At 45.0% G+C, this 46,292-nt stretch carries 42 protein-coding genes and 1 tRNA gene; 25 read left to right on the top strand and 18 right to left on the bottom strand.

From position 1 onward, the window contains the following. The first annotated feature begins 233 nt into the window (after window positions 1-233). The 4 genes from QUB04_RS11340 to QUB04_RS11325 all read left to right on the top strand — a co-directional run bounded on the left by QUB04_RS11340 (window position 234) and on the right by QUB04_RS11325 (window position 5,173). Window positions 234-497 (top strand): HNH endonuclease, encoded by a 264-nt coding sequence (locus tag QUB04_RS11340; RefSeq protein ID WP_333284194.1) that lies wholly within the window; start codon window positions 234-236, stop codon window positions 495-497. A gap of 134 nt (window positions 498-631) precedes the next feature. Further along, the gene (locus QUB04_RS11335; protein WP_333284192.1) at window positions 632-1,327 is read left to right on the top strand and encodes a hypothetical protein; all 696 of its coding nucleotides are present in this window, start codon (window positions 632-634) and stop codon (window positions 1,325-1,327) included. Next, on the top strand, window positions 1,324-2,085 hold the full coding sequence (locus QUB04_RS11330) for a DUF1822 family protein (protein ID WP_333284190.1): 762 nt from the start codon (window positions 1,324-1,326) through the stop codon (window positions 2,083-2,085). The genes QUB04_RS11335 and QUB04_RS11330 overlap by 4 nt, the downstream gene beginning before the upstream one ends. A gap of 58 nt (window positions 2,086-2,143) precedes the next feature. Beyond that, window positions 2,144-5,173, top strand: coding sequence for a CHAT domain-containing protein (locus QUB04_RS11325; RefSeq protein ID WP_333284188.1), 3,030 nt, complete (start codon window positions 2,144-2,146; stop codon window positions 5,171-5,173). Between the two features lie 215 nt (window positions 5,174-5,388). Here QUB04_RS11325 and QUB04_RS11320 read toward each other — a convergent pair whose 3' ends face one another. After that, the gene (locus tag QUB04_RS11320; RefSeq protein WP_333284186.1) at window positions 5,389-6,663 is read right to left on the bottom strand and encodes an alpha/beta hydrolase; all 1,275 of its coding nucleotides are present in this window, start codon (window positions 6,661-6,663) and stop codon (window positions 5,389-5,391) included. A 151-nt stretch (window positions 6,664-6,814) separates the two neighbouring features. Then, the gene (locus QUB04_RS11315; protein WP_333284184.1) at window positions 6,815-7,651 is read right to left on the bottom strand and encodes a GIY-YIG nuclease family protein; all 837 of its coding nucleotides are present in this window, start codon (window positions 7,649-7,651) and stop codon (window positions 6,815-6,817) included. 236 nt (window positions 7,652-7,887) lie between these two features. Between QUB04_RS11315 and QUB04_RS11310 the strand changes: the two genes are divergently transcribed. After that, a complete protein-coding gene (locus tag QUB04_RS11310; RefSeq protein WP_333284182.1) occupies window positions 7,888-9,666 on the top strand; it encodes an SWIM zinc finger family protein in 1,779 nt (592 codons plus the stop codon). 57 nt (window positions 9,667-9,723) lie between these two features. Here the strand turns inward: QUB04_RS11310 and QUB04_RS11305 are convergent, their stop codons facing one another. Beyond that, window positions 9,724-10,326 carry a 2OG-Fe(II) oxygenase gene (locus QUB04_RS11305; RefSeq protein ID WP_041622513.1) on the bottom strand — a complete coding sequence of 201 codons (603 nt, stop codon included), beginning with the start codon at window positions 10,324-10,326 and terminating at the stop codon, window positions 9,724-9,726. A 240-nt stretch (window positions 10,327-10,566) separates the two neighbouring features. Between QUB04_RS11305 and QUB04_RS11300 the strand changes: the two genes are divergently transcribed. The 10 genes from QUB04_RS11300 to QUB04_RS11255 all read left to right on the top strand — a co-directional run bounded on the left by QUB04_RS11300 (window position 10,567) and on the right by QUB04_RS11255 (window position 24,149). Further along, window positions 10,567-10,806 carry a hypothetical protein gene (locus QUB04_RS11300; protein ID WP_333284180.1) on the top strand — a complete coding sequence of 80 codons (240 nt, stop codon included), beginning with the start codon at window positions 10,567-10,569 and terminating at the stop codon, window positions 10,804-10,806. Window positions 10,807-10,983: 177 nt separating this feature from the next. Then, window positions 10,984-11,343, top strand: coding sequence for a group 1 truncated hemoglobin (locus QUB04_RS11295; protein WP_333160123.1), 360 nt, complete (start codon window positions 10,984-10,986; stop codon window positions 11,341-11,343). A 455-nt stretch (window positions 11,344-11,798) separates the two neighbouring features. Further along, window positions 11,799-11,960, top strand: a complete 162-nt coding sequence (locus tag QUB04_RS11290; RefSeq protein ID WP_333284178.1) for a hypothetical protein — start codon at window positions 11,799-11,801, stop codon at window positions 11,958-11,960. A 72-nt stretch (window positions 11,961-12,032) separates the two neighbouring features. After that, on the top strand, window positions 12,033-14,369 hold the full coding sequence (locus QUB04_RS11285) for a glycoside hydrolase family 31 protein (protein ID WP_333284176.1): 2,337 nt from the start codon (window positions 12,033-12,035) through the stop codon (window positions 14,367-14,369). A gap of 97 nt (window positions 14,370-14,466) precedes the next feature. Next, the gene (locus tag QUB04_RS11280) at window positions 14,467-14,607 is read left to right on the top strand and encodes a hypothetical protein (RefSeq protein WP_333284174.1); all 141 of its coding nucleotides are present in this window, start codon (window positions 14,467-14,469) and stop codon (window positions 14,605-14,607) included. Window positions 14,608-14,764: 157 nt separating this feature from the next. After that, window positions 14,765-15,913, top strand: coding sequence for an AAA family ATPase (locus QUB04_RS11275; protein ID WP_333284171.1), 1,149 nt, complete (start codon window positions 14,765-14,767; stop codon window positions 15,911-15,913). Beyond that, window positions 15,910-16,524, top strand: coding sequence for a hypothetical protein (locus QUB04_RS11270; RefSeq protein ID WP_333284169.1), 615 nt, complete (start codon window positions 15,910-15,912; stop codon window positions 16,522-16,524). The genes QUB04_RS11275 and QUB04_RS11270 overlap by 4 nt, the downstream gene beginning before the upstream one ends. 170 nt (window positions 16,525-16,694) lie before the next feature. Beyond that, window positions 16,695-20,714, top strand: coding sequence for a WD40 repeat domain-containing protein (locus QUB04_RS11265; protein WP_333284167.1), 4,020 nt, complete (start codon window positions 16,695-16,697; stop codon window positions 20,712-20,714). Between the two features lie 219 nt (window positions 20,715-20,933). Next, the gene (locus QUB04_RS11260) at window positions 20,934-22,799 is read left to right on the top strand and encodes an ABC transporter ATP-binding protein (RefSeq protein WP_333284165.1); all 1,866 of its coding nucleotides are present in this window, start codon (window positions 20,934-20,936) and stop codon (window positions 22,797-22,799) included. Window positions 22,800-23,552: 753 nt separating this feature from the next. Next, window positions 23,553-24,149 carry a Uma2 family endonuclease gene (locus QUB04_RS11255; protein ID WP_333284163.1) on the top strand — a complete coding sequence of 199 codons (597 nt, stop codon included), beginning with the start codon at window positions 23,553-23,555 and terminating at the stop codon, window positions 24,147-24,149. A gap of 213 nt (window positions 24,150-24,362) precedes the next feature. On the opposite strand, the gene QUB04_RS11250 is transcribed toward QUB04_RS11255, so the two are convergent. Beyond that, window positions 24,363-24,785, bottom strand: a complete 423-nt coding sequence (locus QUB04_RS11250; protein WP_333145077.1) for a hypothetical protein — start codon at window positions 24,783-24,785, stop codon at window positions 24,363-24,365. A gap of 293 nt (window positions 24,786-25,078) precedes the next feature. Here QUB04_RS11250 and gnd point away from each other — a divergent pair, with 293 nt between their 5' ends. Beyond that, window positions 25,079-26,533, top strand: a complete 1,455-nt coding sequence (gnd, locus tag QUB04_RS11245) for a decarboxylating NADP(+)-dependent phosphogluconate dehydrogenase (RefSeq protein WP_333284161.1) — start codon at window positions 25,079-25,081, stop codon at window positions 26,531-26,533. A gap of 60 nt (window positions 26,534-26,593) precedes the next feature. Here gnd and QUB04_RS11240 read toward each other — a convergent pair whose 3' ends face one another. Continuing rightward, window positions 26,594-28,078: an alpha-amylase gene (locus QUB04_RS11240; RefSeq protein WP_333284159.1), complete on the bottom strand. Its 1,485-nt coding sequence runs from the start codon at window positions 28,076-28,078 to the stop codon at window positions 26,594-26,596. A gap of 345 nt (window positions 28,079-28,423) precedes the next feature. On the opposite strand from QUB04_RS11240, the gene QUB04_RS11235 reads away from it, so the two are divergent. Beyond that, the gene (locus QUB04_RS11235) at window positions 28,424-28,894 is read left to right on the top strand and encodes a restriction endonuclease (RefSeq protein ID WP_333284157.1); all 471 of its coding nucleotides are present in this window, start codon (window positions 28,424-28,426) and stop codon (window positions 28,892-28,894) included. Between the two features lie 72 nt (window positions 28,895-28,966). Then, window positions 28,967-29,380, top strand: a complete 414-nt coding sequence (arfB, locus tag QUB04_RS11230; protein ID WP_333284155.1) for an alternative ribosome rescue aminoacyl-tRNA hydrolase ArfB — start codon at window positions 28,967-28,969, stop codon at window positions 29,378-29,380. A gap of 39 nt (window positions 29,381-29,419) precedes the next feature. On the opposite strand, the gene QUB04_RS11225 is transcribed toward arfB, so the two are convergent. The 3 genes from QUB04_RS11225 to QUB04_RS11215 all read right to left on the bottom strand — a co-directional run bounded on the left by QUB04_RS11225 (window position 29,420) and on the right by QUB04_RS11215 (window position 30,769). Further along, complete coding sequence (locus QUB04_RS11225) at window positions 29,420-29,689, bottom strand: helix-turn-helix transcriptional regulator (protein ID WP_333284152.1); 270 nt, start codon at window positions 29,687-29,689, stop codon at window positions 29,420-29,422. A gap of 234 nt (window positions 29,690-29,923) precedes the next feature. Beyond that, on the bottom strand, window positions 29,924-30,205 hold the full coding sequence (locus tag QUB04_RS11220) for a helix-turn-helix transcriptional regulator (RefSeq protein ID WP_333237690.1): 282 nt from the start codon (window positions 30,203-30,205) through the stop codon (window positions 29,924-29,926). Between the two features lie 321 nt (window positions 30,206-30,526). Continuing rightward, window positions 30,527-30,769, bottom strand: a complete 243-nt coding sequence (locus tag QUB04_RS11215; protein WP_293176868.1) for a helix-turn-helix domain-containing protein — start codon at window positions 30,767-30,769, stop codon at window positions 30,527-30,529. A 276-nt stretch (window positions 30,770-31,045) separates the two neighbouring features. Here QUB04_RS11215 and QUB04_RS11210 point away from each other — a divergent pair, with 276 nt between their 5' ends. Further along, window positions 31,046-32,044, top strand: coding sequence for a hypothetical protein (locus QUB04_RS11210; protein WP_333284150.1), 999 nt, complete (start codon window positions 31,046-31,048; stop codon window positions 32,042-32,044). Window positions 32,045-32,051: 7 nt separating this feature from the next. Then, window positions 32,052-32,213 carry a hypothetical protein gene (locus QUB04_RS11205; protein WP_333151443.1) on the top strand — a complete coding sequence of 54 codons (162 nt, stop codon included), beginning with the start codon at window positions 32,052-32,054 and terminating at the stop codon, window positions 32,211-32,213. A 319-nt stretch (window positions 32,214-32,532) separates the two neighbouring features. On the opposite strand, the gene QUB04_RS11200 is transcribed toward QUB04_RS11205, so the two are convergent. From QUB04_RS11200 to QUB04_RS11165, 8 genes are all read right to left on the bottom strand, one after another. Then, a tRNA-Val gene (locus tag QUB04_RS11200) sits at window positions 32,533-32,606 on the bottom strand. An 86-nt stretch (window positions 32,607-32,692) separates the two neighbouring features. Further along, the gene (locus QUB04_RS11195; RefSeq protein WP_333284148.1) at window positions 32,693-34,708 is read right to left on the bottom strand and encodes a serine/threonine-protein kinase; all 2,016 of its coding nucleotides are present in this window, start codon (window positions 34,706-34,708) and stop codon (window positions 32,693-32,695) included. Between the two features lie 106 nt (window positions 34,709-34,814). Next, window positions 34,815-35,261, bottom strand: coding sequence for an SRPBCC family protein (locus tag QUB04_RS11190; RefSeq protein ID WP_015175311.1), 447 nt, complete (start codon window positions 35,259-35,261; stop codon window positions 34,815-34,817). A 193-nt stretch (window positions 35,262-35,454) separates the two neighbouring features. Then, window positions 35,455-36,891 carry a 9,9'-di-cis-zeta-carotene desaturase gene (gene zds, locus QUB04_RS11185; protein WP_333284205.1) on the bottom strand — a complete coding sequence of 479 codons (1,437 nt, stop codon included), beginning with the start codon at window positions 36,889-36,891 and terminating at the stop codon, window positions 35,455-35,457. A 60-nt stretch (window positions 36,892-36,951) separates the two neighbouring features. Next, the gene (locus QUB04_RS11180) at window positions 36,952-37,254 is read right to left on the bottom strand and encodes a type II toxin-antitoxin system PemK/MazF family toxin (RefSeq protein ID WP_333284146.1); all 303 of its coding nucleotides are present in this window, start codon (window positions 37,252-37,254) and stop codon (window positions 36,952-36,954) included. A gap of 60 nt (window positions 37,255-37,314) precedes the next feature. After that, window positions 37,315-37,449 carry a hypothetical protein gene (locus QUB04_RS11175; RefSeq protein WP_333284144.1) on the bottom strand — a complete coding sequence of 45 codons (135 nt, stop codon included), beginning with the start codon at window positions 37,447-37,449 and terminating at the stop codon, window positions 37,315-37,317. A 119-nt stretch (window positions 37,450-37,568) separates the two neighbouring features. Beyond that, on the bottom strand, window positions 37,569-37,796 hold the full coding sequence (locus QUB04_RS11170; RefSeq protein WP_333284142.1) for a hypothetical protein: 228 nt from the start codon (window positions 37,794-37,796) through the stop codon (window positions 37,569-37,571). A gap of 157 nt (window positions 37,797-37,953) precedes the next feature. Continuing rightward, entirely contained in the window at window positions 37,954-39,603 is a 1,650-nt protein-coding gene (locus QUB04_RS11165; RefSeq protein WP_333284140.1) for a DUF6930 domain-containing protein, read from the bottom strand. 590 nt (window positions 39,604-40,193) lie between these two features. Here QUB04_RS11165 and QUB04_RS11160 point away from each other — a divergent pair. The 3 genes from QUB04_RS11160 (at window position 40,194) to QUB04_RS11150 (ending at window position 41,445) form a co-directional block, all read left to right on the top strand. After that, window positions 40,194-40,547, top strand: coding sequence for a HesB/IscA family protein (locus tag QUB04_RS11160; RefSeq protein WP_006632680.1), 354 nt, complete (start codon window positions 40,194-40,196; stop codon window positions 40,545-40,547). An 87-nt stretch (window positions 40,548-40,634) separates the two neighbouring features. Next, window positions 40,635-41,051: a tetratricopeptide repeat protein gene (locus QUB04_RS11155; RefSeq protein WP_333284138.1), complete on the top strand. Its 417-nt coding sequence runs from the start codon at window positions 40,635-40,637 to the stop codon at window positions 41,049-41,051. A gap of 196 nt (window positions 41,052-41,247) precedes the next feature. Then, window positions 41,248-41,445 (top strand): hypothetical protein, encoded by a 198-nt coding sequence (locus QUB04_RS11150; RefSeq protein ID WP_172187588.1) that lies wholly within the window; start codon window positions 41,248-41,250, stop codon window positions 41,443-41,445. A 172-nt stretch (window positions 41,446-41,617) separates the two neighbouring features. On the opposite strand, the gene QUB04_RS11145 is transcribed toward QUB04_RS11150, so the two are convergent. Beyond that, window positions 41,618-43,252 (bottom strand): DUF3352 domain-containing protein, encoded by a 1,635-nt coding sequence (locus tag QUB04_RS11145; protein ID WP_333284136.1) that lies wholly within the window; start codon window positions 43,250-43,252, stop codon window positions 41,618-41,620. Window positions 43,253-43,748: 496 nt separating this feature from the next. On the opposite strand from QUB04_RS11145, the gene thyD reads away from it, so the two are divergent. Together thyD and QUB04_RS11135 are read left to right on the top strand one after the other, a co-directional pair. Beyond that, a complete protein-coding gene (gene thyD, locus QUB04_RS11140; RefSeq protein ID WP_333284134.1) occupies window positions 43,749-44,675 on the top strand; it encodes a thylakoid membrane protein ThyD in 927 nt (308 codons plus the stop codon). 360 nt (window positions 44,676-45,035) lie between these two features. Continuing rightward, window positions 45,036-46,091, top strand: a complete 1,056-nt coding sequence (locus QUB04_RS11135) for a nucleotidyl transferase AbiEii/AbiGii toxin family protein (RefSeq protein ID WP_333284132.1) — start codon at window positions 45,036-45,038, stop codon at window positions 46,089-46,091. Window positions 46,092-46,095: 4 nt separating this feature from the next. On the opposite strand, the gene QUB04_RS11130 is transcribed toward QUB04_RS11135, so the two are convergent. Beyond that, on the bottom strand, window positions 46,096-46,292 hold a 197-nt coding region (locus tag QUB04_RS11130), incomplete at its 5' end, for a hypothetical protein (protein WP_333284130.1).

The following is a 46,292-nucleotide window of genomic DNA, read 5'->3' as shown; positions in this document are numbered from 1 at the left end:
CGCCCCCATATCCGCTACACAAGTAGTTACTTTTGTCAACTTTCTTGTTAAGAAAGATGTTTATAAAGCATAGCTTATTAAGGGGGATGCGAGGGGGATCGAAATATATGCAACTTCACATTAAATTGGTATAAGGCAAATGTTATCCCTCTGTTAGAAACTGCTGCGTAAATTTTTAGCAGGGAGCTGATACGTAAATGAACACGTAACAGCCGTGAGCCTCCCAAAGCTTTATGTCCCCAGCTTCAAGACGCAACAAAAGACGCCAACTTCTGGAACTGTACGGAAACCGCTGCCACTGGTGCAACAAGTCGATGCAGAAATCAGAAAGAACTATCGAACACTTACTCCCGAAAAGCCGAGGCGGGTCTAACGCACTCTCCAACCTGCGTTTAGCCTGCTTCAGTTGCAATAATTCGCGTGGAAATAGCCTCGAACCTCCGGACGGCAATAACTTACGCACACAAAGAGCTCAACCACATGAGAAAATAGCTTAGGATTTTCGCACGATCGCGAATTTTCATAGCTAATAGACATCTCCCAAAAAGCCTGTCAAGAACAGCCAGGATGCCTGTTCCACAAGAATTATGGGAGATGTCTAACAAACTAACTTGCTCCTCAAAAAAGTCGCATGGATGACCTAGATGGACGGTTAAGCGCTCTAATTGCAGAGGTGCGCCACAACCCAGCTAACAGTAGAAAATGGCGCTCGGCCATGCACAAGCTCTTATGGGAAATTCAGCAACTACCAGGACTCAAAAAATCAGCCCATCAAAATTATCCTGCTGCCCTCAACCTTACTTTAGAATGGGTTAGTCGCGAGATTGCTAAATTTGAGCCGCGCCAATCTTCTGTTTCAAAAAGTTTGGTTAACTGGATCAACGGCTACCTGAGTTGGCGAATTCAAGATTTGTATTCTCCTGACAAAGATGCTCCAATTAGTTTAGATGCTCCGATTGCGGTAGATGCTGGGGAAACAACTCGGCTCGAACTATTATCTGATTTTACGCTCAGCGGGTTGGATGGCATGATTGAAAGTGTTCAGAAAGAAACCACTCAGCGAATAGGTCTCCAACTAGAACTTTACATAGAACAAGATCCAGAAGGCAAGCTAAAAAATAGCTACCCTGATTCTAAGCCGGAGTGTAACTGCCAATTCCTCAGCAAAAGAAGAGTGTTAAAAGACCCTCCTGACAAGTTTAAAAACTTAGAAAAAGAGTTAAACGTTAAGTACACAACCCTGCATTCTCACTGGAAGAGAAAATGCGAACCCTCGTTGCAAGAAATAGCCCGCACTCTAGGATATAAACAGGAACTAAAACCATGAACATCGCAGAACTACCTCTGTTAACAGTACCAATAGAGTTAAAAGCTCACGAAATGGCGCGACAGTTGGCAGCAGTTCAAAGTACAGTCCAAAAAGGAAAACGAGTTTACTTGAATGCACTGGCTGTTTACGCGGTTCACAGCTATTTAAAATGGCTGCAAATTGAAACAGATTTGAAGCATTCCGATAGTTTCAATCCAGCAAAAACGGCGCTAGCTAATGTCGCTGACTTGCTAGTTACTGGCATTGGTTCCTTAGAATGCCGCCCAGTTTTACCTGGTGAAATAACCATTCTATTACCCGAAGAAGTAATAGAAAATCGGATTGGATATGTGGGAGTACAGTTTAGCGATCGCCTTGACTCCGTGCAACTATTGGGATTTGCTCCCAGCTTCGATAGCTCAAATCCACCGCAACAAATAGCAGTAGCAGAACTGATGCCGATCGACGCTTTAATTGAACAGATTACTCGTTTAGAAGAAGCGATCGCCTTCTTAGAAACAGACGATCCAGTGGCGATACAGGTACGATCTACGATCCAAACTCAATCGCAGAGCAATATTGTTGCCCAATTAGAGCGTATTTATCGAACTTGCGAGGAGTACGAGTGGCGTTACGCAGGGGGAGAGATGTTAGCTGGGAGTACCGCAGGAGGGGAGTTTACTCGTGAAAGTGCAGATAGCGGCGACACTGATTTAGAAGATTTAGCCGAAGCACTGCTGGAAAAGTTAGCAGAAATATGGAGGGATGCTGCGTAATTTTGGAACGAATAGCTGATGTGTATATGTAGTATCCCCTTCGTAACCTGTAAAGAATATGGCAAAAGGATTCGGCCCGAAAAAAACTCCCCAAACGACAAAACGCCAGACAGCACAATGGGATTCCATCCAAGAGGAAACTCGGTTTCGTTTATTCTTTCAATTATTAGACGCTATTTCAGAGAGTCGCAGGAATTTCCAAACGGTTGACCAAAGGATAGTGCCAGAAATTAACGTCGTGCTTGAAGCTAATCAAGCTCAACTTGATGAACACTTTGTTAAGGTGTTGCGATATCACTCGTCTGCGATACTATCTGAAGCACCACCCGCAGGGAAAAAAGGAATCGCTGCTCGACTTATGATGTTAAGCTACTGCATCCATGAATTTAAAAAAGGAAATGAAGCCAATAATTTAGAGATTGCCATTGCAGGTTATGAAATTGCTGTCACCGTCTTAACCTACGAAGCTTTTCCAGAACAGTGGGCAGCTTGTCAAAACTCTCTCGGTAATGCTTATCACCGCCGTTTGAAGGGCGATCTCGCCGAAAATCTAGAACGATCGATCGCCTGCTGCCAAAATGCCCTACAAGTATTGACTCGCGAATCTCGTCCCATAATGTGGGCAGAAATTCAAAAGAATTTGGCTATTGCTTATGGCAACCGAATTCGCGGAGATCGGTTAGAGAATGCAGAATTAGCAAGAATCGCTTGTTGCACAGCAATGGAAGTTTACACCCGCGAAGCAATGCCTGAAGCATGGGCTCAACTTCAAAACAATTTAGGTCTTATTTATCGCGATCGCATTTGTGGCGACAAGGCGGAAAACTTGGAACAAGCGATCGCGTGTTATCAAAACGCCCTGTTATTCCGCACCCGCGAAGAATTTCCTCAACTTTGGGCGCAAACTCAAATAAATCTGGCATCTGCTTACCGCCACCGAATTCACGGCGATCCGGTAGAAAATGTTGAGAAGGCGATCGCAGCTAATCTCGAAGCTTTGCAAGTTTACACTCAAGACATTTTCCCCGCAGATTGGGCAGGAGTGCAAACTAATTTGGGTAACGCTTACGTGCATCGACGTAAGGGCGATCGAAATGAGAATTTAGAAATGGCTATTGTCGCCCATCAATCTGCTTTAAAAGTCTTTAACCCGGATGAGTTTCCTAGAGAGTGGGCTATGGCTCAAATGAATCTGGGTAAATGTTACTTCATGGTTGAATCACACGAAAAAGCGATCGCTTGTTATCGATTGGCTTTAACAGTTTGTACGCCAACTGCTTTCCCATTTGAATGCTCGGGCGCTGGAGAAACCCTTGGAAAAATAGGATTTGCAATAAAAGATTGGAAATTAGCCATTGAGGGATACGGTATCGCGATCGAAGCCGTAGAAACCAGGCGTACTTGGGCAACTTCTGAATTTCGCCGCCAAGAAATTTTGGAAGAGGCGATCGACATTTACGCAAACATCGTGCAAGCTTGCATCAATAACAAGCAGTTAGATAAAGCTGTTGAATATGTAGAGCGATCGCGCTCTAAACGCCTCGTAGACTTAATGGCAAGCAATGACCTCTATTCAAGTGCAGAAATTCCGGCTGAAATCCAACAGTATTTACAGGAGTTTGAACGCCTACAGCAGCAAATTGACAAAGAACGAGGGCGCAATCAACCTAGCAACGACTTTGATAATAGCAAACTTGATAACAGCCGTGCAGCACTAGCAGCTTACAATCAAACAATAGCTGATCTGGAAGCTGATAAACTCCTAATTTGGCAACAACTCCGCCGTTTAGATCCCGTGCTTGCGGGTCAAATTCGAGTCAATCCTCTCGAATTCCCATCCATCCAGAAGCTGATCGACAAACCTACTACTGCCATTCTGAGCTTTTACACCACTGCTAGCGACACCTTGATATTTGTGGTGCGGCAAAATGAGATTACCCTACACAATTGCACCGATTTAGGATTGGATGCTTTGCACGGATGGATTTTCCCAAATTGGTTAGAAAAATATGTTGAGGATAATAAATCTTGGAAAGAAGAGCTAGTTGGGATGCTAACTGAACTGGCAAAAGAGTTAAATTTGAACGATCTAATCTTATCGCATTTAGACGGAATTTCTGAACTGATTATAGTTCCTCATGATGCCCTTAATCACATCCCTTTCGCTGCACTACCCATCGGAGACAACCGATATTTAGGAGACAAGTTTCTCATTCGTTACGCACCTAGTTGTCAAGTCTTAGAATTCTGCCAGCAGCGTCCTTCATTAGGCAATAACCTAAACTGTGGCACTATTGAAGATGCGACGGACGACTTGCCTTGCGCCAGCTTTGAAGGAGAGCAACTGGCAGTTCTTTATAGTATCCCAGACAATCAACGCTTAAAAGGTCGCCATCAAGCTACTGTTAGTAACTATCGAGAACTCGCGCGAACCGTCCAAATCCTCCACTCTAGCCACCACGCCCAGTCGCGCTTTGACAATCCCTTAGAATCGACATTAATTTTAGGAGATGGCTGCATTACTTTAGGTCAGCTTATGACTCCCGCATGGCGTCTCCCTCAGTTGTCGGATGTATTTCTTTCCTGCTGCGAAACTGGATTGGGATTGACTGAAATTACTGGCGATATCCTTACTTTTTCAACTGCTTTTTTGTCGGCGGGAGCCAGAAGTGTTATCAGTACGCTTTGGGCTGTCGAGGATTTAGCTACAGCACTTTTCTCGATTTTTTACTATCAAGAGTGGCAGCAGGGAAAGAATCGCCCCGAGGCTATGAGACAAGCTCAAGTTAAGTTGCGAGAGCTTACGGGCAATACCTTAGAGGCTAGTTACAAACCCCAGCTTACAGAACTTTTGAAAGAGAAAGGTAGAGAAACCGGCGCGCTCCGCAAAAGCTCCCAGGCAGAACGAAAGGCTTGCTCCTCCGGTTCCTCAGACTATCAGCAATGGGATAAAGAATACCAAAAGTATGCTAAAATTGGCAACCAAATTTATAATACTCGGAAAAATTTAGAGGAATCTTGTCAGAAAGTAAAGCCTTTCTCTCACCCTTTTTACTGGGCTGCTTTTACCTGCACTGGGATTCGGTAATATTAAATCATATCAAATCCGTTAGCATCGGAATAGTAAATTCGAGTTCACTGTTGACTGTTGACTGTTCACTGCCAACAGTCAACAGTCAACAGTGAACCGTCAACATCATAAGGAGTGTAACCGGAAATGATATCACATTTAAATCCTCAACAAAACTCATCCCCGCATCCTTACAAAGTTGGTGCGACAATTAATGAGTAAGTTGATAATTTTTAGTTAACTCGTTGGTAATCGGAAGACTTCAGAGTATGAGCCAAAAAGCGTTCTGTGTAGTACAAAGCTAATTGATTGCTCGGCCCATTAAAAACTGCATCAAAGGCGTGTTCAGCCCAAGGAATTTCGAGCAAAATAGCCCGTGAAGCGAAGCTATCCCGTAGGGAATCGCCCGTGGCTCGCAATCGTTGGTAGAGCGATCGACCAAACTTAGGCTGAACGATATGGTCGCGACCTGCATAAACCAGTAGAGAAGGGGGAAGATTCGGTTTAATATAATTTATGGGAGAAGCCCGACGGTAAAGCTCGTTGAGTTCGTCTGGCGTTCCTCCCAGAAAAGCACGCAAGACGGCTCGAACATTTATGGCATCAGGAAAAGGTGGGTCATTATATCCCCGAATCAGGTCATTTGGCCCGTAATAGTTGACCACTGCTCGAACTGGAAGCACACTAGAATCATAAGCAGTTAGCATTGCTAAATGGGCACCTGCAGACCTTCCCATCAGAGCAATTCGATCGAGATCGATTTCCCAATCAGCAGCATGAGTTTTGATATAGGAAAGAGCGGCTTGTACGTCCTCAAGCTGAGCAGGAAATTGATACTTGGGAGCGTGGCGGTAAGCAATTGCAACCACACAATAGCCTTGAGCGGCCATGTAGCGGCTGAATTCCTCATTGGAATCGGCATTGCCTCTTTGCCAAGCTCCCCCGTAGAGCGTGATAATCGCCGGATATTTGCCAATTTCCATCGGCCGATAAAGGTTTAGTTGCAGTGAAACTCCGTCAGGGTTGGCAAATACAATAGCCCGATCGATCCTAACCTCTCTAATCGGAATTCCTCGGAAGGCATCTGCGAGGATAAACGGTTGAGGGCGTAGCTGCGCGCGATCGGCTTGAGGAAGGGCTGCTAAATAGTTTTCCCCTAGAACAGCTTGCATTTGAGTAGCTATGGCTGCATTGGCTGCTGGGAACTGAATCAGGGGAAGCAGGCCCAGGATTAGGGCGAACAGGTTACAAATGAGTAAAATAATGTAGACTTTGCCTTGATGCCGTCTGAGCAGGTTCAGCAGAAGGGCGATCGCGTTGATACCGACCAACCAAGGACTGATTTCTGGTGATCCCACCGCCAAAGGGTACAGGAACATCGTGGGTGCTGGTATGATGACCCAGAGACTGAGAAATAGGGCGATCGTACTCAGGAACCAAGAAATAAATGGCGAGACTAATAATGCTGCTAATAAAGGTAACTTTTTGCGGTTCTTCTTGTGGATCATCGGATTTTCGCAGCCTAATTTTTAATCAGTTTAAATTAATCTGGTGGTTTTTATTGGTGAGGCGATCGCCTCTGACATTTTACCCAACCAGCAGCTTCATTGACTCCGACATCCTGCGTCGATCGAAAATGCTTTGCATCGTTGGGTGGCTTTACAAGTTAACCCAAAGCAGGGGAACTGGATCGCTTCTGAAACAACATAATCCAGAGAATTCATAATTACTATTTTTTTTGGCCTCCGCAAACACCTCTTCTGTGATTGCACGAAAATTTACTCCCGCTAGTTTGGTCACTTGAGTTTTTTCTTTATAGTTCCGATAAAAATCTGTAGGGGTGATATGAATGACAACACCATTACAGGCCAATTCCCAGTGGTTGTTGTATGACCGATGTTCCCGGGCCATTGTTCGCTGCGCTCTACTACCTGGACGAAAAGTTTCTCCAGCGAATAAATTGAATTTACTATATCTATGACGCTTAAATTTTAGGCTTGTATTTGTGTTTTGGTTTTGTTTGATGTAGTCTTTTATCTTAGCTGCTGTTCCCTGAGAAGACAAATTTTGCCAATCATATTTGAGATGGACTTTGAGGAGCGTGTCAGGAGCTTTAGGTTCCATACCGAAAATAATTAGCCGTCTTGAAAAGTTTTTTAGAAAATCTCTTAACACAATTTCTGATGGGATGACAGCAGGTGTTTCAACCTCTGTATTGTTCAGCAAAGGCTGGAATCTTTTAATTAAGCCTTTTTCTGCTTCACCCAAATTTTCTTCATTCCATGCTTGCCAAGCCAGTCTAACAGGAAACTCTTGGTCAATTTCTTCTAACTTATGGAGGCGGTGATGATTTCTCCATCTTGCCACCAAATTCTTAGCTTTCCCTATATAAAGAACTCTATTATTTGCATCTATCGCAAAATATATAGCTGCACATTCAGGTAACTGCTTGCGTTCAGATAAAGGAAGTGAGGGTAACTGCAAAGGATTAAGCATACTGGACATTTGATGATTCTTAGCTAAGCAATAATTATAAATTAATAATAAACTATTGCCAATATTTTTTGTGTCGAGTGCTACTCGTTTTCCTTTGTAAGGAACCTTCTCAGTGCTTGCTTTATAGATTTTTGAAAATTAGGGAAACCTCAAATCTGGACGCAATTAAATTGTAGACCAAGTGTATTTCTCAGGTAAAATCGAGTCTAATCCTTTAATTGCTGAGGCATAATCTCATGGTCATTCCTAAACTCAGTGAAACAACGATCGAGCATAACACCTCTGCCCAATCTCTCAAGCGGGGTGAAGCTTACTATTTAGCTGGCAATGTTACTAGGGCAGTCCGGCGTGGCAATATGGTGCAAGCAGTAGTGGAGGGTTCCGAAGTAGAACCCTACCGTGTTACCCTGCCCTTTGATGATGCCGGATTAGCATCTACATTATTCTGCACTTGTCCTTACGATAACGGTGGGTGGTGCAAACACATTGTGGCGACGCTGTTATTGTGTCTGCGGCAACCAGAAATAATTGAGCAGGGCCCGACATTGGAACAATTGCTCGATCGCCTCAACGATGTACAAACCCAGCAATTAATACAGCATTTAGTAAAAAAAGAACCATCACTCATTGATGCGATCGAACGATACATTAACTTAATTGCTATTCCTGCACCTTCAAACCAACCAACCAAAGCACCCCGCCACACCTCCATCGATCCTGCTCCCTTTCGACACCAAGTACGACGAATTTTGCGAGAGGCTGTGAGGTATTTGGAGGATGGATGGGAGGAAGACCCAATTACAGAAGAACTTTTAGATGTAATTCAGCGAGCCCAGGAATTCAGCGAACAGGGGGATGGCAACAACGCCTTAGTAATTTTAGAAGCCATCACCACAGCCTGCGTTGAAGATTGGGATGATGTAGAAGAATATGGCGCTGAAAATTCTGAGGTAGTTAACGCTTTGAATGAAGCTTGGACAGAAGCCATTTTGACGGCTCAACTAACTGCTGAAGAAGAGATCGATTTCCAGGTGATGTTAGAAGCTTGGCAAGATGAATGGGATTGTGATTTCAGTATGAGCTTGGAAGCTTTACGCCAAGGTTGGGATGACCCCCTACTCCAACAGGTACTGGAAGGAAACATTACTGGGTCAGGAGTTTGGGCCGGTGACGCACCAGACTGTGCTCACGACTTAGCATTGATTCGCTTGCAAATCCTCGATCGCCAGGAACGCGATCGAGAATACTTATACTTAGCCCAAGCAGAAGGTTGTACTCAACAATACTTGACGATGTTAACTCGTTTGGGGAGAGTAGAAGAAGCAGTGGAAGCTGCTGCTACCCAGATGCAATCAGCGGAAGATGCTTTGGCTCTCGTTCAAACTTTAAAACAACAGGGAGCCTTAGAACAAGCTCTGAAAATTTGCCAAGCTGGGTTAAATTTGTCAGGTCGTTGCCATTACCAACTGGCAACATCGATGAGTGAGTTGGCTGTTGAGTTGGGCGAAGATGAAGTTGCATTAAATGCTAGAATTCAGATATTTAAAATCCAACCGTCTTTTAGCGATTATAGTTTAGTGAAGGAGTTAGCAAGAGATAGTTGGTCAACTTTGAAAGCAGATTTGTTAGCAACTCTGAAAAGTAAGGAAAGTTGGAATTTTACTGACGCGAAGGTTGATATTTTTCTGGATGAGGGAATGATTGAAGATGCGATCGCCCTTGCTGATGGCTTAAGTTATTACCAATCAGCACTGATTCACCGAGTAATGGGGGCTGCTATCAGCCACAGCCCAGATTGGGTAATCACTAATGCTTGTGGGCGTGCTGCATCGATTATGGATCAAGGGAAATCAAGCGAGTACAATCTGGCGATTAAGTGGTTGGAAAAAGCCCGCGCTGCCTATTTACACACTGGGCAAAATCTTCAGTGGTCTGCTTATCGTTCTCAACTGATGCAAGTACACAGCCGGAAGCGGAAGTTGATGGAAATGCTCAAAAGTCCTGATTTAGATTGAGCCTTAAGTTTACCATAAACCCAAGTGAAAGCGACCCAACCCAGGAGCGAATAAATCTTACTTAATTTTTGCTTTCACGGCCCTAGATTCCACTGTGAATCCTGGAATATCTTGCAGTTCTGTTTCGCTCAAACTGTACTGTTCACAAACCAAACTCAAACGAGTTCCGGTACTTTTAACAGCGTTGACAGAGTGAGTCAAATCTCCTTGAAAATAGATCAGCGAGTTGGCTTGCGGCTTAATCTGCCCGACTTGCTGTTTGTTGCGCCGCAGTATCAACTCTCCCCCTTGCAAGTTCGGCGGCACTTGTACGTACAAAACGCTGACGGCTGCGGGAGGTTCAACAGTTTTGCAGTACGATCGCAAAGATCGATCGATATGCGGATCGACGCGGGAACCTTCACCCAGTAACAAAGGGTTGAGATAAAAAGCATTGCATTCAGGCTGTAATGCTTGGTCTAGATAGGGTTTGAACAAAGGGAACCGCCGTTCTACTTCGGCGATTTCCGAACGTTGAAACACGACGGAAAACCCTTTTGTGCCAATGAAATCGCGATTGAGGTTGTTGATTGCTAGATAAGGGGAGGCTAGAATTGCTCCTCGCAAGTCGTTGAGGTAGTCGATCGAGAAAGCGTTAGGATGTTGGCTATAGTATTTCAAGGCACTCAAAAATCATCAAAGTTTAAGGAAACAGCAGATAGAAATGCAGCAATCGCTCAGACTTGGGATTGCTTCGTTTCTCGCGGAGGGCATAATAATGTTGATTTCAGTCCGCGTACTTAAGTCAAAGGTTTTTCTTAACTGCGGGCCGCCCGGAAGTGTCGCAACCGACTAGCAACTGCCAAATATTACTATACAGGCGATCGACATATAGGCGATCGTTGTTGTGATTCGATTATATTGGCAATTCGATTATACATGATGCCGCTCGGCTGCCGATCGCCCTTTTATTTTAACTTGTCCAATTGCAGGGGCGAGCCTAATTTCCGCGATCGCATCCGGCCTCTGTTCTATCACCGATTTCTTGAGTTTGCTAGCTGGAAAACAGATGCGTGTTGGGGCTTTTTCGCAAACATCTTGCTCAAACAAGCAACCCGTGCATTAGGTCAAAATGCTGGGAGGGCGATCGACAAAATTTAAGTGGCGATAGAACGTTAATAAAGTTTACAAATAGAGGGGGGTCTAAAAAATACCAGCAGTCGCAACAGTTACTAAGTAATTATTTTAGATTAAATTAATATTTAACCGAGTGGAAAAAAGCAAAGCTGCCAGCTATAATTAAAGAGTAAGTGAAAAAAAATAACTCGCTGAAACGATATGGCAACAACATTGTACGAAAAAATGGGTGGAGAGCCAGCCATTAAAGAGATGGTGGATGATTTTTACCGCGATGTTTTGGCTGACGAGATAGTGAGCCATTTCTTCGATCATACAGACATGGAAAAGCAGCGCCGCCATCAAACTGCTTTTATCTCTTATGCCCTTGGCGGCCCCAAGCAATACTCAGGCCGTTCAATGGAGAAAGCACACGCAGGTTTGAATCTACAGCCTGAACACTTTGATGCAATTGTGAAGCATTTGACAGATGCAATAGTTGCCCACGGCGCGTCCCAAGAGGATCTCGATGAAGCGCTAGGTAAGATCGCGACTTTGAAAGAGGCTGTTTTGTACAAGTAAGATCGAGTGCAGACAAGAGGGTTTTTGCAGCCACTAGAATACTGATAAAAGTGGAGATTTCGTAATTGTGCAGCGAAAGCTCCACTTCGTTTTTGGCCGCATATAATGAACCGCTTGCGACGCGAAGGAAGAGAAGAGTTCACAATTGATGCGAGGATTGCTATAGTTATTTAACCGATAGCCCGTATGAGTTGTGGGAAGCAATCGCGCGATCGATATATAGCAATCCTTGCATCATTTGTGAATTTCTTACTTTCTCCCCACGGGTTCGGGGAGGGTTGGGGTGGGGTACAAAATTTACGACTTCTGCAAGGATTGCTATAGTAGTGGATTTAAGTTATTTGTGACATCTCGCACCGTTATCAAGAACAGGCAAGATGCCTGTTCCACAAGAAAATTTAGTCTTTGTGGAACAGGCATCTTGCCTGTTCATAAAGCCTGATTTAAAATGAAAAATGGTGCAAAACCTCAGTTATTTTTCACTTAATTTATGGATACCTGTTTCATTTTTTATAGATGCTTATTCAGCTAGCCACGGTATTGCCGAAGTATATTTTACCGCATTTGTTAATTTACTTGAAATGCTGACAAGTTATATTCCTCCTTTAGCTAGATGACGGCAGTCAAGTGCGGCTTGCACGATCGGTTTACTAATTGCAAATTACCAATTACCAATTACCAAATCGTATATGCCGCAATACTTCGGAAAACTGCAAACTACTGAACAGCCTTGGTCAACGATCGCCTCCGTACAATCCATAAATAAAACCGATCGCACCTTTCACTTTAATTGCGGCGAAACTTCCCTAAACCTCAGCATCCTCGCGCCGAATTTAATCAGAGTGCGAATGTCCCCGACAGGTGAATTCAAAAGCAGATCGCACTCAATAACCCTAGATGACGAAGAGTGGGAAATTATACCATTTGAAGTGCGAGAAACCGACGAAAAAATAGAAATTGAAACCGCAGAAATATTAATTTCCGTAAAGCGAGATCGCGCTGCAATCGAATGCTTTGACAAATCGGGAAAACCCTTTGCTAGCGACTGCGATCGCAGTATGGGATGGCGCGCAGGTGCAACCGCGGGCTGGAAGCGCATCGAAGCAGACGAGCACTTCTACGGTTTCGGCGAACGCACCGGCTTTCTCGACAAACTCTCCGAAGTCAAGACAAACTGGACAACCGACTCCCTCGACTACAATTCCCTCACCGATGAAATGTACCAGGCGATCGCATTTTACATCGCCCTGAATCCCGATCGCGCTTACGGCATTTTCTTCAACACTACATTTTGGAGTCAATTCGATATCGGCGCCGAACAACCGGGGGTTTTGCGGATGGAAACCAGAGGCCCGGAACTCGACTACTACATCATTTACGGCCCGGAACCTGCCCAAATTCTCGCCACCTACACGCAGTTAACCGGCCGGATGCCGCTTCCGCCAAAATGGGCACTGGGATACCACCAATGCCGCTGGAGCTACGAATCAGAGGACATTGTGCGCGAGTTGGCCAAGGAATTTCGCGATCGGGCGATTCCCTGCGATGTCATCCACCTCGACATCGACTATATGCGCGGCTACCGCGTTTTTACCTGGAGCCCGAAGCGTTTCCCCGATCCGGCGAAACTGATCGCAGACTTGAAAGCAGCGGGTTTTAAGGTTGTCACGATTGTCGATCCCGGTGTCAAGTACGAACCGGAAGCAGATTATGAAATATTCGATCAGGGTGTGGAAAATGACTATTTCGTCCGCACCGCAGAGGGAAAGCTATTCCACGGTTACGTTTGGCCGGACAAAGCGGTGTTTCCCGACTTCCTGCGGCCGGAGGTGCGCCAGTGGTGGGGCGAATTGCACAAAACTCTGACAGATATTGGGATTGCGGGGATTTGGAACGACATGAACGAACCTGCGATCGCCGAACGGCCTTTTGGCGATGGCGGCGAACACATCAGCTTTCCCCTGGATGCACCGCAAGGCCCGGAATCCGATCGCGCTACCCACGCCCAAACGCACAATTTGTATGGGTTGATGATGGCGAAAGCTTGTGCTGAGGGGTTGCAAAAAGTGCGATCGACCGATCGATCTTTTGTGCTGACGCGATCGGGTTTTGCGGGCGTTCAGCGTTACTCCTCGGTGTGGATGGGCGACAATCAATCGCAGTGGGAACACTTAGAAATGTCGCTACCAATGCTTTGCAACATGGGGCTTTCCGGCGTGGCGTTTGTCGGTTGCGACATCGGCGGTTTTGCGGGGAATGCAACCGCTGAATTGTTCGCGCGGTGGATGCAGGTGGGGATGCTGTATCCCTTGATGCGCGGTCATTCGGCGATGAGTACGGCGCAGCACGAACCGTGGGTTTTTGGCGATCGCACTGAGAAGATTTGCCGCGAATACATCAATTTGCGCTATCAGTTGTTGCCTTATATTTACACCTTGTTTTGGGAAGCTGCGACGACGGGAACGCCGATTTTGCGACCGCTACTATATCACTTTCCGCGCGATCGGGCAACTTATCACCTTTACGATCAAGTATTACTCGGCCCGTCGCTGATGGCTGCACCTGTTTACCGGCCAGGCGTTGAGCATCGCGCCGTGTATTTGCCGGAGGGGACTTGGTACGATTGGTGGACGGGTGAATGCTATCAGGGCCCGATGCACATTTTAGCCTATGCACCTTTGGAGAGAATGCCGCTTTACGTGCGGGGCGGGGGCATAATTGCGATCGCACCTGTGAGGCAATTTGTCAGCGAAGAACCGCTTGAGTCATTAAAAATGCGAATTTGGCCCGGAAGCGGTGAATGGACGCTTTATGAGGACGATGGACACAGTTTTGAACATGAAAAAGGTGTCTGGGCTACGACTACTTACAAGGTGTATTTGGAAGGGGAAAAAATCATCGTTGAAATTGCCGCGCGCGAGGGTCAATTTTTGATATCAGAACGCGAAGTTATTGTGGAAGTTGTTGGCGTTGGCGAACAGCGATTTACAGATGATGGTACGGTGCGGCGTTTGACATTTGGATAACTTTGGCATCACATCAAATCCGGTAGCATCGTCCTGTATTCATCTCTGTATTCTCTCCCTCTGCGTTCTCTGCGCCCTCTGCGGTTAAATCATTCCGATGCAACCGGAAACGATATCAAGCGGTTTATGCTATGGTGGCATTCATTCAGGGCGATCGCTCGATCTGGCAGAGTTTGAGATGGAAAGGGCGATCGTCTGTGATTCATCTGTAGCTAGAGAAAATTTATTTCTAGGGTAGCAAAGATGTTAACGGGTTATAGAAATCCCAAAAAAATATCTAAAAAAATCGGCAAAGGGGTTGGATAAATTGTAAAGTAAAGGTTGTGAGGATAGTGTTTCCCCTGAAGACCGAAATAATTTTAAAGTATTACAAGAACAATGGAAATTTTATCAGTATGATTATCTCCCATATAGCTCTGAAAAATTGGCGCAATTTTCAGTCAGTGAATGTTGATTTGCGCGATCGCGTTTTTGTGGTAGGCCCTAATGCTTGTGGTAAGTCAAACTTTCTCGATTCATTGCGCTTTTTGCGGGATCTGGCTAAAGCAGGAGGCGGATTGCAGAAAGCCGTGAGCGATCGAGGTGGCGTCTCAAAAATTCGCAGTCTTTATGCGCGCCGTTATCCAGATGTAGAAATAGAAATTCACCTTTCCGAATCTAATGCCCAACAGCCATTATGGAGGTATGGGCTGGGAATTAAACAGAGAAAAGGGGGGAAAAATGAGCCGATTGTTGCCTACGAACGAGTTTGGAAAGGCGAGGAGCAAATTGTCAATCGCCCTACTCAAGAAGATGACAACGATGAGCTACGTCTCACCCAGACTTATTTAGAGCAAATTAATGCCAATGCAGAATTTAGAGAAATTCCTAAATTTTTAGAAGCGATTTTATATTTACATTTAATTCCTCAGTTAGTTCGCCATCCCGAAGCTTTTGCTACCCCTGGACTTTCCGAAGATCCTTTTGGGAGAACTTTTTTAGAGCGAGTTGCTAAAACTACCGAAAAAACCAGAAAATCGCGATTAAAAAAAATTGAAGATGCTTTAAAGCTGGCTGTCCCACAATTGAAAAACCTCACAGATACCAAAGATGTGATGGGGGTTCCGCATTTGGAAGCTGTTTACGAACATTGGCGGCCCGGAGCAGGAAAACAACGGGAAGACCAATTTTCTGACGGAACGTTACGGTTAATTGGTTTACTCTGGTCACTGTTAGAATCCGATTCATTATTGTTATTAGAAGAACCAGAACTTTCCTTAAATTCGGCGATTGTTAGCAATCTACCCTCTCTGATTTATCGCCTTCAGCGTCCGAGAAAGCGACAGGTTATTCTGAGTACCCATAGTGCTGATTTGCTCTCAGACAAAGGCATTGGCGGCGAAGAGGTGCTGCTAATGACACCGACTCCTGAAGGAACTCAGGTAAAACTTGCTTCAAGTAATGAACAAATCAAAATGCTATTAGAAGGAGGTTTAAGTATAGCTGATGCTGCACTTCCTCTGACAGCACCGCCCGCGATCGAACAACTCAGTTTATTCAAATGACAGATATTCCCATCAATCTAGTGTTTGAGGATGTACTGAGTGAAGCAGTTCTTAAACAAATGCTCAAACAGTCTCAACGTCCCTTTTCAGTGGGACAGTGCTTGAATCAGAGAGGATATGGCAAAATTAAAAAGATTATTTCTGGATTAAATTATGCGGCCAAGGGAATGCCATACTTAGTATTAACTGATTTGGATAATGCAGAATGCCCGCTAGTAATTATTTCGGAGTGGTTAACTCAACCAAAACATCCTAATCTGCTGTTTCGGATTGCTGTTAAAGAAGTGGAAGCGTGGTTACTTGCACATCGATCGGCATTTGCCGAATTTCTGGGTATTTCAGTAGACTTGATTCCTCCTGGCGACGCGGATCGAATTCCTGACCCCAAGCAGCTTTTAATCAATTTGGCTAAAAAGTCAAAGAAGCGAAATCTGCGGGATGCGATCGTCCCCGCTCCTAATAGTACGGCTAAAATTGGTAAAGACTACAACGGTCAACTGATCCAGTTTGTCAATCAAAGTTGGCAGGTTGCGTCAGCACAGACTAATTCCCCCAGTTTGGAACGAGCTATGAATGCACTCATAAATTTTCAACCAACCTGGGAAAATTGAGGATAAAGAGAAATTATGTTATCATCATCTACTATGATTAACTGATAATCTGTTATAATATACATGAAATTTTATTATTACCACATTTATGCTAGAACCCTATCACCTAGCTAATTTGTTGCTTGTCGCTGCCAAAAAATCCGAAAGTGAATGATTGGGAGGGAAATAGAATGTCTACAAGAATTGAAGAAGTTAAGAAGCAGTTATCTAGTCCAAGTGAGCAAGAAAGACTTGCTGCTTTATCAGAAACTCTCAATTATGGTCAACAAGGTTTAGAACTATTGATTGAACAGTCAATCAAAGATCAATCAGACAGAGTTAAACAATTTGCCTACAGAGTTTTTCGGGGTGATAATTCTTGTTTGAGGGGAAATACACCCGAAAACTTAACAACTTGCCCAACAGATGTTATTACTTGTCTAGCAATAAGTCCAGGCAATACTATTTTAGTTGGAGGGAGTTGGAAAAAGATTTGGGTATGGGATTTGCAAACGGGGGGAATAATTCGTAGTATTGAAGGACATTCGCACTGGGTTTTGTCTGTGGCTATTAGTCCTGATGGAAATACATTAGTTAGCGGAGGTGCAGATAAAAATATTAACGTATGGAATTTAAAAACAGGGCAGGTTAGTCGGACGCTCAATGGTCATTCTAGTTGGATTACTGCTGTTGCTATCCCTGCTGACGGAAAAAAAATTGTTAGCGGTAGCGCAGATAAAACCATCAAAATATGGGAGCTAAATACAGGTAAGCTAAGTAAAACCATAAAAAATGAAAAGGAACTATTTTGTGTTTTGAGCTTATGTATTAGCCATGATGGAAAAGTCATCGCTTGTGGAAGCACTAATAATAAAATTACATTATGGAATTTAGATAGCGGTCAACTCATAGGCAGTATTGAAGGGCATTCGGCTTGGATTCAATCTTTAAGTATTACTTCAGGCAACACAACCTTAATTAGTGGAAGTCGTGATGGGGTTATCAAATTTTGGCAATCCAAAACTGAAGAAGTGTCTTCAAATCAATCAGCTTCAGTTTTGGGGAAAGGTTTAGTAGATGTAGCAGCTACTATAGCAGGATTTTCATTAGGAGGGCCTATAGCTGTAGGGGCTTGGGTTTTAGGTAGGATTATTGTGGCCGCAGCAGATAATGGAGATGCTTCTGTACTACCTCTTCTAAATTTAGAATGCACCAATACTTACTCTCACAATCAATCAATTAATTCTCTAGCTTATCATGTCAATCAAAATATACTTGTAGTAGGCTTTTCCCAAAACATTAAAATATTTCATTTACGAGATAATTATAATAAAATCATCTATGATTTACCAGAAGAGTCTGGTTTTATTAGCTCTGTAGCAATTAGCTCTAATGGAAAAACTCTTGCTGTTGCAGGTAAAGATTGGGTAACATTGTTGGAGGCAGAAACCGGAAAACCACTTCATGCTATTAAGGGATGTTCTTATCCTAAACTAAGCAAAATTGTTATTTATGAAACTTTCCAAGCACTCTTTTGTGGTCAAGAGCAGCATTTTATTGTTAAAGTTTTAGATCAGAATAATAGAGAGATGAACTTTAACGATCAAGATATTACATGGGAAACTACTGGTGGTAAAATCGAACAGGGTTTATTTACCGCAGGTCAAAGAGAAGGAAGATTTGAAGTTAAAGCAAAGATAGGCATTTTTGAGACTTCTGTCACAATTACTATTATTCAGCCTCCTAGAATCACTGATATTTCTTTTGCTCCCTCTAGTATTACTTTAGAGTTTGGTAAAACGCAACAATTCACAGCACAAGTTTTAGATCAACGCAGAAAGCCCATGCAGGAAACTGTATTATGGGAAGTAAGCGGAGGGGGTAAAATTGACCAAAATGGCAATTTTATAGCTGGAAGCAAACAAGGTAAATTTGAAATCATAGCTTCAGTTAGTTCAATTCGTCGAGTTATTCCAATTACGATTATTGAACCTCCGAGACTAGCAAAACTAATTATTATATCTTCAATACCTCAATTAGAGTTTGGTCAGAGCTTTCAGTTTCGAGTTAAAGGAGTAGATCAGTATGATAACAACATACAAACTGGGAAAATTACTTGGTCAGCAAGTAGCGGAGGTGGAACAATTAACCAAAATGGCAATTTTCTAGCTGGAAGCAAGCAAGGAAATTTTGAAATTATCGCTTCAGTCCGTTCTATGCGTCGAGTTATCCCAATTACGATTATTGAACCTCCGAAGCTAGCAGAACTAATTATTACATCCTCAACATCTCAATTAGAGTTTGGGCAGAGTTTTCAGTTTCGAGTAAAAGGTGAGGATCAGTATGGTGACAACATAAATATTGGACAAATAGCCTGGAGTACAACGGGCGGGTCAATTCTGAATAATGGAATGTTCCGCGCTAGTTATCAAGAGGAGAAAATAACTGTTACTGCTACTCTGGGAGAAATAAGCGCTTCTGCTGAGGTCACGATAGTTGAACCACCAAAACTAACGACATTAGTAATTTCACCAAAGGAAGTAAAAATAAAGCCTGGACAGCATCAACAATTCAAGCTTCATGGTTTAGATCAGTGGGCTCGTGAAATCGCAGTTGGACGGATAGTTTGGAAAGCAACAGGCGGTACGATTGACCAAAATGGCGATTTTATAGCTGACATAAATGCTAAAGGTAAGTTTAGAGGAACTGCTACTTCCACGGAATACAATGTCAGTACCTTTGCTGATATTACAGTAGTTTCTGTATTGATATACTTTTCTATTTTTGCCAAGGAAGTAGCACTTAAACCCGAAGAAAATTTCACTTTTGATGTTATAGGATTTGATCAACAAGATGAACCAATACAGATTAATAAAGTAGATTGGCAATGTACTCAAGGGGGAAGAATTAACGCCAATGGAACTTTTATAGGAGGTTATGAAAAGCGTGAAGTTACGGTTAATGCGACAGTCGAAGGAATTACTCAATCAGTTACAGTTACGTTGCTCCCAGTTTTAAGACGATTAGAGATTTATCCTGAAAAAGTAGTAAAGCTCCAGCCTGGTGAATGCCAAAAATTTACAGCAGTAGGCTTAGACCAATATGGCAATCGAATAGATACTGGAAAAATATCTTGGGAAACAACAGGTGGAAAAATTGACCCAAGCGGTAATTTTACTGCCGATCATAATGCGAAAGGTACATTTAAGGTAAGAGCTACTGTTACTGAAATATCTGAATCTGGGGTAAGGGCTAAACTCTTAATCTTGGGAATATACATGAGGCTTTTATATCGTGTATTTTCATTGGTTAATTTTACCCAAAGTAATTTCATCCTCAAGTCGGCTGTCGAGCTTATAAAAAGTAATTTTACGACTGGTCAACAAACAGAACAAGCAGAAAATACAGAAACAGATTTTACAAATGAAGAAACCGAGATCCTTGGTTTTGATATAGAAGCGTGGTTACAGAAAAACATCTTTAAGATTGTCGCTCGGATTCTAGACTTGGCGGGTGAATTATTTATTAATGCCGCTAAGATTAGTGCTTCTGTTGAAGTTATTGTAGTTCCTGTATTGAGACAATTAGAAATTTCTCCTAAAAAAGTACAACTTAAGCTTAATCATAATTTAACTTTTACTGCTAGAGGATTTGATCAGCAAGGGGATCTGATGAGGCCAGGGAATATAATCTGGCGTGCAACAAGTGGCAATATAAATTCAGATGGTAAATTTATCGCTGGAAAAAGTATCGGTCAAGTTAAAATAACCGCCCTTGTTGGAGAGATTTATGATTCTACATTCATAAATGTAGTTGAGGATCAGAAATTAACACTACCACCATTAACACTTCTACCCAATCCTGCACCTGCACCTGCACCTGCACCTGCACCTACAGAGACAGTTGAGCGGGATCATGAACAAGATGATGATTTTGATGATGATTTTGATGATGATTTTGATGATGATTTTGATGATGATTTTGATGATGATTTTGATGATGATGTCTTCAAAGATAATTATTTTTATAAGTATTATTTTGCTGAATATATTTATGAGAATGATATCGATATAAGAGGTAATTATTTTTCTGGGGAGTATTTTTATTGCGATAAATTTCCGAATAAAATCGAGGCGTGGTTTTACAGAAGCCAGCTTTTTTACTACGATGGTTATAGTATTAATGATGTACTCGATGGTTATAGTATTTAATGATGTACTCGCTCATGATGATTATTTAAATTAGATGGATGCTAGGAACTTTTTCGAGTATCTAATAGAGTAATGAAAAATTAATTTATGAATAAAATACCATAATTCACAGAGTAAACTAACTAAGGTGTTTAATTTTAAATACTTAACAAACAGTTAATAAATACTGTTATAATATACCGTCCGGGGATGACTAGACCCGACACCTACCCACAAACTATGCAAGCCATCCAAATTACCACATTCCAAGCTTTGTGGCGCAGCTTGGGCCTGATAATCAAAGCCGCACCAATAGAACTCCGCCATTTAATAATACTCAACATTATCAGCGGTGCGGCCCCATCTGCCGTCCTATTCTTAGATAAATTAATCATTGATGAAGTATCTCGGTTGCTGTCGCAAACCCAAACAGCACAGCCCTTTACTTTAATGCTTTCCCGGCCAATCTTGCTGTGGAGTATTGGCGGAGTCTTAAGTCTCAAGTTAGTTGGTGATGCCCTAGACACAATGAACTCTTTTGTCGCGACATCTTTGCGCGATCGCGTTCAAGGCTTTGTCGAAGGAAAAGTCCTCGAAAAAGTCGCCAATTTCGACGATATTGCCCTCTTTGAAAACCCGGAACTATTAAATATAGTAGAACTCGCAAAAAGCGGAGTAGCCAAAATACAGCAACTAGCCTTTACCATCAGCATGACCATCACGGGAATTTTTATATTTATTCCATCGATAGGCCTTGCTGCTGCAATAGCTTGGTGGGTGCCATTGCTGATGTTAATCTCATCATCTCCCTCAATTTATACCCAAAGAAAATATAGCAGAATCATCTGGAGAGTTCAAAGAAAGCAAGCTAAAATCAGCCGCGAAATGAACTTATCCGCTCGAGTATTGACGGACGAAGAATATGCTAAAGAATTGCGTTTGTTTGGCTTGCAGGAACTTTGGCTCAAACGCTGGCAGGATCAGTTTTTGCAATTTTTTAGCGAGATGCAGCAAATCCGAAAAAAAGGAGCTTTTGTTGTACTTTTCTGGTCGATGTTTAGTAGAATCGGAGTGGCTTTGCCATTTATCTATGTAGTAATGGGAGCTTTGGGTGGTCGCTATACTTTGGGCGATTTAGCACTCTATTCTGGTTTGATTGTTCAAGTAAAGCAAAGTTTGCATATGCTGATTAGCACTTCTACTAATTTGTACGATATCTCTCTCAGCGTTAGTCCGATTTTTCAACTGTTGGAACTCAAGCCAGAATTGCAGTCGCCGCTTGGAGATGTAGCATCTCGCCTGCCGAGTTTACCAGATGGCGGGCAAGATGCCCGTGCCACAAAAGATAAAATTGGCATCGAGATTAAGCATCTATCTTTCTGCTATCCCGGTAGCAATAAAAGCACGGTTGAAGATATCAACTTAACCATTAATCCGGGTGAAATGCTAGTGCTTGTTGGTGAAAATGGCGCGGGTAAAACAACTCTTGGCAAACTCCTCGGCCGCCTGTACGACCCGACAAGTGGTACGATCGCCTGGAACGGCAAAGATTTGCGATCGTACTCTCTAGCATACGTGCGATCGCGCATCGCCGTCGTTATGCAAGATTACGCCCGTTTCCCCTCCACAGTTCGCGAAAACGTCGGTTTCGGCGACTTGCTTTCACTGTCAGATGACACCGCAATTAATGAAGCTATTTCCGAAGCAGGAATTAGCGCCAAAGTCAATAGTCTTGCCGCAGGTTTAGAGACACCGTTGGGGAAACAATTAGAAGACGGCATAGACTTATCGGGGGGACAGTGGCAAAGAATTGCGATCGCCCGCGCCTTAATGCGGCTTTCTACAGCCGAAGTGCTCATTTTTGACGAACCAACCGCCGCCCTCGACCCCAAGACAGAACACGAAATTTACAGCATCTTCCGCCAAATAGCCGCCGGGAAAACAACCATAGTCATCAGTCACAGATTGGGATTAGCAAAAATTGCCGATCGCATCGCCGTGATGGAAAACGGTAAAATAGCAGAAATAGGAACTCACGACGAATTGATAGCATCAAACGGAATTTACTGCTCAATGTTCACCCGTCAAGCTAGCAGCTATATTTAGAGTTAAACAAACAGTCCGCCAGGGGTTAAAACCCCTGTCTCATAGCGAAAGTCGGTTGAAACTCACATCTTGCACCATTCTCAAGAACAGGCTTTCCGGCCTGTTCCACAAAGAGTGAATTTTGTTGTGGAACAGGCCGGAAAGCCTGTTCATAAAAAGCTTACTGAGAATGGTGCAACATCTCAGTTTCAACCGACTGGGGAGATATTGCAATGCTTGTTCAAAAATGTGTCTTTCAGTCCTCTTTGAGAGGACTTTTGCTATGAGACGGGGGTTTTCAACCCCCGGCGGACTTGTGGGTTAGCGTGGGGAATTTGGCGCGGGTGATTGTGATCAATTATCGCGGATTTGCGCTCTAATTTCTCTCGTTAGGTGGCGAGAAACCGAGTTTCTGCGACAATTTTCAGTTGAGTACGAGAAATATCGGAAGAAACCCGATTCCTGGGATGATTGTGCGAGATAGATTTATGAGAGATTAATCTCATTTGTTTTGTGGCAAAGTCTCGATCTCCCCTAGCCCCCCTTAAAAAGGGGGGGACAAAAGTCAAATACAAATTCCCGCTTCTTAACGAGAGGACAAAAGTTCGATTCAAAGTCAACCCCTACTCCCCCTTCTTAAGGGGGATTTAGGGGGATCTAGCCTTCGAGGTAAAGCAGAGATACCTGTTTTACTGTTGAATGCGATCTTTTTGAGAAAATTGTCAGAAAGTGCGAGTTATAATAAAACCAACCTAGTTGGCGATAATATCAACGATGGAAACTATAACTCTCAACCTACCTGCAGCCGTCGCTTTAACCGACGAACAATTTTATCAATTGTCCATCGCTAATGAAGAGTGGCGATTAGAACAAACCCCCGAAGGAGAACTAATTATTATGCCTCCAACAGGCGGCGAAAGCGGCATCAGAAATTCCGATTTGACTACAGACCTAAATTTGTGGAATCGTCAGACTCGATTGGGAAAAGTCTTTGACTCTTCGACTGTCTTTCAATTACCTAACGGTGCGAAGCGTTCCCCTGATGCTGCTTGGGTACTCCTAGAACGTTGGGAAGCATTATCCGCAGAAGATAAGCGCAAATTTCCTCCCCTGTGCCCGGACTTTGTAATAGAATTGCGATCGCAAACTGATTCCCTAGAAACATTGCGGGCTAAAATGCGGTATTATCGAACTAACGGCTGTCGCTTAGGTTGGCTAATTGACCCCCAAACGCCCTTAGTAGAAATCTATCGCTTGTCTGAAGATGTAGCAGAAGTGATTAATTTCTCTTTTGACCAACCGCCTACACTTTCGGGTGAAGATGTACTTCCCGGATTTCTTCTAGATATTACACCTATTCTCAATCCTTGAATCTCGATCCATTTTCTTTAGTTTGCTGGCGAGAAACCGGGTTTCTGCGACAATTTTTGGTTGAGTACGAGAGATTTAGGAAGAAACCCGGTTTTTGGGATTCACTGCGTGGCGAGAAACCGGGTTTCGGCAACAATTTTTGGTTGAGTACGAGAGATATAGGAAGAAACCCGGTTTCTGAGATTCTTGTGCCTCCGAAAAGTCGATCGCAAATTATCTCCCCGTTAGAGTATCCGCATAAGGATCGGGCAAAGCTTGCTGCACCTCCAAAAGCGGCAAAGGATCTCCAGTCAACGGTTGGCTAATCAAATTTTTTTTTAGCCCATCTCCCCGGCGATCGCGCTCTTGCAGCTTCAGCAATTCCTCTTGATAAACAGCAACAATTCGCCCTAAACTCAGCACCAAATCATCCCAATTATCATCTCCCACCAACTTCTCCGAAATTCCCTCAAATAACTCTCCCGCTTGCCTTTTTTGGACATAAGCTTTCAAAAGCTTTCCCGACTTTTGCAAAACGGCCTGATAAATATCCCCATCAGACCACCACAGCCCCTGTTGACTCAGCAGCCAAGTCAAAATATACTCGCGAGCGTGTTGCTCCTTCACCCAGGCCGCGAGATACTGCAAATCTTCCATAGTTACAACCGTCTCCTAAAATTTCCTTAAAATGTCCGCTTGTTTGTATCTACCGTTACCGCGATCGACATAATACCTGCCTTATCATCACCTGCCCGCGTCATTAATATCCCTTAAATCTTAAAAAAACCCTACTGATTTACCAAACAGCAATTCTGAGAATATAAAAATAAACCTAAACCTCCTAGGTCTATTGTCCAATACTTTTAGTCCACCGGAAAGCGGTACACCCCGCCTCGCTTTCCTCTCTCGCAAATCAATCCTCAAGCGGGAACAACCAGCGGGTTATTAGCATGACAAAGCAAAATTTTGGTTTAATCGGTCTAGCAGTGATGGGCGAGAACCTTGCCCTCAACGTCGAAAGCAGAGGCTTCTCCGTGGCTGTGTACAACCGCACAGCAGCTAAAACCGACGACTTCATGGCCCTGCGCGCCCCCGGCAAGAACATTGTAGCCGCCAAGACTCTGACAGAATTCGTCGATGCCCTAGAAACCCCGCGCCGAATCTTAGTCATGGTGCAAGCTGGGAAACCCGTAGATGCGGTCATCGATCAGCTCAAACCCATGCTGTCACCGGGCGACATGATTATTGACGGTGGCAACTCGCTCTACGACGACACCGAACGCCGCACCAAAGATTTAGAATCGATCGGACTGGGATTTGTCGGCATGGGCATCAGCGGCGGCGAAGAAGGCGCGCTGAATGGTGCTAGCTTGATGCCCGGTGGCACGCAAACAGCTTACGGCCTACTAGAGCCAATTCTCACCAAAATTGCTGCTCAAGTAGATGACGGCCCCTGCGTGACTTTCATCGGCCCTGGTGGCGCTGGCCACTACGTGAAAATGGTTCACAACGGCATTGAGTACGGGGATATGCAGCTCATTGCTGAAGCCTACGATTTGCTCAAAAACGTTGGTGGATTGAACGGCCAGCAGTTGCAGGAAGTTTTTGCCGAATGGAATACCACAGACGAACTCAACTCGTTTTTGATTGAAATTACGGCTAACATTTTCAAGTACAACGACCCGGAAACTAAGCAACCCTTAGTTGAGGTAATTATGGACGCAGCCGGTCAAAAAGGTACCGGCCGCTGGACGGTAATGAGTGCTTTGGAATTGGGCGTGAGCATTCCCACAATTATCGCTGCGGTGAATGCGAGAATCATGTCTTCTTACAAAGACGAGCGCATCAAAGCTTCCCAAGAACTAACCGGGCCTAGCGGCAAGTACGAAGGCGATACTAAAGAGTTTGTGAACAAAGTCCGGGATGCGCTTTACTGCTCGAAGATTTGCTCCTACGCGCAAGGCATGGCGCTGTTGAGCGCGGCATCGAAGTCGTACAACTATGACTTAAGTTTGAGCGAAATTTCCAGAATTTGGAAGGGTGGCTGTATCATTCGGGCTGGATTTTTGGACAAGATTAAAACAGCTTTCAAGGACGATCCCACGTTGCCGAATTTGCTGTTAGCGCCGGAGTTCAAACAGAGCATTCTCGATCGCCAATCGGCTTGGCGAGACGTGTTGGCTACTGCTTGCCAACTGGGGATTGCAGTGCCAGCATTTAGCGCCTCGCTGGACTATTTCGACAGCTACCGACGCGAAAGATTGCCACAAAACCTCACGCAAGCTCAGCGTGATTATTTTGGGGCTCACACCTACGAACGCACCGACAAACCGCGCGGTGAATTCTTCCACTCTGAGTGGACGCAGACTGCTAAAGAGTCGCTGCAAACCGGTACTACGGACTAATTAATTTTTGTAGGGTGCGTTTCGGCGCACCTTACAGCTCAACCATGAGATTACTGTCAACTACTCTTTTTCCTGAACCCACACGGATACTGAACCGCCTTGACAGCGAAACTCGCCCCAACCCCACTCGTTAGTAGAAACAGGTTCCTGAATATGCCCTGTTAAATCCACAAACTTAGCATGAGGTTTACCAACTTCCATCCACTTGGAACCCTCCGGGCCGTCACTCATAATTACTGCCATTGCCTGTGGATGTTTCCCATCGCCCAATCTCGTCCAGCCAATTGTATTCCAATGATCGAAATAGTCATATTGAGGGCCGTAGGCGAAGTGTTTGCGAGCATGAAGAAACTTGTCAATTAGCGATCGATGAGAGGGCATAACAATCTTATACCGATTGCGATCACGCCCCCTATCTTCATATTCTGCACCGTAATAATCGCCGTAGAAAACGCAGGGATAACCTTCTCTTCGCAATAGAATAATCGCATAAGCAAGAGGTTTAAACCAGGGTTCTACCACAGATTCAAGTGCTTGCAGCGGTTGGGAGTCGTGGTTTTCGACAAACGTTACTGCATGAGCCGGTTGCTGCTGCATCATTGTACCGTCTAAGATGCGCCGCATATCGTAGTTACCACCTTGTTTGCTGGCGTAATGAAAGTTGTAATGCAGCGGCACATCAAAAACTGACATTTTGCCCTTAACTGAACCGACATACCAGTGCAGGATATCGATATTTGGTGCCCAATACTCACCGACAACAAACAAATCTTTGCCGACATATCGCTCCATTTCATCCAACCATTCCGCAAAAAACCAAGACGATATGTGCTTGATTGCATCTATACGGAAACCGTCGGCACCTGTTGTGTCGAGATACCACTTACCCCAGCGTGTAATTTCATCTCGTACCCATTGATCCTGGAAATCCAGATCGCACCCCATTAAATATGCAAAATTGCCATTTTCTAGGGCAACATAATCATCAAAAACTCTCCCTTCTACCAAATAGACTGTGCCGCGATCGTCTGAATTGTATTCGTTGTAGTCTACTGCGTCAAAATGCCACCAGTGCCATTCAAATTGGGAATATTTACCTTTGCGTCCGGGAAAGTTAAAATGGGTGTAGCTTTTGATTTCTTGCAACCCACCTTTGGGATTTAGCCGATTGTTGTGAGGATAAGGAGTTGCCTTAAATATCTCTGCTGCATCTGCACCCATTTTGTGGTTGATAACTACATCGGCATAGACTTGAACCTGAGATTTGTGTAGGGCTGCGATCGCATCCAAATATTGCTGCTTAGTACCATATTTGGTGCGTATTGAATTTTTTTGGTCGAATTCTCCCAAATCAAATAAGTCGTAAACCCCATATCCAACGTCGCTTTGCCCGGCCATTCCTTTGTAAGCTGGGGGCAGCCACAGTGCCGTAAAACCCGCATCTGCCAATTCTTTCGCTTGGTTTTTCACCTCATCCCACAGGGTTCCTCGATCGGGAATGTACCAGTGGAAATATTGCATCATCGTGCCGTTGATATCTGCCATTTTGCACCCTTGTCTTGAGATGATACTGATAATTTAAACCGATCTTAGGCTATAGCCTTGCCCATTGTCACTGTATTCGCAGTAATTTTGGCTAAACCTACGGTTTGGGTGTGATTAAAGTTTTGTTACAGTTCTCAACTATAAAATCCCTTGACTTTCGCATGACTCTTTGAAGCATACTTGAACTTGAGTGCAGACAAAAAGCCCCAGCCAAGATCGGGAATCTAAAAGAATCAGTAAGTAAGATCACAATGTGCTTGCGATCTTAGTTGTGATCTGAGTAGATAACTATACTGAGCAAATCTGCTACCATCATAACTACTCCTTTTAAAAATATGTAATTTTATGAAATCTTTTATTGTAAGAGGCGCTGCCGTTGTGGGTGTGATTGCGACATCGGTATTGGATACATTGAAAGAAGAAGAGGAAAAAAAGCGTTTATTAGACAGTGGTATTCTGGAAGTGGATGAAATGACGGGAAAAGAGTTTGAGAAATTTCTAGAGGTTCATTTTATAAACTGTGGTTATACTGTTACTTTAACTCAAGATAGTCAAGATTATGGGGCGGATTTAATTTTATACAAAGATGGCTCCAAAACCGTGGTTCAAGCGAAAAGGAGCAAAAATCCAGTTGGTATTAAAGCAGTTCAAGAAGTCGCAGGAGCAGTCAGACATTACAAAGGCAATAAAAGCCTAGTAATCACCAACAACAGATTTACAGAAAATGCTTGCAAACTTGCTAAATCTAACGAGGTCGAGTTATGGGATAGAAAAAAACTCATCGAATTCATCCTGACAGCTAAAAATTGTAAATAACTTATTTATCAAAGTAAGTTATATATAAAAGATGCACTGCTTTCCCGGTATATTTAATCTCACTGATCCATCATGCTACAAATTTCTAACACTGTGTTCATAGACGATCGCGAAATCGAGATTAGTGCGATTCGCTCTCAAGGCGCGGGGGGGCAAAATGTCAATAAGGTGGCAAGTGCGATTCACTTGCGCTTTGATATCCCAGCTTCCTCATTGCCCGATCGCTACAAGGAGCGTTTGTTGCAAATCAACGACCAGCGCATCACCTCCGAAGGTGTGATTGTCATCAAAGCCCAGGAACACCGCAGCCAGGAACAAAACCGGGAGGAGGCTTTGAGACGGCTGCAAGAACTGATTAAAAGTGCGATCGTCATACCGAAACCGCGCAAACCCAGCAAAGCGACTCGTAGTTCCCAGCGCAAGCGTCTCGACAGCAAAACCAAGCGAGGGCAAATTAAAGCTCTGAGAGCGAAAATTACCGATTGAGGGATGAAAGGTCGATCGGGCTTTTTGACTTTTTAGTTGTCAGTCGGGATTTGGTGGGCCTAAGTCGTCAGGTAAATCGTTAAGCGTTTTTCCCAAAGCTTTGCAAAGAGCTTTCATTTGAGCAATGGTCAGTTCGGGTTCGTCTAGTCCTCGTTCCCATTTGCTAATGGCTTGCTGACTTAAGGTTTTTGTGCGGGTTTTGTCGGGAATTTGCTTTGCTAAAGCGGATTGCGATAAACCAGCAGCTTCCCGCAAGATTTGCAGTGCTGGTATATCTTTGGACTCTTGAGTTTGTTTCTTTCTGGGCATATCATAGCAAATTCACAACCAAAGTTGTTGACAATTTAATGGAATACAACTAAGGTTGTTTAAGATAGAGACAACAGAAAGGCGGCTCCTTTAGCCGGACGGTGGAAACGCTTTGGTTTAGCGAGCTGCCTTATTTGTAGTTTCTACCCATTATGCCTGCATACCCTTAGTATTTTCCGGGCTTGGGTGCATGACTCAAGCCCCTTTCCCTAGACTTTTCCGAACCCCTGCGGGTTAGTTATCGTTCGATGAGGGCTCACGACTTGGTAAGTCATCGGGAATTTTAGTTACGTCTAATCCTAAAAGCTCAAACATAGTTTTTAGAGAAACCTGGTACAGGTTAGCCATAGCAAGTATGTTTTCAGCATTAGGTAGAGCCTTGCCTAATTCCCAGTCAGCTTGTCTTCGCTCGGAAATTCCGATTTTTTCTTTGACTTGAGGGCGTGTTAGTCCAGCTTGTTCTCTGAGTAGTCTCAATGGAGACTTCTCCTTTTCTTGTAAATCTTCTTCTATCATAGGACGAAAAATTCATGATGTAAACGTCTTGACAAAGACTTGAATAAGACGTAAACTTCATGTTGGTAGGCAAAACAAAGGCCGCTCAACGAGCCTCCAAGGTCAAAATGCAGGTTTGAAGAACCGCCTTATTTGTTGTGTCTATCAATTGTGCTTGCATACCCAAGCGTATTTTCGGGGGTTGGGCGCATACCTCAAGCCCCTTTTTTCTCAACGCCGAGGAGGTGATGCCATGTAAAAGGTCGATCGACCTCACAGGACAGCCCAACTCAAAATTGTATCAGCAGTAATAATTTTTTAACTGTTGGTTTAATTTAATTGCTAATTCGGCCCAAAGCTCTCTGGAAGTTCATCGATTTTTTCTATTTTTAGTTCTCGGCAAATAGCTTTCAACTGAAAGAGAGAAAATTTTGGTTCTGTGGCTCCAGATATCCATCTATGATACGTGGCCCGGGGAATCCCGCATCTAAAAGCAAACTCATCTTGTGATAAGTCTGTTTTGTTGATTCTTAGGGCTTCCAATGGTGAATTGCCCTCCTGTCTTCGTTCTTTTCTTGATGACATTGTAACATAAATCTCAAATTGAGATGTCATACTTGACAAATTTAAATCGACATCTCATAATGAGATACAAGTGACAGAACAAAAGCTGGCCGGTCAGGGCGAACAGCCAAAACCTACAGTTTTGAATAACCGCCTTGAGGTGATGCCATGTAAAAGGTCGATCGACCTCACAGTACAACCCGACTCAAAATTATATCAAAGATCCAGACCAAAACTTCAATTTTGCGATCGCACAACTTCCGTGCTATCGTGCCCTTTCTCGAACCATTCCAGATCATGTCCACATCAATTGACAACTTCTACCTAGGCGATGTCGCCTCCAACTTTCACTTTGCAGGCCCGCTGCTAGACTTTGAAGAAGAAATCCAGAATCAATCTCCCTTTCACGATTTAGACTACCTGACAGGCGAAATTAAAAGGGGATTCCTAGACTACGTGCGTCAAGGAATCATGCTGGACGCCATCCGAAAGCTGCGATTGTACAAAGACAAGTTCAAAACTTTTAAAAGTTACTGCGAACAAGCATTAGGTCGGCAGTATTTTTACTGCACACAAATCATCAAATCTGCGAGCATTTGCCTGCGCTTAATTAAAGCAGGATTTGAGATTTTGCCTAGCTGCGTTGCTCAAGTTGTCCCTTTGTTCAAACACGCAATTACCGACCAATATGGCGACTGTCGTTTACAGGAAAAGTGGCAAGAAGTTGTTGATGTCATACCAAAAGAAAGGATTACCGCAGTAACTATTGCCGAAACAGTTGACAACAATCCCAACCTCCGGCTCAAACAAATTCGCATTAAAACCGACACCTACGCCCTTTTAACGAAAAAAGCAGCCGCAGCCGGACTGTCAATTTCGGAATTTTTGGCAAGGTTGGTTGGCGAATACAATCCCAGAAATTCAGACCAGCCAGCGGAACATACTCCCGAACAAGAGGAGATTTTAGACCAATTAGACGCGGAGTTTAAGAAGCCGACCACGGAACCGACTTCAACTTCTGCCCCAGGAAAAGTTAAGTCTAAAGGTTTTGGAGTCAAAGTTGAGCCTAAAGGTGGTAAAACGGAAGTGAAGGCGAAAACTTCGGAAAGGGAAGTTAAGGCGAAAACTTCGGAAGGTGAAGTTAAGTTCAAAAATCGGCAAACTGAAATCAAAGCCGAGAAACAGTCGAATTCATTTAATGAGAAAAATCATGAAGTCATCTGCCCAAAATCCTATCATGCGTCAACTGAAATTAATGGAGGCTCAACTGAACGAAATTCAGTGCCACCTTATTAAAGCCAGTGTGTTGAATTGGTGGCAAATAGTTTTGCCTGACGGTCAGAAAATTGCGATCGAGCACGCGGGCGGCGGACACTGGATTTTTCGGGCTAACGGGCTTGAGAAATTTCATCCAGAAGTGCGGCTAGCGGTGTTAAGGGCGATCGCCCAAGGCTGTCGCCGGTAAGTTATCAGGGGGTTTTTCCCTTTGGCGTCTCAAGTAGTCCTGCGGGTGAGGACACGGCTGTGATGCCGTGTCCCGGAAGGGGCTGGTGGGCGGACACTACTACCACGTCTTCTGAAATAGTCAAACCAAAAGCTTTATGCACTTTTTCTAAAGTAAAATCACTGTAAGCCCTTTGATTTTTTCCCTTATTTTACAGAATGGCTGACCTTGACTTATTCTGTCACCGTTCGTGTGGAACTGAGCCGAAGATCAGCGCAAAACAGAACTCTTAGTGAGATCGAAAACCTAAAACCCTTGATTTATAAATGATGGAAATTCATGGACACAACTGGACTCGAACCAGTGACCCCTACGATGTCAACGTAGTGCTCTAACCAACTGAGCTATGCGTCCTCACGAATTCCTAATGTAGCAGAACATTCGATCGCCTGTCAAGCATAAATAGGAAATTTTTTAAGCAGGCACTCTTGACATCGCCCCTAATGCCCAATCCCCCGCCAAATCTTCACAGTTCGATCGCCCGCACCGCTAGCCAAACTCCCCCCATCAGCACTAAACGCCACCGACAAAACCTCCCCCCCGTGGCCCGTCAGAATTTCCAGCAAACCCCCCGTACCCGCATCCCACAAATAAATCGTGCCATCCCGACTCCCCGTCGCCAAAACCCGACCATCGGGACTCAACGCCACACACAAAACATCCCCAGAATTGTCCCTCATACTCCGCAACAGCGTCCCTCGCCCCTGTGCATCCACCCGCCACAGCTTCGCCGTACCATCCCGACTCCCCGTCGCCAAAACAGATCCCCCCCCAGCCCCCCCTTGAGAAGGGGGAGAGATAGAAGAAATCGCAGCAAAAACGATCGCCCGCACCCAATCTCCGTGCTCTGCTAAAGTACAAATCGATCGACCATTTTGCCAATCCCACAACTGCACAGTCTTGTCCCGACTGCCGCTAGCCAAAAACTCCCCGCCAGAACTAAAAGCCACCGCCTCCACCCCGCCAGCGTGACCAGTCAAAGCCGACATCCGCCTTCCCTTATTCAAATTCCACAACTGCACAGTTTTGTCCCGACTGCCGCTAGCCAAAACCTGACCATCCCGACTAAACGCCACAGCAGAAACCCTGTCAGAATGACCAGCCAAAGCGTACCACCACTTACCCTTATTCAAATCCCAAATATGAATCATTTTGTCCCGGCCGCCACTAGCCAAAGTCGCGCCATCAGGACTAAACGCCACACAAGTCACCCAGTCAGAATGACCCGTGAGAGTGTACCACCGCCTACCAGTCTCCAACTTCCACATCTCAATCGTCTTGTCCTCACTGCCGCTAGCTAAAGTCGCGCCATCAGGACTGAAAGCTACCGAGGTGACAGCATTAGAATGCCCTACCAGAGTATGAACACACCTCCAAGTAGGCGCGCGTGCCGGTACAACCCGCTGCATCGGCGGCACAGGTAAAATAGTGCCTGCAACCGTTGGCGGCACTGCATTCTGCACCACAGGCGTCCTCTGCGGCACGGGAATTTTAGGCGCTGGTAGGGGCGGTGCCCCCGTGCCCGCCCCCGTGCCCGCCCCCGCCGACTGCTGCGGCTGCAAATCTTTCAATACCTCAGCTACAGATTTGTAGCGGCGACTGAGACTTGGTTCGATCATTTTGTCGAGGATGCGACTTAATTTCGGATCAATTTGAACCTTCAAAAAGTCTCGCCAAACCCAAGCATCTTGATTGATATCGAACAAATCAAAAGGAGATATTTGAGTCAGCAAATAAATGCAAGTTACTCCCAAACTATACAAATCACTGGCATAAACCGCTTGACCTCTAATTTGTTCCGGCGCCACGAATTCGGGAGAACCGATGACTGTACCGGTTTCTCTCAAACCCTCCACAAGTTTTGCAGCGCCAAAATCCACTAAAACTAATTCCCCGGTTAATGTTGGGTAAGTATAAATGGTGGGAGTTTGAGAAAGGCGGCGGCGGATAATATTGGGGGGTTTAATATCTCGGTGAATTACACTGCGATCGTGCACGAACTGCAATACTGGCAATAAATCCTTCAGCAGACTGAGAATCTTACTTTCGCTGAAAGGCCCACTCCGCGCCAACTCTTCCTGTAAATTCTGACCTTCTATAAATTCCTGTACCAAATACTGATAGCGTTCCTGCTGAAAGTGCGCCAACAATTCTGGAATTTGCGGGTGTTTCCCCAACTCGTCCAGCCGCACCGCTTCTCGGTTGAATAATTCTGCTGCTTTCTCGCTGCTGCTGGTACCTTGGGATAGCGGGAAAAACTGTTTAATTGCACAGCGCGGTTTTGAGGGTTTGTCTTGGTCTACTGCTAAAAAAGTGCGGCCGAAACCGCCGCGCCCAAGGGGTTTGATGGCGCGGTAACGCTCTCTGAGCAACAGTTTGGAGCCGCAATTCAGGCAGAATTGAGTACGATCGGCATTTTGCGGGTTTTGACAGGCGGGGTTTAGGCAATAACTCATAACTAAACCGAGAAGGAATCAGCAGCACATCTCTATGATACTGACGCCCAAGCGCGATCGACTCTCGCGTTACAATTAAAAACCAAAGGACTAAAGTCCTCAGAATTTAAGATGTGGCTTTCACTTTCAGAGCATACTCTTTAAACCTTTCCAAGTCAGCCTGAATTGTCGATTCAACCACGCGGCCCAGAAATAGGTTATCCATCAATTTTCCCAGCCAGCCGGGAATTCCGTAAGCCACTGTCAGCTTGACGATACTGCTGTCTTTGCGATCGTAAAATCTTACGGCACCTCGATTTGGTAAGCCGTCTACCGATTCCCACTGAATTATCTGATTCGGCACTAATTTGAGAATCCGAGAAAGCCAGCTAAATTCTAACCCGCCCGTTGCGAGTTTCCAGCGAGACAATTCTGGATCTTCTTCAAGAACATGAACAGATTCTATCCACTTCATCCAGCGCGGCATTTGCTCTAAATCTGACCAGAGTTGCCACGCTAATTCGATGGGAATTGCCACTTCTACTTGGACACTGTGTTCTAACCAATCAGTCATGGGATTTTAGATTTTAGATTTTAGATTTTAGATTGAAGAATTGTTTCTTTTTTTCTTGTTACCAGGCTCTGCCTGGTAACACAGATCCAGAGGCTCCGCCTCACTTTTCCTCTCGAATACTGGAGGCAGAGCCTCCTGATCGCCCTTCCCAGGCAGAGCCTGGGAACGAGAGAAAACGATAGAAGACTAAGGACTAATGACTGTAAGCTTCGAGAATTGCCTTAGCGGCTTGATGGCCTGAAAGTGTCGCTCCTTCCATACTATCAATGTAGTCTTGCTGAGTGTAACTTCCTGCTAGAAAGAAATTGGCGATCGGGGTTTTTTGAGCAGGGCGGAAAACATCCATTCCCGGTGCTTCGCGATACAAAGATTGAGCGAGCTTAACTACACTGTACCAAGTCATGTTTAATTCCCGCGCTGAGGGAAATAAATCCTGAACTTGCTTAAGTACGTGTTGGGCGATCGCCTCATTGCTTTGTTTAATAAACGGATCTCCCGGTGTCAGCACCAACTGGAGCAGCGAACCTTGTCCTTCTTTATAATAATCCTTGGGACTTGCCAGCGCTAGGTCTGCAAAACAGGAAAAGTCTGCATCTGCTGAATACAGCAAATTATCGATTCCTACAGCGTGGCTCAACTGTTTGCGCTTGGCTTCGTCTTCCAGTTCAGTTACCCAACCGTCGAACCGCAATTGTACTGTAGCAACTGGCACAGCATCTAACTTATAAATGTTGTCAAATTCTGACCATTTGCGCCAAGCTGGGGGCAATATTTTCTGAATTCCTGGCACGTCGCAGGCGAAAACGTAAGCGTCTGCGGTAATATTTTCTTCTGTTTCGCCGTTGGCTACTACCAAGCCTGTTACGCGGGTTTCTTCGCCTTCTTCAAACTGAATTTCTCGGACTCTGCGCCGCGTGTAAATTTTTGCTCCTTTCTTTTCCAAATATTCCACAATTGGTTTGTGCAAATATTCGTTGGGAGAACCAGCCAGCATCCGCATGACCGAGGCTTCGGTTTTCGATGCAAAGAATTGAAAGATTGTCAACATACACCGGGCAGAAATATTTTCCGTGTCGATAAAACCCAGTGCGTAGGCGATCGGATTCCACATTCTTTTGAGCGAGTTTTGGTTGCCACCTTGACTGCGGAACCAGTCAGCGAAGCTAACTTTATCCAAATCGCGGATAGTTTTCATCGCTCCTTCAAAGTCTATCAAACCTCGGACGATCGGGCTAGTTCCCAGGGCGATCGCATTTTGAATTTTGTCTTGTACGGATAGCTGGGATGTAGTAAAAAATGCCTTCAATCCGTGCAAAGGAGCACCCACGGGAAAGCGAAAATCCAAAGAACCAGTTTCGCCGCCTCGATTGATAAAAGTGTGGACGTGTTCTTTGAGGAGCAAATCGTCAAAAGCCCCCACTTTTTTCATCAGGGCAAATAAGTTATAATAGCAGCCGAAGAAGACGTGCAAACCCATTTCAACGTGATTGCCGTCTGGATCTACCCAACTGCCGACTTTGCCGCCGACAAAGGGGCGGGATTCAAAAATTTCTACTTCGTGGCCGGCTTCCACTAAATCGACTGCTGTGGTCATTCCAGCCAGTCCCGCACCTGCGATCGCAACCCGCATTTTACCTATCCTTTCCAGTATTTTTACAGATTGTAACAAATTTTAGAATTTCCGAAACATTCAAAGTTCATAAATGCCGATCGACACTTGTACAGCCCTCTGAATTCTGGCTAGGACATCGGCACTAATTTGACCATAAGGGCCTTGTTCTAGGAACGTCTGCCGCAAAGCAGAAACGTTTTCACATACAGCTAGAGAATCAGCTTGCAATCCTCCCTCACCTGCTGGAATCAAGACACGAGTTGGATTTTCTACTCCTGCAAGGTTACTTGTGAAAGGAACAACAATTACAGAATCAGTAAACTCGTTGCGGATAAGCTGTGGAGCATTTAAACCAGTAACGAGGCTAGTAGGGTGCGTCATTCGCGAACCCTTACGCTGAAACGGAAAACCTTAGATGCTGACGCACCTTACGCAAGTCCTTTAAATGCCGAACAGCTTATCGGGAGAAACCACAACTACAGGTCTTTTTTTGGTATCTCCTAACTGACGCAAAGCCCTTGAAAGATAAATCTCACCTTGGCGAGGATAAGTTTTTCCTGTTGAGTTAGAGTCCATCGCTGCTCCATGTTTCTTCTATCTGTTCCTCTACAAAATTAAACCACTCTTTTTCCTCCTCAATATCTTCTGGGCTGCGGTTTTGATAAAACTTCCGCAACTTACAGCAGATTCCACATTTATGAAGTACACCCGCCTATAGTTAGCTCGCCGTAGGGACACGGCACTGCCGTGTCCCTACACTTCACAAACCTGGAATCCGCTGTATCTTCTATTTGCTTAGCGTACCAGAGACGGAGAGCTTGTTCGATCGCCTCCGTCCAATCATCAGTAAGTTGGTCTATTTTATCAGCGAATTCAGCATCAAGGGCGACTAACACTTCTCGCTTTTGAGTAGAATTTGACATAATCATTTTCCTTGATAATTTAAAAACTATGGTGCGCTGGGGCGCACCTTACATATTACTTTTACCTCTTCCTTCTCACAACAGTCAACAGTCAACAGCCAACAGTCAACAGTCAACAGTCAACAGTCAACAGCCAACAGTCAACAGTCAACTAACTTCAAAACATCGGCATCAACTGAAGTGGCCCAATTCCCAAGTCTTTAGCAGACACCCAGCGCACCTCAAGCAAAGCGATCATATCCTTAAACTGAGGCTGACCGCGAGAAGCACCCATCAACCCTTTTGCAATAATCAAACCGCACCAACCGTTGGTTAATTTACAGCGGCGATCCCACTTCTTGCGAGCTTCCTGATGCACCGGATCGTCTTCATTAAACTCCCCAAATAAATACAACTCCCCATTTTTAGTTTGCAAAATACCCAAGTCGTATTGCTCATCCTGAAAAGGATTTTCGCCCGGATTAAAACCAATCCCCTTCACACCTCCAGCTTCTTTCAAATCCTGAATCATAGTTTTTGCCTTCGGATGAGAAGTTTGGATCATCACCACCGGCAAACCATCTCCGGCGGTATTAATATCAATTTCTGCAGCTTGGTGAAACTGGACACTTTCGCGCAGGAAATCTACCGTTTCCCAAGGTACGGCGCCGAGACTCAAAAATGAATTTTGCGGCACCAAATCGTCCCGCAGCAGTGGCTTGTCAAATTCATCATCATCGTCATCATCGTCATCATCGTCATCACCGAGCATCTCTAATAATTCGTCTGATACATCGGGCATCGTGGAAACTTTAACGGATACCTGTTGAATTTCTCCGTCAGGCTGCGGCACAGGGATGCGGTAGCGGCTGCTAAGAGTGGGAAAAGTGTCTGAGCCCAATTTCCGGCGGCCGTTGCGGAAAAAACGATGAAATGCTTCGAGAGCAACTAACATCGTGAGGGCTTCTTCTTCGTAAAGGATCGATCGCAATCCTTCTAAAGGATGTAGGTTGCCGAAATTTGGTTCAATTTCCGATGGAGGCAAATCGGCTAAATCAATTTCTTCGTCGTCGTCCTCATCAAGCTCTGCTGCACTTTCAAAGGTAACAAACAAACAGTCTTGCCCTAAAAAAGCCTGTTCTAAATCTTCAAAAGATTCATCGTTGACGACTCGTTCTCGAAACCGTTTCAAGGATTCTAGAGAACGGTAAAGTAAAACTCCGTAATCCATTCTGCCTTGCCCCAATACGGACACGTAGAGGCTGGCGACATCCCACTGATTGATTTCAATAGATATAATTTGGTGTTCGCTCAAAGTCCGCCACGGAGCATCTTGCCAAATTTGAGCAGCTTTTTCCATTAAAACTTCAGCATACTGAGGGGGCAACTCAGGAGGTCTGTTGATGGCGACCTCTTCCATGCCGCGAAATATTTCGTCAATTAGGGGCAATTCCGGCACGTAGTCAATGGAAATGCCTAAATCTTGAAGTACGCCCCGCAGATAAAATTGAATTTCTCGGTTTTTGACTACTATTTTTTGGGGGCGGACTGCGGGAGCCGGACTTTGGGGATGTTCCATTGCCCGTAGCAGGGCCCGGACGAGCGCCTCTGGGCCGGCATCTGGGCCTACCATGTCCATAGCCCTCACGACTCCTTCGGAGCCATCGACCCAGAGAATGCACTCGCCACCAGCTTCTAGAACGTCATCGTCATCTAGCATCATGTGTGAGTCAGCATTAGATAAGGGTCGGCGATCGCCCTCCCACACGCTGGGAATTTGAGGTAAGTTTTGTAGCCGACGAAGAGTAGTGCGATTCAGCGCTGCCATAGAGTAAGCCCGTTGGGTGAAGCATTGTTGCGGTGCCGGTAGCCGGTCAACCGCTGCTTATCAATCATAAACCCTATAGGGGGAGAGGACATCGAGCTGGGGAACGAGGCCCCACGGGAATTAAAAATTAGAAGCTAAAAATTCGGCCTTCAGCATCTAACCTTATGCCTTCTGGCGAATGCCTGTACAATGGAGGGATAAGATTACACTCTTAGCATTAGACAATCTCAGGAGTTCGGCAAATTGTCAGGAACCTCAGCCTAAAGGCATGAGGCTTGAAGGAGAAATCTAACAAGCCGTTCTGACGGGCCTAAGTCTTAACTGACTACGTTTTTCGAGTCACGACACCCGCTTGATGCGTAGCTAGTTCCTTGCTCTGTCGTTGAGAGTTAAACAGTTCTAAGGTAACAGGAACAGTGCTTTCAGCCGGCGCAAGCTCTTAAAACAAAGGCGCGTGCTAACTTTACTCCGAAAGGAGATTGAGGCAACCATACCTCGCCGGAGGGGCAACCATACCCCTCCACCCCACAAAAGTTTTAACTCAATGTAAAGCCGTCCTAAAAGGACGGGGTTTCTAACCCATATTTCTGATGACTCAAGCCATTTCTGAAAAGCGTGGAATTCAAATGACGGACTCTGCTGTCCGTCAAGTTTTAGCTCTGAGAGAGAAACAAGGTAAAGACCTCTGCTTGCGGGTAGGGGTGCGCCAGGGCGGATGCTCTGGAATGTCCTACGTGATGGATTTCGCAGATCCCAGCACTGTCAAATCCGACGATGAAGTGTTCGACTACGATGGTTTTCAGGTAGTTTGCGATCGCAAGAGCATTCTTTATCTCTACGGTTTGGTTCTCGACTTCAGCGATGCTATGATCGGGGGCGGTTTTCAGTTTACTAACCCCAACGCCACTCAAACTTGCGGCTGTGGCAGTTCATTTTCTACATAAATCGGAAAATAGGGCGTGGGGCAGAAAGTTGTTAACTGCCCCACGCCCTTTTCCATGCAACATCCCAAATCTAAAATCTAAAATCGAATGACCCCTGAAGAATTGTTTAAAGACGGTTTCGATCGCTACCAAGCTGGCGAAGCCCCGGCTAATCTGATCCCCGTGTTTAAAGAAGTGTGCGAGAAAGCTCCCAAAAATGGCAATGCTTGGGCTAGCCTCGCGTGGCTCTACCTGTTAGAAAATAAACCCGCACCGGCTCACAAGGCAGCGAAAACCGCCGTAAAATTGAACCCTCATGACCCCCAAGCTCGCATCAACCTAGCAGTAGCGATCCTCGATCTCAAAGAAAAAGGAGTGCGCCCCCACGTAGAAGTGGCTCAGCAATTAGTGATGGCTTCCGAAGAGTTGCTCGACGAAGTTAAAAAAAATTTTGAAGAAGGATTAACCAGAAAACCCGACTGGAAGAGTCTCGCCCGCGTTAAACAGTGGCTTCTGGAGCCGTAACGGCGCAAACAAGTCGATTTTGGGGCGGGGATCGAGGAAATCGGCTTGGCGGTTTATTACGATCTCGTAATAAATCAATAAATAACTTTATGGAAAACTCAGGAAGTCAGTGCTAGTATTTGAAGACTTAGACGATTGACAAACCCGCTCAGCGGTTTTCAGATTTTACTACGATAATACTAGGAGTTGTAAAAACATGAGCAATGACAGCCACGTTAACATCAAACCCGCAACCCGCAACCACAAAGGTTTCTTTATTCAGCCAGCTTCTTACAAGTTGATGAGCATCGATAAATCCGGCTGGGCGTTGATTTGTATGGACAAAGCAGTTTGTCACTATGTAGATCCGGATGATTTGCAATTGCCGAATAAATCAGGAATGTCTGAAGGTTAATTCTGAAGTTTTGAGAGACTTTAAGATGCTTTATTTGAGTAGCTGCCCTCCATTGAGGGCAGCATCTTTTTTTTGTCAGAAAAAAGTCCGGCAACGCGCAGTGAATCGGGATTTAAGGGATAGAAGGATAGAAGGAAAAATTACCGATTACAAATTACCGATTACAAATTCCCTAATTGTTGTTAGATTTCAAGGCAAAAAGCATCTCCAACTCAGCAGTTGTCGGTTGCGTAGAAGCTGTGGCTACGCTAACTCCTCGGAGAGAATTCAGCAATTCAGCGACGGGCGGCGAAACTAAATTGGGCTGTACTGCGAGCAAATATTGGTTAGCCCAAGACATTGTTTTTTCCATATCTATGTAAAAGTAACCTTGGTTGACTTGCGGTAAAGAAGTGGCGATCGCCTGAAAACTCGGACTGCTGCTTAACGGTTGCGGTGGCGTCGAAGTAATCACATCAACTAAAGGGCCGCCGAAAGCTACAAACACAGAATTTTCATTCAGCCAACCGTGCCCGAATAAAGTGCCTTGCTGGGGTATTTTCCATTCCGTAACTTCTTTGCCCTCAACGGTTCTGGGGGCGACACTGACTGTAGCATTGCTTTTGGCGATCGCATCGAGTTTTTTCAGAGTTGCTTCTGCAGCAGGGCGATCGCTCGTTTCAAAAATCATCGCCGCCCCCATCCCCAACTGAGACAAAATACCTCGATCCGAACCGATCGCCCCGATCGCAAATTCCCCATTCATCCAACCAAAAACATCTCGATCCGCATCCAAATCCAACCGCTTAAAACTACTCCTCACCTGCTGAACTCCCCTGTCAACTTCCGGGCTATCTTTAGCCTCGGCTGTCGCTTGCGACCAAATTTGATCGAGTCCCTTGCCGCCGACTAAAGCAATAGTTTCGCCGGGAAATCTGGGTAACAATTTCGATGGGACTTGTGGATTTGGCTGGACGAATTTAGGGTCTAACTGAGCGATAGTTTTTACCCTCAATCCCGCACTATCCGCCCCAATTCCCGCAACCAAAGACTTAACTTGTTTGAACTGCGAAAGCACTGTCCAAGGCAACTGGATATCTGCGGGCAAATTAGCTTTCAATTGCTCAATTGCAGCAGAATAGTCAGCAATATAAACAGTTGCGATCGGATTCTTGACACCAGCACTCTCTGCAAAAAACTTAGTTGTGCTCGGCTGCGTAGCGAGAGAGGGTTCTCCTTTAAAAGTATCGATCGCCAATTCCACAGGCTTTCTCAAAGGAGCCATCACTAATTGGTCGTTCAGCAAAGCCACACTGTAGCGCTTGCCAGTTGGCTCTGCAATCTCATAAATTTTAACTCCTTTATACTCGGTTTCTTGAGTAGTTGCACCGGGCTGAGATTTTAATTTATTCGCAAAATTCCAAGCGCTAATTTTATTTTTGACGCTGACTACAACCAGCAGTTTTGGAGGCTCTGTATTCGTCACAGCATCAGGGGGCAGGAAAGCGACCATGACCCCCCCTAACCAAGGTTTTAAGTCCCTGTCAAAGTCGATTTGAGTGCCTGCCAAGCTTTGTTCTTGAAAGGTCTTCAAACCCTGACCGACCAACTTTTGAGCCCCAGACGTGCCAAATCGCTGCAACTCTGCCAGGGCTTGGGGATTGGGGGAGATAAACGCGGCCATCATTGCTTCGTCGGGTACAACTTTGGCGCTGTCTTGAGGGTTGGATACTTTTTGGCTCAAACCCTGGAAGTAAAAGTAGACCGCAGCGCTACCTGCTGCGGCGATGGAGGCAGCAATTAGAAGCTTTGATTTTTTTGCAGGCATGGTTTGTGTTCCTCGCGTCCCATATCAGTTTAATCAAAATACAGAAAGCTTGTGGGGAGGCGATCGGGCCGGCTCTCTCGTTTTGTATAATCAAAGACAAGTTTGGACGATCGTCTAAACTGCTAGAACTGTGCATTATTGGTAAAAGGTCAGGAACCTTAGCCTAAAGGCATAAGGCTTGAAAGAGAAATCTAGAAAGCCATCCTGACGGGCCTAAGTCCTTCGCGGACTACGTTTTTTGAGTCACGACACCAGGCGGATGCGTAGCTAGTCCCCTGCTCTGTCGCTGAGAGTTAAACAATCTGGTATGTCACGCTCGATAGTGCTTTGGGCCTAACAAGCTCTTAAAACAAAGGCGCGTGCTAACTTTACTCCGAAAGGAGAACGGGACAACCATATCCCGACGGAGGGGCACCCATACCCCTCCACCCCGGAAGGGGATTCAAATTAATGTAAAGCCGTCCTAAAAGGACGGGGTTTCAAACCCAATTTTCCGATGAAAGTAGCGATCGCGGGAGCAACAGGATTTGTAGGTAGCCGGCTGGTGGAGAAGCTGCAAGCTGCGGGACATCAAGTGGTGGTTTTGAGCAGGGATGCGGCGAAGGCTAGCCGAGTTTTTCCGGCTTCAGCTTATCCGAATTTGGAAGTTGTCGCCTACACTCCAGCGGAGTCTGGTGATTGGCTGCATTCGATCGCGGGCTGCGACGCTGTTGTCAATTTAGCAGGGGTTCCGATTGCGGAGGAAAGGTGGACGGAGGCGCGCCAGCAAGCAATTCTGGACAGTCGCAGACTGACGACGGCAAAATTGGTCGAGGCGATCGTCAATGCTAATCCTAGACCATCTGTGTTTGTTAGCGCATCGGCGATCGGCTATTACGGAACCAGCGAAACCGCTGAGTTTGACGAAACGAGCCTCGCTGGAAATGATTTTTTAGCAACAGTTTGCAAAGACTGGGAAGCAGCCGCCCAACCTGCAAAAAATGCGGAAACGCGGTTAGCAATTTTGCGGCTGGGGATAGTTTTGGGAATGGGAGGCGCGTTAGCAAAAATGCTGCCACCTTTTAAACTATTTGCAGGCGGGCCGCTGGGCACTGGGAAACAGTGGTTTTCTTGGATTCATCGCGAGGATGTGGTTGATTTAATTTTGTACGCTTTGCAAAATTCGCAAGTTGAAGGCGTTTTGAATGCGACAGCACCGAATCCGGTGCGGATGAATGAATTGTGTCAAACTTTAGGGGAAGTTTTAAAGCGGCCTTCTTGGTTGCCGGTGCCAGGTTTTGCTTTAGAAATGCTGTTGGGAGACGGGGCTAAACTTGTTTTGGAAGGGCAGAAAGTGTTGCCGAAACAAACTTTAGCTAGCGGTTTTCAATATCAATATCCGACGCTGAAATTAGCACTCGAAGAGATTTTATCGGGAAGTTAGGAACCTACGGAATAGAACCCACCGAATAGAATTCGGGGCTAAACAAACAAAGTCCGAGCTGAGAGGGACTCAAACAAAATTCCTCGTTCCCAGGCTCTGCTGATTGGTGACAACTTAAGACTGAAACCCATAATAAATGTACCTTTTAGTCGAGTCTCGATCCCCCTAAATCCCCCTTAAGAAGGGGAGTAGGGGTTGACTTTGAGAAGAATCTTGTCCCCCCCTTATTAAGGGGGGTTAGGGGGGATCGAGACTTCGATACAAACAAGAGAGACCGTCGGTGTGAGCTTAATTTGTCACCAATCGGCAGAGCCTGGTAACGCATATCCAGAGGCTCTGCCTCGCTTTCCCCGAAAGCAGATGAACCATCAAGAAATAGCAACCGGGTTGACAATTCCCGCCGAACTCCCATTCCTTCAAGCTATCTGCTGGCAAATTGCTGATGTAAAAAAATTGAGTTTCAAGGAAATGCTATGCCGCTACGAATCGGGCTGGCATTATTGGGGAGTTTTGGGAACACCTAGCTTTGAGGAACTGGCTTTTATTCAACAAATCAGCCAACACTATCAGTCTTGGTTAATAGCGGAACAGGGAAGCAGTTGCCCGCCAAAACATCCAGAAAATTGGGTAAGTTCTCAAGCAATGTTTAAACGCGAAATTCATCAAAAGATATTAACTGTACTCAGCCACTTGAATGTCGAATTTCTACAGGAATGTCGGGCGTATTTTGGGGGCGGAACGTTGGTAAGTATGGAACACGGAGAATATCGGTTGAGTCAGGATATTGACTTTATGTGTCCGATGGATAATGGCTACCGTCTCCTGCGCCGAAAAGTTGCAGAAGGAGGCTATGATGCGATTTTTGCTAGTCGCGATTCCCTTGGGGATAGCTTCGCTTCACGCATTGTAATTCCGAACGATATTCAAGCCAACCAGTATGGCATAAGATTTCCTGTTATTGTTGACGGCACTACTATTAAATTCGAGATGGTTTGTGAAGGGCGAATTGAGTTTGGCGAACCCAATTATCCAAATTGGTCGCCTGTTCCTTGTTTGAATCAAATTGATAGTATAGCAGAAAAGTTGTTGGCAAATGCCGATCGACAGCCGAGCGATCGGGTAAATTCTAGAGATTTAATCGACTTGGCTATTCAAAGGTTAGCGACTCCGATTCCCCAAGAGGCGATCGACAAAGCGGAAGCAGCTTATCAAGTTATGGAACCGCTCGATCGAGCGATTCAGTATTTCCAAGATCGTCCCGATTATCGGGAAAAATGCTATGAGGTTTTGAGTATTGCAGAGCCAAATAAAGTTATTGACGGTATCGATTTACTAGCTCAGGATTTAGGCCGGGAAATAACAGTCAGGACATTTAGCGAGACCATTTCCTCATTCCCAAGTAAGCTAGAAGATTAGATGCTTAGATGCGAGATTTGGTATTGATCTCCTCGTTCTCCTCGTTAACAGGCTCTGCCTGGTAACGCATATCCAGAGGCTCTGCCTCGCTCTTTTCCCTTCTTTTTCCCCTGCCCTCGTTACCCCTCGTTAACAGGCTCTGCCTGGTAACGCATATCCAGAGGCTCTGCCTCGCTCTTTTCCCTTCTTTTTCCCCTGCCC

The sequence above is a fragment of the Microcoleus sp. D2_18a_B4 genome, from assembly GCF_036702475.1.
Lineage (GTDB): Bacteria > Cyanobacteriota > Cyanobacteriia > Cyanobacteriales > Microcoleaceae > Microcoleus.
The sequence above is the reverse complement of the archived record's forward strand: the minus strand, read 5'-3'. Positions and strand labels throughout refer to the sequence as shown.

Coding starts and splice junctions, on each gene's coding strand:
- QUB04_RS11250 (WP_333145077.1), bottom strand. CDS start 24,785: ATGGAAGATTTGCAGTATCTCGCGGCCTGGGTGAAGGAGCAACACGCT.
- QUB04_RS11235 (WP_333284157.1), top strand. CDS start 28,424: ATGAAATCTTTTATTGTAAGAGGCGCTGCCGTTGTGGGTGTGATTGCG.
- QUB04_RS11285 (WP_333284176.1), top strand. CDS start 12,033: ATGCCGCAATACTTCGGAAAACTGCAAACTACTGAACAGCCTTGGTCA.
- zds (WP_333284205.1), bottom strand. CDS start 36,891: ATGCGGGTTGCGATCGCAGGTGCGGGACTGGCTGGAATGACCACAGCA.
- QUB04_RS11320 (WP_333284186.1), bottom strand. CDS start 6,663: ATGATCCACAAGAAGAACCGCAAAAAGTTACCTTTATTAGCAGCATTA.
- QUB04_RS11275 (WP_333284171.1), top strand. CDS start 14,765: ATGATTATCTCCCATATAGCTCTGAAAAATTGGCGCAATTTTCAGTCA.
- QUB04_RS11155 (WP_333284138.1), top strand. CDS start 40,635: ATGACCCCTGAAGAATTGTTTAAAGACGGTTTCGATCGCTACCAAGCT.
- QUB04_RS11255 (WP_333284163.1), top strand. CDS start 23,553: ATGGAAACTATAACTCTCAACCTACCTGCAGCCGTCGCTTTAACCGAC.
- QUB04_RS11170 (WP_333284142.1), bottom strand. CDS start 37,796: ATGTCAAATTCTACTCAAAAGCGAGAAGTGTTAGTCGCCCTTGATGCT.
- QUB04_RS11310 (WP_333284182.1), top strand. CDS start 7,888: ATGGTCATTCCTAAACTCAGTGAAACAACGATCGAGCATAACACCTCT.
- QUB04_RS11325 (WP_333284188.1), top strand. CDS start 2,144: ATGGCAAAAGGATTCGGCCCGAAAAAAACTCCCCAAACGACAAAACGC.
- QUB04_RS11260 (WP_333284165.1), top strand. CDS start 20,934: ATGCAAGCCATCCAAATTACCACATTCCAAGCTTTGTGGCGCAGCTTG.
- QUB04_RS11160 (WP_006632680.1), top strand. CDS start 40,194: ATGACTCAAGCCATTTCTGAAAAGCGTGGAATTCAAATGACGGACTCT.
- QUB04_RS11240 (WP_333284159.1), bottom strand. CDS start 28,078: ATGGCAGATATCAACGGCACGATGATGCAATATTTCCACTGGTACATT.
- QUB04_RS11135 (WP_333284132.1), top strand. CDS start 45,036: ATGAACCATCAAGAAATAGCAACCGGGTTGACAATTCCCGCCGAACTC.
- QUB04_RS11265 (WP_333284167.1), top strand. CDS start 16,695: ATGTCTACAAGAATTGAAGAAGTTAAGAAGCAGTTATCTAGTCCAAGT.
- gnd (WP_333284161.1), top strand. CDS start 25,079: ATGACAAAGCAAAATTTTGGTTTAATCGGTCTAGCAGTGATGGGCGAG.
- QUB04_RS11165 (WP_333284140.1), bottom strand. CDS start 39,603: ATGGCAGCGCTGAATCGCACTACTCTTCGTCGGCTACAAAACTTACCT.
- arfB (WP_333284155.1), top strand. CDS start 28,967: ATGCTACAAATTTCTAACACTGTGTTCATAGACGATCGCGAAATCGAG.
- QUB04_RS11340 (WP_333284194.1), top strand. CDS start 234: ATGTCCCCAGCTTCAAGACGCAACAAAAGACGCCAACTTCTGGAACTG.
- QUB04_RS11215 (WP_293176868.1), bottom strand. CDS start 30,769: ATGTCATCAAGAAAAGAACGAAGACAGGAGGGCAATTCACCATTGGAA.
- QUB04_RS11195 (WP_333284148.1), bottom strand. CDS start 34,708: ATGAGTTATTGCCTAAACCCCGCCTGTCAAAACCCGCAAAATGCCGAT.
- QUB04_RS11295 (WP_333160123.1), top strand. CDS start 10,984: ATGGCAACAACATTGTACGAAAAAATGGGTGGAGAGCCAGCCATTAAA.
- QUB04_RS11180 (WP_333284146.1), bottom strand. CDS start 37,254: ATGACGCACCCTACTAGCCTCGTTACTGGTTTAAATGCTCCACAGCTT.
- QUB04_RS11225 (WP_333284152.1), bottom strand. CDS start 29,689: ATGCCCAGAAAGAAACAAACTCAAGAGTCCAAAGATATACCAGCACTG.
- thyD (WP_333284134.1), top strand. CDS start 43,749: ATGAAAGTAGCGATCGCGGGAGCAACAGGATTTGTAGGTAGCCGGCTG.
- QUB04_RS11330 (WP_333284190.1), top strand. CDS start 1,324: ATGAACATCGCAGAACTACCTCTGTTAACAGTACCAATAGAGTTAAAA.
- QUB04_RS11280 (WP_333284174.1), top strand. CDS start 14,467: ATGCAACCGGAAACGATATCAAGCGGTTTATGCTATGGTGGCATTCAT.
- QUB04_RS11335 (WP_333284192.1), top strand. CDS start 632: ATGGATGACCTAGATGGACGGTTAAGCGCTCTAATTGCAGAGGTGCGC.
- QUB04_RS11210 (WP_333284150.1), top strand. CDS start 31,046: ATGTCCACATCAATTGACAACTTCTACCTAGGCGATGTCGCCTCCAAC.
- QUB04_RS11145 (WP_333284136.1), bottom strand. CDS start 43,252: ATGCCTGCAAAAAAATCAAAGCTTCTAATTGCTGCCTCCATCGCCGCA.
- QUB04_RS11150 (WP_172187588.1), top strand. CDS start 41,248: ATGAGCAATGACAGCCACGTTAACATCAAACCCGCAACCCGCAACCAC.
- QUB04_RS11220 (WP_333237690.1), bottom strand. CDS start 30,205: ATGATAGAAGAAGATTTACAAGAAAAGGAGAAGTCTCCATTGAGACTA.
- QUB04_RS11290 (WP_333284178.1), top strand. CDS start 11,799: ATGGTGCAAAACCTCAGTTATTTTTCACTTAATTTATGGATACCTGTT.
- QUB04_RS11315 (WP_333284184.1), bottom strand. CDS start 7,651: ATGCTTAATCCTTTGCAGTTACCCTCACTTCCTTTATCTGAACGCAAG.
- QUB04_RS11190 (WP_015175311.1), bottom strand. CDS start 35,261: ATGACTGATTGGTTAGAACACAGTGTCCAAGTAGAAGTGGCAATTCCC.
- QUB04_RS11175 (WP_333284144.1), bottom strand. CDS start 37,449: ATGGACTCTAACTCAACAGGAAAAACTTATCCTCGCCAAGGTGAGATT.
- QUB04_RS11270 (WP_333284169.1), top strand. CDS start 15,910: ATGACAGATATTCCCATCAATCTAGTGTTTGAGGATGTACTGAGTGAA.